The organism is Streptomyces seoulensis (assembly GCF_022846655.1).
GTDB lineage: Bacteria > Actinomycetota > Actinomycetes > Streptomycetales > Streptomycetaceae > Streptomyces.
Genome location: NZ_AP025667.1, coordinates 962,401 through 1,017,993, shown reverse-complemented (window position 1 = coordinate 1,017,993; position 55,593 = coordinate 962,401). Strand labels below are relative to the sequence as shown.

General features: G+C 71.4%; 51 protein-coding genes and 1 tRNA gene (2 of these 52 cut by a window edge). 32 read left to right on the top strand and 20 right to left on the bottom strand.

The annotated features are described in order from the left end of the window. Positions 1–2,128: the 5' portion of an ABC transporter ATP-binding protein gene (locus HEK131_RS04735; RefSeq protein WP_244333778.1), read on the bottom strand. It extends 1,592 nt beyond the left edge of the window; only the first 2,128 of its 3,720 coding nucleotides appear in the window; the start codon lies at positions 2,126–2,128; its stop codon lies beyond the left edge, outside the window. A gap of 154 nt (positions 2,129–2,282) precedes the next feature. Between HEK131_RS04735 and HEK131_RS04730 the strand changes: the two genes are divergently transcribed. After that, complete coding sequence (locus HEK131_RS04730; RefSeq protein ID WP_244333777.1) at positions 2,283–2,624, top strand: hypothetical protein; 342 nt, start codon at positions 2,283–2,285, stop codon at positions 2,622–2,624. Here HEK131_RS04730 and HEK131_RS04725 read toward each other — a convergent pair. Both HEK131_RS04725 and HEK131_RS04720 read right to left on the bottom strand, forming a co-directional pair. Next, on the bottom strand, positions 2,557–3,603 hold the full coding sequence (locus tag HEK131_RS04725) for an esterase-like activity of phytase family protein (RefSeq protein WP_244333776.1): 1,047 nt from the start codon (positions 3,601–3,603) through the stop codon (positions 2,557–2,559). The two genes, HEK131_RS04730 and HEK131_RS04725, sit on opposite strands and share 68 nt — an antisense overlap. 54 nt (positions 3,604–3,657) lie before the next feature. After that, positions 3,658–4,575, bottom strand: coding sequence for a serine hydrolase (locus HEK131_RS04720; protein ID WP_244333775.1), 918 nt, complete (start codon positions 4,573–4,575; stop codon positions 3,658–3,660). A gap of 186 nt (positions 4,576–4,761) precedes the next feature. Here HEK131_RS04720 and HEK131_RS04715 point away from each other — a divergent pair, with 186 nt between their 5' ends. The 3 genes from HEK131_RS04715 to HEK131_RS04710 are packed head-to-tail and all read left to right on the top strand — an operon-like array spanning position 4,762 to position 5,494. Next, positions 4,762–5,118 carry a WXG100 family type VII secretion target gene (locus HEK131_RS04715; protein ID WP_244333774.1) on the top strand — a complete coding sequence of 119 codons (357 nt, stop codon included), beginning with the start codon at positions 4,762–4,764 and terminating at the stop codon, positions 5,116–5,118. Next, positions 5,115–5,237 (top strand): hypothetical protein, encoded by a 123-nt coding sequence (locus tag HEK131_RS30110; RefSeq protein WP_279614243.1) that lies wholly within the window; start codon positions 5,115–5,117, stop codon positions 5,235–5,237. Before HEK131_RS04715 ends, HEK131_RS30110 begins: the two co-directional genes overlap by 4 nt. Further along, positions 5,234–5,494 carry a hypothetical protein gene (locus tag HEK131_RS04710; RefSeq protein WP_244333773.1) on the top strand — a complete coding sequence of 87 codons (261 nt, stop codon included), beginning with the start codon at positions 5,234–5,236 and terminating at the stop codon, positions 5,492–5,494. The genes HEK131_RS30110 and HEK131_RS04710 overlap by 4 nt, the downstream gene beginning before the upstream one ends. Here HEK131_RS04710 and HEK131_RS04705 read toward each other — a convergent pair. Then, entirely contained in the window at positions 5,474–6,352 is an 879-nt protein-coding gene (locus HEK131_RS04705) for a helix-turn-helix transcriptional regulator (RefSeq protein ID WP_244333772.1), read from the bottom strand. The two genes, HEK131_RS04710 and HEK131_RS04705, sit on opposite strands and share 21 nt — an antisense overlap. 124 nt (positions 6,353–6,476) lie before the next feature. On the opposite strand from HEK131_RS04705, the gene HEK131_RS04700 reads away from it, so the two are divergent. Together HEK131_RS04700 and HEK131_RS04695 are read left to right on the top strand one after the other, a co-directional pair. Then, positions 6,477–7,865 carry an MFS transporter gene (locus HEK131_RS04700; RefSeq protein ID WP_244333771.1) on the top strand — a complete coding sequence of 463 codons (1,389 nt, stop codon included), beginning with the start codon at positions 6,477–6,479 and terminating at the stop codon, positions 7,863–7,865. Between the two features lie 170 nt (positions 7,866–8,035). After that, complete coding sequence (locus HEK131_RS04695) at positions 8,036–8,839, top strand: endonuclease I family protein (protein WP_244333770.1); 804 nt, start codon at positions 8,036–8,038, stop codon at positions 8,837–8,839. A gap of 70 nt (positions 8,840–8,909) precedes the next feature. Here the strand turns inward: HEK131_RS04695 and HEK131_RS04690 are convergent, their stop codons facing one another. Genes HEK131_RS04690 through HEK131_RS04680 form a run of 3 tightly spaced genes read right to left on the bottom strand, consistent with a single transcriptional unit; the run spans position 8,910 to position 13,089 of the window. Further along, positions 8,910–10,595, bottom strand: a complete 1,686-nt coding sequence (locus tag HEK131_RS04690) for a thiamine pyrophosphate-binding protein (protein WP_244333769.1) — start codon at positions 10,593–10,595, stop codon at positions 8,910–8,912. A 5-nt stretch (positions 10,596–10,600) separates the two neighbouring features. Further along, entirely contained in the window at positions 10,601–11,572 is a 972-nt protein-coding gene (speB, locus tag HEK131_RS04685; RefSeq protein ID WP_217461827.1) for an agmatinase, read from the bottom strand. 56 nt (positions 11,573–11,628) lie between these two features. After that, a complete protein-coding gene (locus HEK131_RS04680) occupies positions 11,629–13,089 on the bottom strand; it encodes a sodium:solute symporter (protein WP_217461828.1) in 1,461 nt (486 codons plus the stop codon). Positions 13,090–13,284: 195 nt separating this feature from the next. On the opposite strand from HEK131_RS04680, the gene HEK131_RS04675 reads away from it, so the two are divergent. Both HEK131_RS04675 and HEK131_RS04670 read left to right on the top strand, forming a co-directional pair. Then, complete coding sequence (locus tag HEK131_RS04675; RefSeq protein WP_244333768.1) at positions 13,285–14,928, top strand: PucR family transcriptional regulator; 1,644 nt, start codon at positions 13,285–13,287, stop codon at positions 14,926–14,928. Between the two features lie 70 nt (positions 14,929–14,998). Continuing rightward, positions 14,999–15,787: a phosphatase gene (locus HEK131_RS04670; protein WP_161150512.1), complete on the top strand. Its 789-nt coding sequence runs from the start codon at positions 14,999–15,001 to the stop codon at positions 15,785–15,787. A gap of 65 nt (positions 15,788–15,852) precedes the next feature. Here HEK131_RS04670 and HEK131_RS04665 read toward each other — a convergent pair whose 3' ends face one another. From HEK131_RS04665 to HEK131_RS04650, 4 genes are all read right to left on the bottom strand, one after another. After that, positions 15,853–16,272: a hypothetical protein gene (locus HEK131_RS04665; RefSeq protein ID WP_217461662.1), complete on the bottom strand. Its 420-nt coding sequence runs from the start codon at positions 16,270–16,272 to the stop codon at positions 15,853–15,855. 413 nt (positions 16,273–16,685) lie between these two features. After that, on the bottom strand, positions 16,686–17,552 hold the full coding sequence (gene tesB / locus HEK131_RS04660; RefSeq protein WP_244333767.1) for an acyl-CoA thioesterase II: 867 nt from the start codon (positions 17,550–17,552) through the stop codon (positions 16,686–16,688). A 36-nt stretch (positions 17,553–17,588) separates the two neighbouring features. Further along, positions 17,589–18,746 carry an acyl-CoA dehydrogenase family protein gene (locus HEK131_RS04655; RefSeq protein WP_161150510.1) on the bottom strand — a complete coding sequence of 386 codons (1,158 nt, stop codon included), beginning with the start codon at positions 18,744–18,746 and terminating at the stop codon, positions 17,589–17,591. Positions 18,747–18,985: 239 nt separating this feature from the next. Continuing rightward, the gene (locus tag HEK131_RS04650) at positions 18,986–19,582 is read right to left on the bottom strand and encodes an SACE_7040 family transcriptional regulator (protein WP_244333766.1); all 597 of its coding nucleotides are present in this window, start codon (positions 19,580–19,582) and stop codon (positions 18,986–18,988) included. A gap of 86 nt (positions 19,583–19,668) precedes the next feature. On the opposite strand from HEK131_RS04650, the gene HEK131_RS04645 reads away from it, so the two are divergent. The 10 genes from HEK131_RS04645 (at position 19,669) to HEK131_RS04600 (ending at position 32,745) form a co-directional block, all read left to right on the top strand. Beyond that, positions 19,669–21,285 (top strand): carboxyl transferase domain-containing protein, encoded by a 1,617-nt coding sequence (locus HEK131_RS04645; protein WP_244333765.1) that lies wholly within the window; start codon positions 19,669–19,671, stop codon positions 21,283–21,285. A 17-nt stretch (positions 21,286–21,302) separates the two neighbouring features. Further along, positions 21,303–23,243: an acetyl-CoA carboxylase biotin carboxylase subunit gene (locus tag HEK131_RS04640; protein ID WP_244333764.1), complete on the top strand. Its 1,941-nt coding sequence runs from the start codon at positions 21,303–21,305 to the stop codon at positions 23,241–23,243. Beyond that, positions 23,240–24,190: a hydroxymethylglutaryl-CoA lyase gene (locus HEK131_RS04635; protein WP_244333763.1), complete on the top strand. Its 951-nt coding sequence runs from the start codon at positions 23,240–23,242 to the stop codon at positions 24,188–24,190. Before HEK131_RS04640 ends, HEK131_RS04635 begins: the two co-directional genes overlap by 4 nt. A gap of 5 nt (positions 24,191–24,195) precedes the next feature. Continuing rightward, entirely contained in the window at positions 24,196–25,356 is a 1,161-nt protein-coding gene (locus tag HEK131_RS04630) for an acyl-CoA dehydrogenase family protein (protein ID WP_244333762.1), read from the top strand. Positions 25,357–25,677: 321 nt separating this feature from the next. Beyond that, a complete protein-coding gene (locus HEK131_RS04625) occupies positions 25,678–26,721 on the top strand; it encodes an ABC transporter substrate-binding protein (protein WP_244333761.1) in 1,044 nt (347 codons plus the stop codon). Between the two features lie 42 nt (positions 26,722–26,763). After that, positions 26,764–27,609, top strand: coding sequence for a siderophore-interacting protein (locus tag HEK131_RS04620; RefSeq protein WP_244333760.1), 846 nt, complete (start codon positions 26,764–26,766; stop codon positions 27,607–27,609). A 139-nt stretch (positions 27,610–27,748) separates the two neighbouring features. Then, positions 27,749–29,191 carry a lysine decarboxylase DesA gene (desA, locus tag HEK131_RS04615; RefSeq protein WP_244333759.1) on the top strand — a complete coding sequence of 481 codons (1,443 nt, stop codon included), beginning with the start codon at positions 27,749–27,751 and terminating at the stop codon, positions 29,189–29,191. Further along, positions 29,175–30,449 carry a lysine N(6)-hydroxylase/L-ornithine N(5)-oxygenase family protein gene (locus HEK131_RS04610; protein ID WP_217461672.1) on the top strand — a complete coding sequence of 425 codons (1,275 nt, stop codon included), beginning with the start codon at positions 29,175–29,177 and terminating at the stop codon, positions 30,447–30,449. Before desA ends, HEK131_RS04610 begins: the two co-directional genes overlap by 17 nt. Next, on the top strand, positions 30,446–30,976 hold the full coding sequence (locus tag HEK131_RS04605) for a GNAT family N-acetyltransferase (protein ID WP_244333758.1): 531 nt from the start codon (positions 30,446–30,448) through the stop codon (positions 30,974–30,976). The genes HEK131_RS04610 and HEK131_RS04605 overlap by 4 nt, the downstream gene beginning before the upstream one ends. Beyond that, the gene (locus HEK131_RS04600; protein WP_244333757.1) at positions 30,973–32,745 is read left to right on the top strand and encodes an IucA/IucC family protein; all 1,773 of its coding nucleotides are present in this window, start codon (positions 30,973–30,975) and stop codon (positions 32,743–32,745) included. Before HEK131_RS04605 ends, HEK131_RS04600 begins: the two co-directional genes overlap by 4 nt. Positions 32,746–32,819: 74 nt before the next feature. Here HEK131_RS04600 and HEK131_RS04595 read toward each other — a convergent pair whose 3' ends face one another. Next, the gene (locus HEK131_RS04595; protein WP_244451937.1) at positions 32,820–34,385 is read right to left on the bottom strand and encodes a purple acid phosphatase family protein; all 1,566 of its coding nucleotides are present in this window, start codon (positions 34,383–34,385) and stop codon (positions 32,820–32,822) included. Positions 34,386–34,550: 165 nt separating this feature from the next. On the opposite strand from HEK131_RS04595, the gene HEK131_RS04590 reads away from it, so the two are divergent. After that, positions 34,551–34,808: a hypothetical protein gene (locus HEK131_RS04590; protein WP_030816599.1), complete on the top strand. Its 258-nt coding sequence runs from the start codon at positions 34,551–34,553 to the stop codon at positions 34,806–34,808. A 25-nt stretch (positions 34,809–34,833) separates the two neighbouring features. Further along, positions 34,834–36,651 carry a glutamine--fructose-6-phosphate transaminase (isomerizing) gene (glmS, locus tag HEK131_RS04585; RefSeq protein ID WP_244333756.1) on the top strand — a complete coding sequence of 606 codons (1,818 nt, stop codon included), beginning with the start codon at positions 34,834–34,836 and terminating at the stop codon, positions 36,649–36,651. Between the two features lie 233 nt (positions 36,652–36,884). On the opposite strand, the gene HEK131_RS04580 is transcribed toward glmS, so the two are convergent. Continuing rightward, complete coding sequence (locus HEK131_RS04580; RefSeq protein WP_217461677.1) at positions 36,885–37,412, bottom strand: universal stress protein; 528 nt, start codon at positions 37,410–37,412, stop codon at positions 36,885–36,887. Between the two features lie 314 nt (positions 37,413–37,726). Here HEK131_RS04580 and HEK131_RS04575 point away from each other — a divergent pair, with 314 nt between their 5' ends. The 5 genes from HEK131_RS04575 to HEK131_RS04555 all read left to right on the top strand — a co-directional run bounded on the left by HEK131_RS04575 (position 37,727) and on the right by HEK131_RS04555 (position 41,039). Next, complete coding sequence (locus HEK131_RS04575; protein WP_244333755.1) at positions 37,727–37,984, top strand: hypothetical protein; 258 nt, start codon at positions 37,727–37,729, stop codon at positions 37,982–37,984. Positions 37,985–38,370: 386 nt separating this feature from the next. Continuing rightward, on the top strand, positions 38,371–39,594 hold the full coding sequence (locus HEK131_RS04570; RefSeq protein ID WP_244333754.1) for a helix-turn-helix domain-containing protein: 1,224 nt from the start codon (positions 38,371–38,373) through the stop codon (positions 39,592–39,594). 106 nt (positions 39,595–39,700) lie between these two features. Then, positions 39,701–40,303: an oligoribonuclease gene (orn, locus tag HEK131_RS04565; RefSeq protein ID WP_217461679.1), complete on the top strand. Its 603-nt coding sequence runs from the start codon at positions 39,701–39,703 to the stop codon at positions 40,301–40,303. A 106-nt stretch (positions 40,304–40,409) separates the two neighbouring features. After that, positions 40,410–40,482 (top strand) — tRNA-His (locus HEK131_RS04560). An 86-nt stretch (positions 40,483–40,568) separates the two neighbouring features. Then, positions 40,569–41,039 (top strand): hypothetical protein, encoded by a 471-nt coding sequence (locus tag HEK131_RS04555; RefSeq protein ID WP_244333753.1) that lies wholly within the window; start codon positions 40,569–40,571, stop codon positions 41,037–41,039. Here HEK131_RS04555 and HEK131_RS04550 read toward each other — a convergent pair. Beyond that, positions 41,036–42,094, bottom strand: a complete 1,059-nt coding sequence (locus tag HEK131_RS04550) for a LacI family DNA-binding transcriptional regulator (RefSeq protein ID WP_244333752.1) — start codon at positions 42,092–42,094, stop codon at positions 41,036–41,038. The genes HEK131_RS04555 and HEK131_RS04550 overlap by 4 nt on opposite strands. A gap of 310 nt (positions 42,095–42,404) precedes the next feature. Between HEK131_RS04550 and HEK131_RS04545 the strand changes: the two genes are divergently transcribed. The 4 genes from HEK131_RS04545 to HEK131_RS04530 all read left to right on the top strand — a co-directional run bounded on the left by HEK131_RS04545 (position 42,405) and on the right by HEK131_RS04530 (position 47,166). Further along, positions 42,405–43,727: an ABC transporter substrate-binding protein gene (locus tag HEK131_RS04545; protein ID WP_244333751.1), complete on the top strand. Its 1,323-nt coding sequence runs from the start codon at positions 42,405–42,407 to the stop codon at positions 43,725–43,727. Next, positions 43,724–44,755 (top strand): carbohydrate ABC transporter permease, encoded by a 1,032-nt coding sequence (locus HEK131_RS04540; RefSeq protein WP_217461683.1) that lies wholly within the window; start codon positions 43,724–43,726, stop codon positions 44,753–44,755. The genes HEK131_RS04545 and HEK131_RS04540 overlap by 4 nt, the downstream gene beginning before the upstream one ends. Continuing rightward, positions 44,742–45,626, top strand: coding sequence for a carbohydrate ABC transporter permease (locus tag HEK131_RS04535; RefSeq protein ID WP_244333750.1), 885 nt, complete (start codon positions 44,742–44,744; stop codon positions 45,624–45,626). Before HEK131_RS04540 ends, HEK131_RS04535 begins: the two co-directional genes overlap by 14 nt. 88 nt (positions 45,627–45,714) lie before the next feature. Continuing rightward, the gene (locus HEK131_RS04530; RefSeq protein WP_217461685.1) at positions 45,715–47,166 is read left to right on the top strand and encodes a GH1 family beta-glucosidase; all 1,452 of its coding nucleotides are present in this window, start codon (positions 45,715–45,717) and stop codon (positions 47,164–47,166) included. A 62-nt stretch (positions 47,167–47,228) separates the two neighbouring features. On the opposite strand, the gene HEK131_RS04525 is transcribed toward HEK131_RS04530, so the two are convergent. The 3 genes from HEK131_RS04525 to HEK131_RS04515 all read right to left on the bottom strand — a co-directional run bounded on the left by HEK131_RS04525 (position 47,229) and on the right by HEK131_RS04515 (position 50,941). Further along, a complete protein-coding gene (locus tag HEK131_RS04525) occupies positions 47,229–48,668 on the bottom strand; it encodes a cellulose binding domain-containing protein (protein ID WP_244333749.1) in 1,440 nt (479 codons plus the stop codon). Positions 48,669–48,863: 195 nt separating this feature from the next. Further along, entirely contained in the window at positions 48,864–50,240 is a 1,377-nt protein-coding gene (locus HEK131_RS04520; RefSeq protein ID WP_217461687.1) for a sensor histidine kinase, read from the bottom strand. Beyond that, positions 50,237–50,941, bottom strand: a complete 705-nt coding sequence (locus tag HEK131_RS04515; RefSeq protein ID WP_244333748.1) for a response regulator transcription factor — start codon at positions 50,939–50,941, stop codon at positions 50,237–50,239. The genes HEK131_RS04520 and HEK131_RS04515 overlap by 4 nt, the downstream gene beginning before the upstream one ends. Before the next feature lie 111 nt (positions 50,942–51,052). Here HEK131_RS04515 and HEK131_RS04510 point away from each other — a divergent pair, with 111 nt between their 5' ends. Next, complete coding sequence (locus HEK131_RS04510) at positions 51,053–51,577, top strand: hypothetical protein (protein ID WP_244333747.1); 525 nt, start codon at positions 51,053–51,055, stop codon at positions 51,575–51,577. A 6-nt stretch (positions 51,578–51,583) separates the two neighbouring features. Here HEK131_RS04510 and HEK131_RS04505 read toward each other — a convergent pair whose 3' ends face one another. Both HEK131_RS04505 and HEK131_RS04500 read right to left on the bottom strand, forming a co-directional pair. Further along, a complete protein-coding gene (locus tag HEK131_RS04505) occupies positions 51,584–52,450 on the bottom strand; it encodes a spermidine synthase (RefSeq protein WP_217463153.1) in 867 nt (288 codons plus the stop codon). A 46-nt stretch (positions 52,451–52,496) separates the two neighbouring features. Further along, positions 52,497–52,904 (bottom strand): hypothetical protein, encoded by a 408-nt coding sequence (locus HEK131_RS04500; protein ID WP_244333746.1) that lies wholly within the window; start codon positions 52,902–52,904, stop codon positions 52,497–52,499. 264 nt (positions 52,905–53,168) lie between these two features. On the opposite strand from HEK131_RS04500, the gene HEK131_RS04495 reads away from it, so the two are divergent. Then, positions 53,169–54,596, top strand: a complete 1,428-nt coding sequence (locus tag HEK131_RS04495) for a hypothetical protein (RefSeq protein WP_244333745.1) — start codon at positions 53,169–53,171, stop codon at positions 54,594–54,596. A 20-nt stretch (positions 54,597–54,616) separates the two neighbouring features. Here the strand turns inward: HEK131_RS04495 and HEK131_RS04490 are convergent, their stop codons facing one another. Beyond that, complete coding sequence (locus HEK131_RS04490) at positions 54,617–55,213, bottom strand: histidine phosphatase family protein (protein ID WP_217463156.1); 597 nt, start codon at positions 55,211–55,213, stop codon at positions 54,617–54,619. Positions 55,214–55,427: 214 nt separating this feature from the next. Between HEK131_RS04490 and HEK131_RS04485 the strand changes: the two genes are divergently transcribed. After that, positions 55,428–55,593: the start of a phosphatase PAP2 family protein gene (locus HEK131_RS04485; protein WP_244333744.1), read on the top strand. 788 nt of this gene lie beyond the right edge of the window; 166 of the gene's 954 nt are visible here — the first part of the coding sequence; its start codon is at positions 55,428–55,430; the stop codon falls past the right edge of the window.

Here is a 55,593-nt window from a genome sequence, read left to right as displayed (position 1 = left end):
CCGCGCCGAGGGCGGTCCGGGTGACGCCCTCGTCGATGCCGTGCCGGATCAGCACCGGCAGCAGCAGGCCCGAGCCCGCGTCCACGGCGACCAGCAGCAGGCTGATCAGCAGGGGGCGCCCGAAGCCGTGCAGCAGCCGGCGCAGCCCGTAGGAGTCCTCGGCGCGCACCGCGCGGGCCTCGTCCACGTCCGGGGTGTCGGTGGCCGGGGGCAGCGCCTCGACCTGGGCGAGCAGCTCGGGCGTGGCCGGCGTGCCGGACAGGGTCTCTTCCCTGGGCGTACGGTCGCCGGTCCACAGGCGGGGGGTGACCCCGCGCTCGGCGTCGAACTCGGCGTCCAGCTCCTCGCGGACGGAGGTGTCCTCGGCCGGCTCGACCGGGCGGGCGTGGCCCGGCGAGGGGGCGCCCAGCTCGTCGGGGTCGGTGAGCAGCCTGCGGTAGAGCGGACAGCGCTTCTGCAGTTCCGCGTCGGTGCCGACGTCGACCAGGCGGCCGCCGTCCAGCACGGCGATGCGGTCGGCGAGGCTGAGGGTGGAGCGGCGGTGGGCTATGAGGAGGGTGGTGCGGCCCGCCATGACGTGGGCGAGCGCCTCGTGGATCTCGTGCTCGACCCGTACGTCCACGGCCGAGGTGGCGTCGTCCAGCACCAGCAGGCGGGGGTCGGTGAGCAGGGCGCGGGCGAGCGCGAGGCGCTGGCGCTGGCCGCCGGAGAGGGTCAGGCCGTGCTCGCCGACCTTGGTGTCGTACCCCTCGGGCAGCTCGGCGATGAAGCGGTCGGCCTGGGCGGCGCGGGCGGCGGCCTCGATGTCGTCCTGGGTGGCGTCGGGGCGGCCGTAGGCGAGGTTCTCGCGGACGGTGGCGGAGAACAGGAAGGAGTCCTCCGGGACCAGGCCGATCGCGGCGCGCAGCGAGTCGAGCGTCAGCTCGCGCACGTCGTGGCCGCCGACCAGGACGGCGCCGTGGGTGACGTCGTAGAAGCGCGGCAGGAGCAGGGAGAGGGTGGACTTGCCGGAGCCGGAGGAGCCGACGACGGCCAGGGTCTCGCCGGGCCGGATCTCCAGGCTGAGCCCGTCGAGCACCGGGCGCCCGGGGTCGTATCCGAAGGACACGTCGTCGAACTCGACGGAGGCGGGGGCGTCGGCGGGGAGGGTCTTGGTGCCTTCGCGCAGGGTCGGCTCGGTGTCGATCAGCTCCAGCACGCGTTCGGTGCCCGCGCGGGCCTGCTGGCCGATGGTGAGGACCACGGCGAGCATCCGCACCGGGCCGACGAGCTGGGCGAGGTAGGTGGAGAAGGCGACGAAGGTGCCGAGCGTGATGTGCCCGCGCACCGCGAGCCAGCCGCCGAGGGCCAGCATGGCGACCTGGCCGAGCGCGGGGACGGCCTGGAGGGCGGGGGTGTACCTGCTGTTCAGCCGGATGGTGCGCAGCCGCCCCGCGAACAGCCTGCGGCCGACCTCGCGCAGCTTCCCGGTCTCCTGCTCCTCCTGCCCGAACCCCTTGACCACGCGGACGCCGCTCACCGCGCCGTCGACCACGCCCGCGACGGCGGCGGCCTGGGCCTGGGCGTACCAGGTGGCGGGGTGCAGCCTGGTGCGGCTGCGGCGGGCGATCCAGCCGAGCGCGGGGGCGACGGCGAGCGCGACCAGGGTCAGCGGCGGCGACAGCCAGGCCATGATGCCGAGCGAGATCAGGAAGAGCAGGACGTTCCCGATGGTCATCGGGAGCATGAACAGCAGGCCCTGGATCAACTGGAGGTCGCTGGTGGCGCGGCCGACGACCTGCCCGGTGGACAGCTCGTCCTGGCGGCGGCCGTCGAGCCGGGTGATCGCGTCGAACATCCCGGTCCGCAGGTCGTGCTGGACGTCCAGGGCGAGCCGTCCGCCGTAGTAACGGCGGACATAGGCGAGGGCGTAGATCAGGACGGCGGCGCCGACCAGGGCGCCCGCCCAGGGGGCCATGTCCCGGGTGTGGTCGCCGATCACGTCGTCGATGATCACCTTGGTGACCAGCGGGACCACGGCCATGACGGCCATCCCGCCCAGGGAGGCGCCGAGCGCCAGGACGACGTCCTTCGGATGGCGCCAGGCGTATCCCGCCAGCCGTCGTGCCCATCCCCGTTGCGGTCCCACGCGGGTGTCCTCCGTCGGTCTGCCTGATCTTCCGTGAGGCACAAACACGGGGGCGCAGGGGGGTATTCCGGGCGGGGGTGTCGTCCGGCGGGCGGGGTGCCCGCATATGTGCTGGAATGCGTCGCGTCGTAGGGGCTCTGCGCTGGAGGCTCGCATGGACAAGGGCAACATCGACACACCGGACGCGGGCGATCTGGACGCGGCGGCGCGGCGCTACTGCGCGGAGGAGGGCTGGTCCCTCCCGGACGGCGGCTCCCCGGTCCGGCCGGCCGGTCTGCACGGCGTGGAGGATCTGCGCCGGGCGGTCCACGCGGTCGGCCGGGGGCGCCGCGATCCGCACGACGAGATCCGGCGGCACATCGAGGAGCGGGCGCGGGCGCTGGGTCTGACGGCGGAGATCCCGTCGGACTGGAACGCGGACGGGAGTCTCAGTCGAGGCGGACGCGGAGGCGGTAGAGGCGGGTCGTCTGGGCCGGGTTCTGGTTGTCGTCGCTGACGAGGAGCACCTTGAGGGTGTGCTCGTGGCCGGTGACCGTCATCCCCTCGATGTTGTCGAGCAGCGGGTTGGGCTGGGGCTGGCGGGCGGTCGCGCCGAGGGTGGGGCAGTCGGCGAGGTCGGCGAGCGGGGTCTTGCGGAGGGTCCGGACTCCGGGCTGCCCGGTGAGGTGCTCGACGCGTGAGGTGTCCGTGGCGCGGCGCGGGTCGGCGAGGCTCAGCCGGACGGTGTTGCCGACGCCCGCCTCGAAACCGCGCTCCAGCACGAGGAGGCGCCCGTCCGGGGTGGCCTGCACCTCGGGCACGCCCAGACTCGGGTCGTCGGTCCGGTACGCGTACTGCGGGCCGAGCCGGAACCGGCCGTGGTCCCGCGTCCAGGTCTGGAAGCGGACGGTGCCGGGGTCGTCACCGGCGAGGGCGTACTCCATGGACGCGAGCAGGGTCCGGCCGCCGGGCAGGAGGGTCAGCCCCTCGAAGGTCTGGTTGGCGGTGGCACGGCCCGCGGGGGTGACCTTCAGCGCGTCGGGCACCGGCAGCCGCTCCAGCAGTTCGCCCGCGCGGGAGTACCGCCGCACGGACGGCTCGGTCTCGGAGGTGACCAGCCTCGTGCCGTCCCGGTCGACGGCGAGCCCTTCGGAGTCCAGCCCGCCGCCCGCTTCGTCGGCGAGCGGTACGGCGGCGGTCGGCCGCGGCCTCTTCGTATCGATCCGGAACAGGGCTGACCGGTCCGAGAGCGCCGCGAGCGAGCCGTCGCGGTCGACGGCGAGGGCGGAGAGGTTGCCGACGTAGGTGCCGTCGTAGGTGGTCTTGTCGAGGGTGTCGGAGAAGCCGTCGATGGCGACGGAGGCCGAACAGGCGTGACTCTGCTGTTCGTCGGCGTGCGCGGTGCCGCTGGCACTGGCACTGGCACTGGCACTGGCACTGGCACTGGCGGCGAGGGTGGCGGCGGCGAGGGCCGCGAGCAGGGTGCGTGGACGCATGCCGGTCACCGTAGGGCGTGCGCGGTGACCGGCGGGAGAGCGCCCGGTGAAGGATCAGCCCTGCGGCGGGGTCGCGACGAAGGCCTCGCTGGGAGTGCTGGTGGGGACGTACAGGGCCGTCTTCGACGTGGTCGGGACGAGGTCCTTGTGGATGGCCCTGGAGACGTTCTGGATGGTGGTCACGCCGTAGTCCATCGTGCTGTTGTCCTGGGTCAGCACGGTGATCGTGTAGTCGTGGCCCGCGCCGTTGAAGGTGCCGAGGCTGTGCACGCGCCAGCCGTGGGTGGCCCGCTGGAGCCAGCCGTTCTTGACGTGGACGGCGACGGTGGAGGGGGCGCCGGCGGGGGTGCCCCAGCGCTGGGAGGAGACGACCTGGCCCATCAACTTCAGGATGTAGGCACGGGAGTTGTCGCTCAGCACGGAGTTCTTGGCGGTGACGAGCTTCAGCAGCTTCTGCTCGTCGGTGACATTGATCTGGGTCAGGCCCCAGTAACCGTCCGCGCCCGGCGTGGTCTTCGTCATCCCGGCGGCCGACAGGAAGCCCTTGACCTTCGTCGTCCCGAGCTGCTTCCACAGCTTGGTGGTCGCGGCGTTGTCCGACTTCGTGATCATGGCCGTGGCGAGCGAGGTCTCGGTGCTGGTCAGGTACCGGTTCCGCTTCTTCGCGTCCCACAACAGGGTGGCCAGCACGGTGACCTTGACGGTGCTGGCCGAGTCGTACGCGCTGGTCGCGCGCAGCGTGCAGGTGGTGTTGGTGGACCGCTCGTACACCCCGAGCGCGACGCTGCCCTTGCGGCCCGCGAGCGCGGCGGTGATGTCCTTGCTCAGCTTGGCCGCGAGGCCCGACTTGGCGGAGGTACAGCTCACCGCGGTGGCGGCGGAGGCGGGGGCGGCAGCCACCACGGGTATGAGCAATGCGCCACCGAGCACGGCGGCTATCGCTCCCTTGCGTCTTGATGTCCGATGCGTCATGCATCGGATGACTCATGGGGGTGGGTGAGGGTTGTACTGGTGTTCGTGAAGGTGGGGGGCGACGCCTCCACTCAACGTGATCACAAAGCGATCTTTGCCGTCTCTTGGCGTTCTCTTCGATTGCAAACCGTCGCCCCCACTAGGGTCGTTGGGTTGGCGCGTCGGCGGAGGGGACGAGAGCGGCACATGGGTGACCAGGGCAGCGACGGCAAGATACTCGACATCAAGATCGCCGATCTGAAGAAGACGGCTCCGCGTTTCCAGACGCACAGCCACGATCTCGCCAAGGCCCTCACCAAGCTGAAGGCCGCGCTCGGAGAAGCGGGTTCACCGTGGGGTGACGACGAGCAGGGCGAAGCGTTCCACAAGGCGTATGGGCCGATCGTGAAGAAGATCGAGCACGCCGCGTCCATCCTCTCCGACGGCATAGCGAGCATCCACGAAGCGATGAGCGACATGGCGGACAGTCACATCGACAACGAGGAGCTCATCCGCTCGATGTTCAGCAAGGTCGGCGCGAAGGGCGAGGGACGGTCCGAGTGAGCGCGGCGGACAAGGCGAAGGAGATCATCCAGGATCTCACCGGCATGGACAGGCTGGATCGATTCAACGAGCTCACCCTGGGGCGCAGCTGGATTTCTATTTTCGGAGGACCGGAGTGACATTCCGCAATCATCAGGAACTCGACGTGACCGTGGTGGCAGTGGCGCCCGTAGGGGCACAAGTGAATGTCGACGGTGAGAGCGGATTTATCGACCAGGTGAAACACCCATCCTGGTGGGACGAGCGCACCGCACCGCCCCAGGTGGGAGATCAACTGCATGTTGTCGTCCTCGACGCCAGCAGAAACCCTCCCCGTCTCAGCGCACTGCAGCAGGACATCGACATCGCCCGGCGGCTACGACCAGGCGGCGAGTGAACCGGAACCCGACACGGCGCAGGATCCGTCGAGGCCCCCGAGCATGCGGAGTGCTCGTTCCGAGCCCGAGCCCGCTTCCGCCGTGTACGTGATCAGCCGCTGGCCCGAGGGAGTCGGGAGGGTCAGGGTTTCGAAGGTCAGGTCCAGGGGGCCCGCGGTCGGGTGGTGGAGGTGTTTGACGCCTGAGGTGCAGGTGCGGACCGGGTGGCGGTTCCAGAGGGTAGTGAACTCGGGTGATTGGATGGTCAGTTGGCCTATTAGGTCGATCAGGTCGTCCGGGTGGTGGGCCGCTGTCTGGCGGAGGGAGGCCACCGCCAGGGTCGCTTCCGTGGGCCAGTCCCGGTGGAGGGCGCGGTAGTCGGGGTCCAGGAAGAGCATGCGGGTGAGGTTGGGGCGCGTGGCCGGGGTGTCGGGGAGGGTGGTGGGGAGGTGGGGGGCCAGGAGGGCGTGGCCGGGGGTGTTCCAGGCCAGGATGTCGTTGCGGCGGTCCAGCGCGAGGGCGGGGACGCCCGGCATCGCGGACAGCAACTGCCGTATCGACGCGCTCGCGTGTCCCGGGCGGGACGGGGCCGTACGGCGGGACGGGCGGGCGAGGGCGCGTAGGTGCGCCGTCTCGTCGTCGGTCAGGCGGAGGGTCCGGGCGATGGCGGTCAGGACGGAGTCGGAGGCGCCAGCCGCGCGGCCCTGTTCCAGGCGGGTGTAGTGGGTGACGCTGACGCCGGAGAGCATGGCCAGCTCCTCCCGGCGCAGGCCGCTCACCCGGCGCCGGGTCGGCAGCGGAGTGAGGCCCACCTCCTCCGGACGCAGCGCGGCCCGGCGGGACTTGAGGAACTCGCCCAGGTCGGACGGGACGTCCATCGCTGCCTCCTGGAGGTCGGGGCTTCCATGATGGCGCGCTCCGCCCCGCCCAGGGTGGTCACGTCATGACCACCCTTCCCACGGTTCTGGCTGGCCCCGCGCCCCTCCGGCCAGCCTGACGGACATGACGACGACGCTCGCACCGACTCTCACCCCCCGCCTCCGCCTCACCCTCGTCCTTCTCCTCGCCGCCCAGTTCATGCTCGCCGTGGACTTCTCCATCCTCAACGTCGCCCTCCCCGTCATCGGCCAGGGCCTCGGCTTCCCCCTCGGTCAACTCCAGTGGATCGGCACCTCATTCGCCCTCTGCGCCGCCGGCTTCACCCTCCTCTTCGGCCGCGTCGCCGACCTCTTCGGGCGCCGTCGGCTGTTCCTGGGCGGCCTCGCCGTACTCGCCGTCGCCTCGCTCGCGGGCGGTCTCGCCACCAGCCCCGAAGTGCTGCTCGCCGCACGCGTGCTGCAAGGGCTCGCCACGGCCGCGGTGACCCCGGCGGGGCTGTCGCTGATGACGACCTCGTTCCCCGAGGGGCCCCTGCGGGAGAAGGCGCTCGGGCTCAACGGAGCTTTGATGTCAGCGGGGTTCACCACCGGCGCGGTCCTCGGCGGCGTGCTGACCGACCTGCTCTCCTGGCGCTGGGCCTTCTTCATCAACGTCCCCGTCGCCCTCGCCGTACTGCTCCTCGCCCCAACGGTCGTCGCGGAGTCCAGGCCCGTCCAGCGCCCCAGGCTGGACCTCCCCGGCGCCCTCACCGTCACCCTCGGCCTCCTCGCGGTGGTCCTCGGCCTCACCCAGGCCGGTGAGCACGGCTGGACCTCCCCGTACGCGCTGCTCTCGCTCGCCGTCGGCGCCACCCTGCTGCTCGCCTTCCACGCCGTGGAGCGCCGGGCGGCCGCCCCGCTCGTGCCGCTCGGGATACTGCGGAAGCCCACCGTGGCCTGGGGGAACGTCGTCGGGCTGCTCGCGTTCCTCACCGAGACCTCGCTGGTCTTCCTGCTGACCCTGTACCTCCAGGAGGTGCTCGGCTTCTCCCCGCTCGCGGCCGGGCTGGCCTTCGGCGTGCTGGGCGCGGGTACGGTCGTCGGCGGCTCGGTCGCGCCTCGGGTCATCGCCAGGCTGGGCAACCGGCGGACGCTGATCGTCGGCGGCCTGGTCCAGGCGGTGTCCACGGCCGCGCTGCTGGGGCTCGGCGAGGGGCACGGCTCGCTGCCCCTGCTGCTCGCCGCCACCTTCACCGGCGGCGTCGGCAACATGCTCGTCATCGTCGGCTTCATGGTCACCGCCACATCAGGTCTGGCCGACCACGAGCAGGGTCTCGCCACCGGTCTGGCCACGATGACCCAGCAGATCGGCATCACCATGGGCGCCCCGGTCATGAGCGCGATCGCCACCGCCGCGATGCCGGGCCCGACCGCCCCCGCCGTCCTGACCGGCCTGAAGACGGCGATCGGGGTGAACGCGGCGCTGGTGCTCCTGGGCGTGCTCGCGGGCAGTAGGGCCGCCAGGCGGCCCTAGGGGGCGCGAGCCCCGACGGCAGGGGCGGTCACCGTCCCGTCAAACAGCGCACAGCGCAGCCCACTTGCCGGATCTCGTCACACAACGGTCACCTCCTCTTCACCGCCACGCCCGCGTGTCCATGTCACGCTCGTTGTCCGCTCAATCAACCCGCGTAGATCGGCACCCTCATGCCCGTGACGCACATGCACCGTTGGAAGGTCCCGGCACTGGCCGTTTCGGCACTGCTCGTCGGCCTCACCCTGCCTGCGGCGGTAGCCACCCCGGCAAACGCGACGACGACCTCGTACGACACCACGTACTACAAGAACGCCGTCGGCAAGACGGGCGCGAGCCTCAAGTCCTCGCTGCACACCATCATCAGCAGCCAGAGCAAGATCTCGTACTCGGCGGTCTGGGACGCGCTGAAGGTCACCGACCAGGACCCGAACAACAGCAACAACGTGATCCTGCTCTACAGCGGTGTCTCGCGCAGCAAGTCCCTCAACGGCGGCGACGTCGGCGACTGGAACCGCGAGCACACCTGGGCCAAGTCGCACGGCGACTTCGGCGAGGTCACCGGCCCCGGCACCGACCTGCACCACCTGCGCCCCGCGGACGTGTCGGTCAACAGCATCCGCGGCAACAAGGACTTCGACAACGGCGGCAGCGCGGTCAGCGGCGGGGGCGGCAGCCTCACCGACTCCGACTCCTTCGAGCCGCGCGACGCGGACAAGGGCGACGTGGCCCGGATGATCCTCTACATGGCGGTCCGCTACGACGGGGGCGACGGCTTCGCCGACCTGGAGCCCAACGAGAAGGTCGGCAACGGCAGCAACCCGTACATCGGCAAGCTGTCCGTCCTCAAGCAGTGGAGCGACGAGGACCCGCCGAGCGCCTTCGAGGAGAAGCGCAACCAGGTCATCTACGACACCTACCAGCACAACCGCAACCCGTTCATCGACCACCCGGAGTGGGTCGACGCGATCTGGTAGAAGCACGACAGCGGTGAACCTGCCCCCGCACGGGGGAAGTTCACCGCTGTCCGGTGTCCGGCGCGGCCGCTCAGCCCAGGTGCGTGGGCGCGAACATCCGCAGCACCGCCGGGAGCACGACCACCGACGGCCCGGGTGCGGCCAGGGCCTTGGCCAGGTCCGCCTCCAGGGTCTCGGGAGACGTCCGCACGCCCGGTACCCCGAAGGACTCCGCCAGGGCCACGTAGTCAGGGCGGGTGAGTTCCGTCGCCGTGGCCTGGCCGAAGGCGTCCGTCATGTACTCGCGGAGGATGCCGTAGCCACCGTCGTCGACGATGAGCCACGTCACGGGGAGGCCGTACTGCTTCGCCGTCGCCAGTTCCGCGATGGAGTACAGGGCGCCCCCGTCGCCGGAGACCGCGAGGACCGGGCGGGTCGGATCGGCCGCCGCCGCGCCGAGGGCCGCGGGGAAGCCGTAGCCGAGGCCGCCGGCGCCCTGGGCCGAGTGCATGGTGTTGGAGCCGCGCGGGTCGAAGGCGGACCAGGCCCAGTAGGCGAGGATCGTCATGTCCCAGAAGGACGGGGAACCGGCGGGCAGGGCGCGGCGGACGGACGCCAACACGTCCTGTTCCAGGGCGAGTTCCTGACCCGCGATGCGGTCCGCGACGCGGGCCAGTACGTCCCGGACCCGGTCCGGCGCCGTGGCGTCGTCCCGCTCCGCCACCGTCTCCAGCAGGGCCTGCAGCGCCAGGCGGGCGTCCGCGTGGATGCCCAGCGCCGGGTGGTTGGACTCCAGCTTGCCGAGGTCGGCCTCGATCTGGATCACCCGGCCACGCGGCTTGAACGTGTGGTAGTTCGAGGAGAGTTCACCCAGGCCCGAGCCGACCACCAGCAGGACGTCGGCGTCCTCCAGGAGGTCCGTCATGTGGCGGTCCTCCAGCCAGGACTGGAGGGACAGCGGGTGCTCCCAGGGGAAGGCGCCCTTACCGCCGAAGGTGGTCACCACGGGGGCGTCCAGCTTCTCCGCGAGCTGCCGCAGCTTGCCCGAGGCGTCCGACCGTACGACTCCCCCGCCCGCGATGATCGCCGGACGCTCCGCCCTGGACAGCAGGTCGGCCGCGACCGCCGTGAGCTCGACGCGCGGGACCAGGTCCTCCGGGAGGGCGTCCGGCGCCGTCACCTGGGGCAGCGAGGTCTCCACGAGGAGGACGTCCTGCGGGATCTCCACCCACACCGGGCCGTGCGGGGCCGTGAGCGCGGACCGCCATGCCTCCGCGATCGCCGACGGGATCTGCGACTGCGTACGGACCGTGTGAACCGACTTCACCACGCCCCGGAACGACGCCGACTGGTCGGGGAGTTCGTGCAGATAACCGTGTCGACCACCGCCCAGCCCCGCCGTCGGGATCTGGCTGCTGATCGCCAGGACGGGCGCCGAGGCGGACGCCGCCTCCTGCAGGGCCGCCAGCGAGGTCAGCGCGCCCGGCCCGGTGGAGAGCAGCAGCGGTGCCGCCTCCCCGGTGATCCGGCCGTACGCGTCCGCCGCGAAGCCCGCGTTGTTCTCCACCCGTAGGCCGATGTAGCGCAGCGAGGAGCGGCGCAGCGCGTCGAACATGCCGAGCGCGTGCTGGCCGGGCAGGCCGAAGACGGTCGTCGCGCCCAGCCCGGCCAGGGTCTCCACGACCAGGTCGCCGCCGTTGCGCCCCGGCGGGGGATTCAGGGCCGCCTCCGTCTGCGCCTCGGTCGGGCGGAGTTCCAGGTCGTGGTCGTGCGTCACGTCGCTTACGCGTCCTTCCGGGCCGCCGCGATCTGACGGCTCATGATGGTGGTGAGTTCGTAGGCCGTGTGCGAGGCCGCGACCGAGGTGATCTCGGCGTGGTCGTAGGCCGGGGCGACCTCGACCACGTCGGCCGAGACCAGGTTGCAGGAGGCGAGGCCGCGCAGGATCTCCAGCAGCTCGCGGGAGGTCATGCCGCCCGCCTCGGGGGTGCCGGTGCCGGGGGCGTGGGCAGGGTCGAGGCAGTCGATGTCGATGGAGATGTACAGCGGGCGGTCGCCGATGCGCTGGCGGAGCTGGTCGGCGACCTCGTCGGCGCCCCGGCGGTAGACGTCCGCCGAGGTGACGATGCCGAAGCCCATCTTCTCGTCGTCGGTGAGGTCCTGCTTGCCGTACAGCGGGCCGCGGGTGCCCACGTGGGACAGCGCCTCGGTGTCGAGGATGCCCTCCTCCACCGCGCGGCGGAACGGCGTGCCGTGCGTGTACTCGGCGCCGAAGTAGGTGTCCCAGGTGTCCAGGTGCGCGTCGAAGTGCAGCAGCGCCACCGGGCCGTGCTTCTTGGCGACCGAGCGCAGCAGCGGCAGCGCGATGGTGTGGTCGCCGCCCAGCGTCATCAGGCGGGCGCCGGTGCCGAGCAGGTCGTCGGCGGCGGCCTCTATGGTGTCGACGGCCTCGTTGATGTTGAACGGGTTCACCGCGATGTCGCCGCCGTCCGCGACCTGCGCGAGGGCGAAGGGGGAGGCGTCCTGCGCGGGGTTGTACGGGCGCAGCAGCCGGGACGCCTCGCGGATGGCGTTGCCGCCGAAGCGGGCGCCCGGCCGGTACGAGACGCCGGAGTCGAACGGCACGCCGACCACGGCGACGTCGGCGCGGCCGACCTCGTCCAGGCGGGGCAGCCGGGCGAAGGTCGCGGGACCCGCGTAGCGCGGGACGCGGGAGGAGTCGACGGGCCCGCGGGGCGTCTCGGTGCTGCTCATCGTGAAATGCCTTCTTCCTTGCGCTTCGTCGCGCATGTACTGCTTTCCGTACGACTCTACTGGTGAGCCGGGACGGGTTCGGACGGGAGTTCGGGGGACTTGCCGGCGAGGCGGTCGCGCCAGGCGGCGAGGACGCGTTCGTCGGTGGGCTTCGTGGCCAGGGAGACCACGAGGTAGGCGGCGAGGGAGGCGAGCAGGCCGTAGTAGACGGGCTCGTTGGCGAGGATGCCGTAGCCCGCCATCAGGCCGATCACCGCGAGGCCGCCCACGATCACCGAGGCCAGCGCGCCCTGCACGGTGCCGCGCTTCCACAGCAGTCCGCCGAGGATGGGCACGAGCAGTCCGCCGACGAGGAGGTTGTACGCGACCGTGAGCGCCTCGACCACGTTGTTCAGCGCGATGGCGGTGCCGATCACGACGAGGCCCATGATCAGGATGAAGACACGGTTGCCCTTCACCTCGTCGTGCTCCTCGCCGCCGGGCCGCACCATCCCCCGCAGCCGGGACCAGATGTCGTTGTTGGCGACGGTCGCGCAGGCGATCAGGGCACCGGAGGACGTGGACATCACGGCGGCGAGGGCGGCGGCCAGCACCAGGCCCCGCACGCCGATGGGGAGTTCGTCCTTGACGATGGTGGCGAAGGCGTCGTCGGGGCTCGCGAGCTTGGGGTAGAGCACCTTGGCGGCGGTGCCGATCACCGCGCCGGCGACGGCGTAGACCAGGCAGTACGTGCCCGCCGCGGTGCCGCCCCACTTGGCGGTGCGGTCGTCACGGGCGGTGAACACGCGCTGCCAGATGTCCTGGCCGATCAGCATGCCGAAGGTGTAGATCAGCACATAGGTGAAGATCGTCTCGCCGCCGATGCCCAGCGGGTCGAAGTACGAGGTCGGCAGCTTCGCCTTCATCTCCGAGAAACCGCCCGCCTTGACCACGGCGATGGGCAGCAGCAGGAGCAGCACGCCGATGGTCTTCACCACGAACTGCACCATGTCGGTGAGCGTGATCGACCACATGCCGCCGAGGGTGGAGTAGGCGACGACGATCGAGCCGCCGAGGACGATCGCCAGGGTGCGGTTCATGTCGAACAGCACGTCGAAGATCGTGGCGTAGGCGATGGTCGAGGTGACCGCGAGCATCAGGGTGTACGCCCACATGACGACGCCGGAGATGACCCCGGCCCGGCCGCCGTAGCGCAGGTCCAGCATCTCGGAGACGGTGTAGACCTTCAGCCGGGCGATGCGGGCGGAGAAGAACACCGACAGGGCGAGCAGACCGAGGCCGATGGTGAAGACCATCCAGGCGCCGGAGAGGCCGTACTTGTAGCCGAGGCCGACCCCGCCGATGGTGGACGCGCCGCCGAGGACGATGGCGGCCATGGTGCCGGAGTACATGGCCGGACCCAGTCTGCGGCCGGCCACCAGGAACTCGCTCTTCGACTTGGCGCGGCGCATGCCCCACCAGCCCATGGCCAGCATCCCGGCGAGATAGACGACGATCACTGTGTAGTCGACGGCCATGGGCTGGGGCCCTCCTTCGCGCGCTTTTCCGGTGGCGTGTCGTGCTCTGGCGTGGGGGTGTCGACGGCAGCGGTTCGCGGGGACATCCGCCCGTACCCGCGGCTGCCGTTCCGCTAGACGATAGGTGGCCGGAAAGCGACTGCGAAGTGTACGTTTCATCCATATGAACGGGGCTGGCAGGAGGATGTGCACACCATGTCTGAGCCGATCGCGCCGGCCGTCCCGCCGACCCCGCCCGTGGCGCTCTCCGCGCTGCTGGCCCGCGAGGATCTTGGCCTGCGGCAGATCGCCGGTCCCCCGGCCCAGGACACGGTGATCCACTGGGCGCACACCTCGGAGATGGCCGACCCGTACCCCTATCTGCTGGGCGGCGAGCTGCTGCTGACGGCCGGGGTGCACGTGCCGGAGGCGGCCGGGGCGGATGGGGGCGCCCCCTGCTCGAGCGGAGTCGGGAGCTCGGGGGACTACTTCGAGGACTACGTGTCCCGGATCGTCGCGGCGGGCGGCGCCGCCCTCGGCTTCGGCCTGGCCCCGGTGCACGACACGGTGCCGCGCGCGCTGGTCGCCGCCTGCGAGGCGTACGGGCTCCCCCTGCTGGAGGTGCCGCCCCGGACCACGTTCTCCGGCATCGCCCGCGCGGTCTGGCAACTGATGGCACAGGCCCGCCTGGCCGAACTGCGCCGCGTCACGGAGGCCCAGCAGAGCCTGGCCGCCGCGGCCTCCCGCCCCGACCCGGTCCCTTCGGTCCTGCGCCAGCTCGCCCAGCGGCTCTCCGGGCAGGCCCTTCTCTACGGCCCCGACGGCACGGTGGTCGCGGGCGCGGGCCGCGCTCCGGTGCCCGGCACGCGGGAGGCGCTGCGGAAGCTGACGGGGGTGGTGCGGCCGGGAGGCGTCACGGAACCCGGTGCGCCCGCAGAGCAGTGCGGGCCCGGTGGCCAGGCGGGCGGACCCACCGCTCCGACCGCGTCCGGCGCCCCCGGCGACGGGTCCCCGGCCGCCCCGCCCGAGCCCGGCCCCGCCCGGGCCACCCCCGCCTCGGCCACCGACGCCCTCGCAGACACCCAGTTGACCGCCTACGCCCTCGGCGGCGGCAGCGGTTTCGTGCTCGGCGTGGCCACCAGGCGGCGCGAGCAGGCGGACCACACCATCGCCTCCGTCGCCGCCGTGCTGCTCTCCCTGCTGACCGGCGAGCACCAGAGCGGGGCGGGCGCGGCGCGCTCCTCGGCGCTGGTGCGGCTGCTGCTGGGGGCGGCCCCGGCGGAGGTGGCCGCGCTGCTGGGGGACGGCGGGCGGTGGCTGGTCGTGCACGCCCGCCCGGAGAACGGCACGCCGGACCCCATGGGCGCGGCCGCACTCGGCGCGGCGCTCGGTTCCCCCTTGATCGACCTGGACCGTGACGTCGTACGCGTCCTCGTGCCCGCCGAGCGGGAGCCGGCCGCGCAGCCCGGCTGGACGCTCGGCGTCGGCGCCCCCGCCGGCCCCGCCGACTGGCCGTCCGCCGACGCGCAGGCCGCCCGCGCGCTGGCCCGCGCCCGCGCCACCCGTGCCCCGCTGGTCCGGCACGGAGCCCGGCCGGGGCTGACGGACCTGGTGCCGCGCGCGGACGCGGAGGAGTACGCGCGGGTCCTCCTCGCACCGCTCGCCGCGGGCCCGGCGCTGACCGAGACTCTGCGCACCTGGCTCTCGCTGCACGGCAGTTGGGACCGCACCGCGGTGGCGCTGGACGTGCACCGCAACACCGTCCGCCAGCGCATCACCCGCTGCGCGGCCCTTCTGGACACGGATCTGGACGATCCGGACGTACGGATGGAGCTGTGGTTCGCCCTGCGTGACAACTAGATCATCAAGGTCCCCCGGAAGAGGGGCGTCCCGGAGACGGAGGATCGTTCGCTGCCCCACAATGGGGGGCATGCCGATATCCGGGACGCCCAGCCGTGCTCAGCTCGTCGACCATCTGGTGAGGACGCGGATCGCGGGGGACGTGGCCACGCCCCGCGAGAACAACCTCTCCCACTACCGCAGGCTGGCCAATGGCGACCGGCACTTCTGGCTCGGTCTGGAGCTGGGCGACAGGTGGACCGACGAGCAGGACGTGCTCGCGGTGATGGCCGAGCGGGTCGGTGTCGACGACGACGCCGAGCACCGGTACGGGCAGGACACCATCGACCCGGAGCTGACCGTGGCCGCGCTGGAGCGCCTCGCGCAGCGGCTGCGCAAGGCGGCCGAGGACCGGCAGCGGGTGCTGTTCGCCACCGGTCATCCCGGCGGCCTGCTGGACGTGCACCGGGCCACCGCCGCCGCGCTGCGCGCCGCGGGCTGCGAGATCGTGGTCATCCCGGAGCGGCTGCAGACGGACGAGGGGTACGTCATGCAGTTCGCCGACGTGGCCGTCCTGGAGCACGGCGCGACCCTGTGGCACACGCACTCCGGTGAGCCGATGCGCGCCATCCTCACGGGACTTGAGCGCGAGGGACGCGAGCTGCCGGACCTCGTCGTGGCCGACCACGGCTGGGCCGGGTACGCGGCGCAGCACGGCGTGGACGCGGTCGGGTACGCCGACTGCAACGACCCGGCGCTGTTCCTCGCCGAGGCCGAGGGCACCCTCCAAGTGGCGGTGCCGCTCGACGACCATGTGGTCAGCCCCCGGTACTACGACCCGATGACGGCGTATCTGCTGGACCAGGCCGGACTCGGCTGAGCCTGCCCCGAACGCGAGGTGCGGCCCCCGGAGGGACCGCACGTCTCGCTCAGGTTGCGGTGTTGTCAGCGACCGTGACCGCCGCCGCCGCCGTGGCCGCCACCGCCGTGACCGCCACCGCCATGGCCGCCACCGTAGCCGCCGCCATGACCGCCGCCGTAGCCGCCGCCGTGACCGTTGCCGTAGCCGCCGTGGCCGTAACCGCCGTGGCCGTAGCCACCCCAGTTGTTGTCGTAGTCACCCCAGTTGTTCCAGTTGTTGTTGTGGTGGTTGCCGTGACGACCCCAACCCCAGTCGTCGTCGTTCCACCAGCCTCGGTCGTTGTACCTGTTGTGGTGACCGTCCCGGTAGTCCCGGTCGTAGGAGCTGTGGTGGCCGTTCTGGGTCGCCGAAGCGGTGCCCGCGGCGCCCACCGCTGCTCCGCCGGCCAGCAGCAGGCCGGTTGCGGACAGGGCGACAAGACGCCTCGCGCGCGTTGATCGCATGAGAAATTACCTTCCATCTCCATCGTCTCTCGCGATCCCGATCTGGGTGCGAGGGTGGATGGCCGTCACCGCGAAGAGGAAGATTGCGGCACGGTCTTCAGGTGTCACCGCAGTGTGCTGAGCGGCACGATCGAGCTCCGCCGACGCCTTACAGACCACCTGTGCGCATTCACGCCATCAAGTGCTGCGGCTGAGGTCCTCGAATCCGGAATCCTCGTCGCCGGGCAAGCCGTGTGCTGCGGCCTTCACTCATGAAGCCTAGTCCCGGATGCGTCGCGCGTCCTGTTGAGCGGTCTACTGAGTGACGAGCCCTCGCAGGCGCCACCCGCACGGCGCGGGGGCCCTCGCGTCCGAGGGCGCCGGGAGCCCCGCGGAGGGGATCATCTCCGGCGCCCGGCAATGGACTTGACGCCTCAGCGCGGTACGCGGACCACGCCCTCCTGGACGACGGAGATGGCGAGAGAGCCGTCCCGTGTGTAGATCCGGGCCTGGCCCAGACCCCGGCCGCCGTGCGCGGAGGGTGACTCCTGGTCGTACAGCAGCCACTCGTCGGCGCGGAAGGGGCGGTGGAACCACATCGCGTGGTCCAGGGAGGCCCCGACCACGTCCCCGACGGCCCAGCCGCCGCGCCCGTGGGCGAGCAGCACCGAGTCGAGCAGGGTCATGTCGGAGACGTAGGTGGCGAGGACGACGTGCAGCAGGGGGTCGTCGTCCAGCTTGCCGTTGGCGCGGAACCAGACCTGGCTGTGCGGCTCGCGCGGGGCGCCGAACTCGCCGTAGGGCGGCTCGTCCACGTACCGCAGGTCGATCGCCTCGCGGGCCTCCAGGAAGCGCTCCACGACCTCGGGGTCGAGGTGGGCGTAGCCGCGCAGGCGTTCCTGGGAGGTGGGCAGGGTGGCCGGGTCGGGCGCCGGCGGCATGGGCGCCTGGTGGTCGAGGCCGTCCTCGTACGTCTGGAAGGACGCGGAGAGATGGAAGATCGGCTTGCCGTGCTGGACGGCGACCACGCGGCGGGTGGTGAAGGAGCGGCCGTCACGGATGCGGTCGACGCTGTAGACGATCGGCGCGCCGGGGTCGCCGGTGCGCAGGAAGTACGCGTGCAGCGAGTGGGCGGCACGGTCGGCGGGGACCGTGCGCCCCGCCGCGACCAGCGCCTGTGCGGCGACCTGGCCGCCGAAGACGCGGGGGATGACGGCGGAGCGGGACTGCCCGCGGTAGATGTCCTCCTCGATCCGCTCGAGGTCGAGCAGATCGAGGAGGTCCTGAAGTGCCTGGCTCATGTCGTGTAGTTGTACCGGCCAGTCATTGCGGGGGCCTTACAGGCCCATGTCCTTGGCGATGATCGACTTCATGATCTCGCTGGTGCCGCCGTAGATGCGGTTGACCCGGTTGTCCGCGTACAGGCGGGCGATCGGGTACTCGTTCATGTAGCCGTAGCCGCCGTGGAGCTGGAGGCAGCGGTCGATCACGCGGTGGGCGACCTCGGTGCAGAACAGCTTGGCGGAGGCGGCCTCGGCGGGGGTCAGCTCGCCGGCGTCCAGCGCCTCGGTCGCGCGGTCGGCGACGGCCTCGGCGGCGTCCACCTCGGCCTGGCAGGCGGCCAGCTCGAACTTGGTGTTCTGGAAGTGGGACACCGGCTTGCCGAAGACCGTGCGGTCCTGCACGTAGTTCTTGGCGAAGCGGACGGCGGCCTTGGCCTGGGCGTAGGCGCCGAAGGCGATGCCCCAGCGCTCGGAGGCCAGGTTGTGGCCGAGGTAGTAGAAGCCCTTGTTCTCCTCGCCGAGCAGGTCCTCGACGGGGACCTTGACGTCCACGAAGGCGAGTTCGGCGGTGTCGGAGGTCTTCAGACCGAGCTTGTCCAGCTTGCGGCCCACCGAGTAGCCCTCGGACTTGGTGTCCACGGCGAAGAGGGAGATGCCGAACCGGCGGTCGTCCTCCTTCGGGGCGGAGGTGCGGGCGCAGACGATGACCTTGTCGGCGTGCACACCGCCGGTGATGAAGGTCTTGGCGCCGTTGAGGACGTAGTGCGTGCCGTCCTCGGAGAGCTTGGCGGTGGTCTTCATGCCCGCGAGGTCCGAGCCGGTGCCCGGCTCGGTCATCGCGATGGCCCACATCTCCTCGCCGGTGACGAACTTCGGCAGGAAACGCTTCTTCTGCTCGTCCGTGGCCAGCATCTTGATGTAGGGCAGGGCGAGCAGGACGTGCACGCCGGAGCCGCCGAACTGGACGCCCGCGCGGGCGGTCTCCTCGTACAGGACGGCCTCGAACTTGTGGCTGTCCATGCCGGCACCACCGAACTCCTCGGGGACGTTGATCCCGAAGATGCCCAGCTCGCCGAGCTTGTAGTAGAAGTCCCGCGGCGCCTGACCGGCCGCGAACCACTCGTCGTAGACCGGCACGACCTCGGCCTCGATGAAGGCCCGAAGGGTCTCCCGGAACGCCTCGTGATCCTCACTGAAAACCGTACGGCGCACGCCGCCACCTCCACGTACCTCGGCATGACATCGAGCATGTCTAAGCGCTTGCTCAACCGAAGGTACCGGCGAGTACGTTCACCCGTCCAGGGTGAGCTTCCCCACCCCGGACGACTGCCGGTTCCCGGCCTTGCCCTACCGCCCGAAGTCGGCGGTGTCGATCAGCCAGGGGGCCGAAGGGGACGGTGCGTGACGCTTCGGCCGGAGCGTACCGAGGGGAAGGCCGCCGAGACCCGCCGTCAGGCGCCCGCCGCCGCGAACGCCCCCCGTGCCATCCGGTGCAGCAGCGCCGCCGTCACCGTTCGGCCCGGAAGGGTGCCGGCCCGGCCGAGGTGGGGGGTGGAGTTGAGGAGGCCGAAGACGGAGTGGACCGCGGAGCGGGCGGCGGGCTCCGTGAGGGCCGGGTAGACCTCGCGGACGACGCCGACCCAGAGTTCGACGTACTGGCGCTGGAGCTGGCGGACCAGCTTGCGGTCGCTGTCGCGCAGCCGGTCCAGCTCGCGGTCGTGGAGGGTGATCAGGGGGCGGTCGTCCAGGGCGAAGTCGATGTGGCCCTCGATGAGGGAGTCCAGCACCTCGGAGGCGCCCGCGTGGCCGTCCGTCTCCGCCAGGCGGCGGCGCGCCCCGGTGAGGAGCTGGCCGCTGATGCCCACCAGCAGCTCCGCGAGCATCGCGTCCTTGCCGGGGAAGTGCCGGTACAGGCCGGGGCCGCTGATGCCGACCGCCGCCCCTATCTCGTCCACGCCCACGCCGTGGAACCCGCGCTCGGCGAAGAGGCGGGCGGCCTCCCTGAGGATCTGCTGCCGCCTGGTCGGGGCGTCGGTTCTGCTGGCCATGCGGTTCATTCTAGACAGGGAGGTTAGCGGTCGTTAACCTGAGGGAAATGCGTTAACGCTCATTAACAAGGTGAGGGGTTCGCAGGATGCACGAGGCACCGGAGCTGACGAGCGCGGCGGATCCCGCGTCGGAGGCGTGGCGGGCCAATGAACGGGCCCATCTCGCCCTCGGCGAGGAGCTGCGCGCCAAGCTGGCGTCAGCGGCCCTCGGCGGCGGGGAGAAGGCGCGCGCCCGGCACACCGCGCGCGGCAAGCTGCTGCCGAGGGACCGGGTGGACGCCCTGCTCGATCCCGGCTCCCCCTTCCTGGAGCTGGCCCCCCTCGCGGCCGACGGGATGTACGACGGCCAGGCCCCGGCCGCCGGGGTGATCGCCGGGATCGGCCGGGTCAGCGGCCGCGAGTGCGTGATCGTCGCCAACGACGCGACCGTCAAGGGCGGCACGTACTACCCGATGACGGTGAAGAAGCACCTGCGCGCCCAGGAGGTGGCCCTCGACAACCGCCTGCCCTGCGTCTACCTGGTGGACTCCGGCGGCGCCTTCCTGCCCATGCAGGACGAGGTCTTCCCCGACCGCGACCACTTCGGCCGCATCTTCTACAACCAGGCCCGCATGTCCGCGGCCGGCATCCCGCAGATCGCCGCCGTCCTCGGCTCCTGCACGGCCGGCGGCGCGTACGTCCCGGCGATGAGCGACGAGGCGGTGATCGTCCGCGACCAGGGCACGATCTTCCTCGGCGGCCCCCCGCTGGTGAAGGCCGCCACCGGCGAGGTCGTGACGGCGGAGGAGCTGGGCGGCGGCGAGGTCCACTCCCGTGTCTCCGGCGTCACCGACCACCTCGCGGAGGACGACGCGCACGCGCTGAGGATCGTGCGGAACATCGTCGCCACCCTCCCCGCCCGCAACGACGCCCCCTGGGAGGTGACGGCGGCCGTCGAGCCGAAGGTCGACCCCTTCGGGCTGTACGGCGCGGTCCCGGTCGACTCCCGCACCCCCTACGACGTCCGCGAGATCATCGCCCGCGTGGTGGACGGCTCGCGGTTCAGCGAGTTCAAGTCCGAGTTCGGGCAGACCCTGGTCACCGGCTTCGCCCGTATCCACGGCCACCCGGTCGGCATCGTCGCCAACAACGGCATCCTGTTCTCCGAGTCCGCCCAGAAGGGCGCGCACTTCATCGAGCTGTGCGACCAGCGCGGCATCCCGCTGGTCTTCCTCCAGAACATCTCCGGCTTCATGGTCGGCAGGGACTACGAGGCGGGCGGCATCGCCAAGCACGGCGCGAAGATGGTCACCGCGGTGGCCTGCACGCGCGTGCCGAAACTGACGGTGGTCGTCGGCGGCTCGTACGGCGCGGGCAACTACTCGATGTGCGGCCGCGCCTACTCCCCCCGCTTCATGTGGATGTGGCCCGGCGCCAAGATCTCCGTCATGGGCGGCGAGCAGGCCGCCTCGGTGCTCGCCACGGTCAAGCGGGACCAGATGGAGGCGCGCGGCGAGGAGTGGCCCGCCGAGGACGAGGACGCCTTCAAGGCCCCGATCCGCGCGCAGTACGAGGGCCAGGGCAGCGCCTACTACGCCACGGCCCGCCTCTGGGACGACGGTGTGATCGACCCGCTCCAGACCCGTCAGGTGCTCGGACTCGCCCTGACCGCCTGTGCCAACGCGCCGCTGGGAGAGCCCCGGTTCGGCGTCTTCCGGATGTGAGAGGGAGGGGAACTTCCGTGTTCGACACAGTGCTGGTCGCCAACCGGGGCGAGATCGCCGTACGGGTCGTCCGTACGCTCCGTGCGCTCGGCGTGCGCTCGGTGGCGGTCTTCTCCGACGCCGACGCCGACGCGCGGCACGTCCGGGAGGCCGACACGGCCGTCCGGATCGGCCCCGCCCCGGCTTCGGAGAGCTATCTGTCGGTGGAGCGGCTGCTGGAGGCCGCCGCCCGCACCGGCGCCCAGGCCGTCCACCCCGGCTACGGCTTCCTCGCCGAGAACGCCGGCTTCGCGCGCGCCTGCGAGGAGGCGGGGCTCGTCTTCATCGGGCCGTCCGCCGACGCCATCGCCCTGATGGGCGACAAGATCCGGGCCAAGGAGACGGTGCGGGCGGCCGGGGTGCCGGTCGTGCCGGGGTCCAGCGGCAGCGGGCTCACCGACGCCGAACTGGCCGACGCCGCCCGCGAGATCGGGATGCCGGTGCTGCTCAAGCCCTCGGCGGGCGGCGGCGGCAAGGGCATGCGCCTGGTGCGGGACGAGAGCGCGCTGGCCGAGGAGATCGCGGCCGCCCGCCGCGAGGCCCGCGCCTCCTTCGGCGACGACACCCTGCTGGTTGAGCGGTGGATCGACCGCCCGAGGCACATCGAGATCCAGGTGCTCGCCGACGGCCACGGAAACGTGGTCCACCTCGGCGAGCGCGAGTGCTCGCTCCAGCGGCGCCACCAGAAGATCATCGAGGAGGCGCCGAGCGTGCTCCTTGACGAGGCGACGCGCGCCGCGATGGGCGAGGCGGCCGTGCAGGCGGCCCGTTCGTGCGGGTACCGGGGCGCGGGCACGGTGGAGTTCATCGTGCCGGGCAACGACCCGTCCTCGTACTACTTCATGGAGATGAACACCCGCCTCCAGGTCGAGCACCCGGTCACCGAGCTGATCACCGGCCTCGACCTGGTCGAGTGGCAGCTCCGGGTCGCCGCCGGTGAGCCGCTGGGCTTCGCCCAGGAGGACGTGACCCTGACCGGGCACGCGGTGGAGGCCCGCATCTGCGCCGAGGACCCCTCCCGCGGCTTCCTCCCCTCGGGCGGCACGGTCCTGCTGCTGGCCGAGCCCCAGGGCGACGGGGTCCGCACCGACTCCGGGCTCAGCGAGGGCACCGAGGTCGGCAGCCTGTACGACCCGATGCTGTCCAAGGTGATCGCCTACGGCCCCGACCGCGCGACCGCCCTGCGCAAGCTGCGCGCCGCCCTGGCGGAGACGGTCACGCTGGGCGTCCCGACCAACGCGGGCTTCCTGCGCAGGCTGCTGGCGCACCCCGCGGTGGTCGCGGGCGAGCTGGACACCGGGCTGGTGGAGCGCGCGGTGGACGACCTGATCCCGGACGAGGTCCCGGAGGAGGTCTACGAGGCTGCGGCGGCCGTACGCCTGGAGGAGCTGCGCCCCACGGGCGACGGCTGGGTGGACCCCTTCTCGGTGCCGGACGGCTGGCGGCTGAGCGGGACCCCGAAGCCGGTGTCGTTCCCGCTGCGTGTCGCGGGACTCGAACCCGTCACCCGGGCCGCCCGCGCTGCCGAGGTCACCGACGACCGGGTGACCGTGACCCTGGACGGCGTCCGCCACACCTTCCGCCGCGCCGCCGACTGGCTCGGGCGGGACGGTGACGCCTGGCAGGTGCGCGACCACGACCCGGTCGCCGCCTCGCTGAGCCGCTCCGCGCACGCGGGCGCCGACTCGCTGACCGCGCCCATGCCGGGCACGGTGACGGTGGTGAAGGTGGCCGTGGGCGACGTGGTCGAGGCCGGGCAGAGCCTGCTGGTGGTGGAGGCGATGAAGATGGAGCACGTCGTCTCCGCCCCGCACGCGGGCACGGTCGCCGAACTCGACGTGACGCCCGGCAGCACGGTCGCCATGGACCAGGTGCTGGCCGTCATCGCGCCGAAGGAGCCGAAGGGGGAGACGGAATGAGCGCGCTGCCCATGGTCGTCCCCGAGCCCGGCCTGCCCGCGCGGGTCCGTATCCACGAGGTGGGCGCGCGGGACGGGCTGCAGAACGAGAAGACGGCCGTACCGACCAAGGTGAAGGCGGAGTTCATCCGCCGGCTGCGCGAGGCGGGCCTGACCACCATCGAGGCGACCAGCTTCGTGCACCCCAAGTGGGTGCCCCAACTGGCGGACGCCGAGGAGCTTTTCCCGCAGCTTTCCGATGTGGACGCCGAACTCCCGGTGCTGGTGCCCAACCAGCGCGGCCTGGACCGGGCGCTGGCGCTCGGGGCCCGCCGCATCGCTGTGTTCGCCAGCGCGACGGAGTCCTTCGCCAAGGCCAACCTCAACCGCACGGTGGACGAGTCGCTGGCCGTGTTCGAGCCGGTGGTACGGCAGGCGAAGGACGCGGGCGCCCATGTGCGCGGCTATGTGTCGATGTGCTTCGGCGACCCCTGGGAGAGCGAGGTACCGCTCCCCCAGGTGGTCCGGGTGTGCGCGGCCCTGAGGGACATGGGCTGCGACGAACTGAGCCTCGGCGACACCATCGGCGTCGCCACCCCCGGCCAGGTCCGCGCCCTGCTCACCCTGCTGAACGAGGCGGGCCTGCAGACGGCCGGACTGGGCGTCCACTTCCACGACACGTACGGCCAGGCGCTCGCCAACACCTACGCGGCGCTCCAGCACGGCGTCACCACCGTCGACGCCTCCGCGGGCGGCCTCGGCGGCTGCCCGTACGCCAAGTCCGCCACCGGCAACCTCGCCACCGAGGACCTGGTCTGGATGCTGCGCGGCCTCGGCATCGAGACCGGGGTCGACCTCGAAGCGCTGACCGCCACCAGCGTCTGGATGGCGGGCCACCTGGGCCGCCCGAGCCCCTCCCGCACCGTCCGCGCCCTCGGTAACACGACACAGCCCGACAAGGACCAGTGATCAGCATGGACCACCGCCTCAGCTCCGAGCTGGAGGAACTCCGCCGCACGGTGGAGGAGTTCGCGCACGACGTCGTGGCGCCGAAGATCGGCGACTTCTACGAGCGGCACGAGTTCCCGTACGAGATCGTCCGCGAGATGGGCCGCATGGGCCTGTTCGGGCTGCCGTTCCCGGAGGAGTACGGCGGGATGGGCGGCGACTATCTGGCGCTGGGCATCGCGCTGGAGGAACTGGCCCGGGTCGACTCCTCGGTGGCCATCACCCTGGAGGCGGGCGTCTCGCTGGGGGCCATGCCGATCCACCTGTTCGGCACCGAGGAGCAGAAGGCCGAGTGGCTGCCCCGGCTGTGCGCGGGCGAGATCCTGGGCGCGTTCGGGCTGACCGAGCCGGACGGCGGATCGGACGCGGGCGCGACCCGTACGACGGCCCGCCTCGACCCGGACACCGACGAATGGGTCATCAACGGCACCAAGTGCTTCATCACCAACTCCGGGACCGACATCACCGGCCTGGTGACGGTCACGGCGGTCACCGGCCGCAAGCCGGACGGCAAGCCGCTGATCTCCTCGATCATCGTCCCCTCGGGCACCCCCGGCTTCACCGTCGCCGCCCCCTACTCCAAGGTCGGCTGGAACGCCTCGGACACCCGCGAGCTGTCCTTCCAGGACGTCCGTGTCCCCGCCGCCAACCTGTTGGGCGAGGAGGGCCGCGGCTACGCCCAGTTCCTGCGCATCCTCGACGAGGGCCGCATCGCCATCGCCGCGCTGGGCACCGGGCTCGCGCAGGGCTGTGTGGACGAGTCGGTGCGGTACGCCAAGGAGCGGCAGGCGTTCGGCCGGCCGATCGGCGCCAACCAGGCCATCCAGTTCAAGCTGGCCGACATGGAGATGAAGGCGCACACCGCCCGCCTCGCCTGGCGGGACGCGGCGGCCCGGCTGGTGGCGGGCGAGCCGTTCAAGAAGGAGGCGGCCATCGCCAAGCTGTACTCCTCCACGGTCGCCGTGGACAACGCCCGCGAAGCCACCCAGATCCACGGCGGCTACGGCTTCATGAACGAGTACCCGGTGGCCCGCATGTGGCGCGACTCCAAGATCCTGGAGATCGGCGAGGGCACGAGCGAGGTCCAACGCATGCTGATCGCCCGCGAGTTGGGCCTGACCGGCTGAGAGCGGCCTGACGCGGGGGCGCAAGACGGCGTCCCCGCGTGATGCCTGATGTCGGCGGGGAGGTGCCGGGACAGGGTCCTGGCCCGCGGCCGACCCCCAGGGCGCCGCCGCGGCGATCGCCAAGGCGTTCGCGTCCTGGAAGGACTCCGAGCAGGGCTACGCGTCCGTCTACGACGTCTACGGCAACGCCATGGTGACGAACTACAAGTTCTGAGACCGGGCGCGATCGTCCGCCTACCCCTGGACAACTGGCAAGGTTAGGCTAACCTTGCCACGAACCAGTCCGGCGGGCGATCAGCCCTGGTCGAAAGCAGCGCACCCATGTCCCACACCCGTGCCACCCACCTCACCCGTCGCGGCATCCTCGCCGCGGGCGGTGCCCTCGGTCTCGGCGCCGCGCTCGCCGCGTGCGGTGACGACAAGGGCAAGAGTGGCTCCGAGGGGCAGGCGAAGCCGGGCAAGGCCGGCGCGTGGAGCTTCAAGGACGACCGCGGCCAGACCGTGAAGCTGGACTCGGTGCCCACGAAGATCGTCGCGTTCACCGGTGTCGCCGCCGCCCTGTACGACTACGGCATCGAGGTCAAGGGCGTCTTCGGCCCGACGAAGACCAAGGACGGCAAGGCCGATGTGCAGGCCGGCGACATGGACGTCAGCAAGCTGACCGTCTTCGGCAACGTCTTCAACCAGTTCAACGTCGAGCAGTACGCGGCCTTCGCCCCCGAGGTCCTCATCACCACGACCTTCGACCCCAAGGGCGTGCTGTGGTACGTGCCGCTGGAGTCCGCCGAGAAGATAGCCGAGCTGGCCCCCAGCGTCGCCGTCTCCGTCTACGACCGCCCGCTCACCGGCCCGCTCCAGCGCATGTGGGAGCTGGCGGAGTCCCTCGGCGCCGACACGAAGTCGGCCAAGGTCGTGGACGCCAAGAAGCGCTTCGAGGCGGCCGCGGCCCGGCTGCGCAAGGCGGCCAAGTCCCGCCCCGAGATCAAGGTGATGGCCGGCTCGGCCGCGCAGGACGCGTTCTACGTCTCCGGCACCAACCTCTCCGCGGACCTGGAGTACTTCAAGTCCCTCGGCGTGAAGTTCGTCGAGCCCTCGGAGGCGGCCAAGAAGCCCACCGGCGGCTGGTTCGAGACCCTGAGCTGGGAGAACGTCGACAAGTACCCGGCCGACATCATCATCATGGACGACCGCTCCTCGACCATCCAGCCCGCCGACATCACCAAGGCCACCTGGAAGAAGCTGCCCGCCGTCAAGGCCGGCCAGGTCATCCCCCGCTCCGCCGAGCCGATCCTGTCCTACGACAAGTGCGCCCCGCTGCTGGAGAACCTCGCCAAGGCCATCGAGACGGCCAAGAAGGTCGGCTAGCACCTGCCCATCTGAACCCTTCCTGACGTTCAGGAGCCCCGTATGACGACGGCCGTAGCCGCCCCGTTCCGTTTCTTCGCCCTTTCGGTGACCCGGACGAGGCGGCTCGGTCCGTCTCTGCTCCGCGTCACCTTCACCGGTCCCGCTCTGAGCGAGTTCCACTCCGAGGGCCGCGACCAGTCCCTCTCGCTGTTCCTGCCGCAGCCGGGCCAGAGCGAACCCGTGGTCCCGCTGGAACTGGGCGACGACTGGTGGCACGGCTGGCGTGAACTCCCGGACGACGTGCGGGCGGTGATGCGCTCGTACACCCTGCGGGCGCTGCGGCGCGACCCGGACGAGATCGACATCGACTTCGCGCTGCACGGCACCGAGCCCGGCGCCCCGGTCCCGGCCGGGCCCGCCTCCCGCTGGGCGGCCGGGGCCGTGGCGGGCGACCGGGTGCTGCTGCTCGGTCCGGCCCTCGCCGACAACCGCGCCATCCGCTTCCGGCCGCCGGAGGACACCGACCTGATCGTGCTGTGGGGCGACGAGACGGCCGTACCGGCCGCGACCGCCGTCCTGGAGTCGCTGCCGGCGTCCGCCCGCGTGCACGCCTGGCTGGAGGTGCCGCACGCCGGGGACATCCAGGACGTGCGGACCGCGGCGGACGCCCGGATCACCTGGCTGGTGCGGCACGAGGGCGCCCCCTCGGCCGTGGACGCGATGCGCGCGGCCGGACTGCCCACGCACACGAGCCCGTACGTCTGGCTCGCGGGCGAGGCCGGCCAGGTACGGGAGCTGCGGCGGCACTTCGTCGGCGAGCGCGGCACCGACCGGCGGCGCGTCACCTTCGTCGGCTACTGGCGGCGGGGGCTGACGGAAGAACAGCTACGCGCGAGCGCCGCGTAGGGAGCGACTGGAGCGCCCCCCTGGAGTGACGTGCGTCACCGAAGAGGTGTGATTAGAGATCTTCAACTTAGGTTAGGCTTACCTAAGTTGAAGCCGCGGAACTTCACTCCCCTCGTGTTTTCCCTCGGAGGACCCCCTCATGCGCTCGCACCTGCTCAATGGCCTCACCGCGGAGACGTACCGCCGCTCCGTGACCGAAGGAGTAGAGCGGGTGGCGGCCAGACTCGCCACCGCCGCAAGCCCGTTCACCGGCATCACCGTCGACGACCTCGCTCCCCGCGTCGACTCCGTCGATCTCGACCGGCCGCTCGGCGACACCGCCGCCGCGCTGGACGAGCTGGAGGAGGTCTACCTCCGCGACGCCGTCTACTTCCACCACCCCCGCTACCTCGCCCACCTCAACTGCCCGGTCGTCATCCCGGCGGTGGTCGGCGAGGCCGTGCTCTCCGCGGTCAACTCCTCCCTGGACACCTGGGACCAGTCGGCCGGGGGCACGCTCATCGAGCGGAAACTGATCGACTGGACCAACGCCCGCATCGGCCTCGGCCCCGCCGCCGACGGCGTGTTCACCTCCGGCGGCACCCAGTCCAACCTCCAGGCCCTGCTGCTGGCCCGCGAGGAGACCAAGGCCGAGTCCTTCGGCCGACTGCGGATCTTCACCTCCGAGGTCAGCCACTTCAGCGTCAAGAAGTCCGCCAAACTCCTCGGCCTCGGACCGGACTCGGTCGTCGTCATCCCGGCCGACCACGACAAGCGGATGCACACCCTCGCGCTCGCCCACGAGCTGGAGCGCTGCGTCCAGGACGGCCTGGTCCCGATGGCCGTCGTCGCCACCGCGGGCACCACCGACTTCGGCTCCATCGACCCGCTCCCCGAAATCGCGGAACTCTGCGCGCAGTTCGATGTGTGGATGCACGTGGACGCCGCCTACGGCTGCGGACTGCTCACCTCGCTGAAGCACCGGAGGCGCATCGACGGCATCGAGCGCGCCGACTCGGTCACCGTCGACTACCACAAGTCCTTCTTCCAGCCGGTGAGTTCCTCCGCCGTGCTGGTCCGGGACGCGGCCACCCTGCGGCACGCCACCTACCACGCGGACTACCTGAACCCCCGCCGCATGGTGCAGGAGCGCATCCCCAACCAGGTCGACAAGTCCCTCCAGACCACCCGCCGCTTCGACGCGCTCAAGCTGTGGATGACGCTGCGCGTGATGGGCGCCGACGGCATCGGCGAACTCTTCGACGAGGTCTGCGAACTGGCCCAGGAGGGCTGGCGGCTGCTCGCCGCCGACCCGCGCTACGACGTGGTCGTCGCGCCCTCGCTGTCCACCCTGGTCTTCCGCTACATCCCGGCGACCGTCACCGACCCGGCCGAGATCGACCGCGCCAACCTCTACGCCCGCAAGGCCCTGTTCGCCTCCGGCGACGCCGTGGTCGCGGGCACCAAGGTCGGCGGCCGCCACTACCTGAAGTTCACCCTGCTCAACCCCGAGACCACGGCCGACGACATCGCCGCCGTCCTCGACCTGATCGCCGGCCACGCCGAGCAGTACCTGGGAGAGTCCCTTGACCGCGCTTCCTGAAGCCAGCCCCGTCCTTGACTTCGTGGGGATCGGCCTCGGCCCCTTCAACCTCGGCCTGGCCTGCCTCACCGAGCCCATCGAGGAGCTGAACGGCGTCTTCCTCGACTCCAAGCCCGACTTCGAGTGGCACGCCGGGATGTTCCTGGACGGCGCCCACCTCCAGACGCCGTTCATGTCGGACCTGGTCACCCTGGCCGACCCGACCTCGCCCTACTCCTTCCTCAACTACCTGAAGGAGAAGGGCCGGCTGTACTCGTTCTACATCCGGGAGAACTTCTACCCGCTGCGCGTCGAGTACGACGACTACTGCCGCTGGGCCGCGAACAAGCTGACCAGCGTCCGCTTCGGCACCACGGTCACCGAAGTGACGTACGAGGACGGCGTGTACGCGGTGCACACCGACGCCGGTGACACCTACCGCGCCACGCACCTGGTGCTCGGTACCGGCACCCCGCCGTACATCCCGGAGGCGTGCGAGGGCCTGGGCGGCGACTTCATCCACAACTCCCGCTACCTGGCGAACAAGGCGGAGCTGCAGAAGAAGCGCTCCATCACCCTGGTCGGCAGCGGGCAGTCGGCGGCGGAGATCTACCAGGACCTGCTGAGCGAGATCGACGTCCACGGCTACCAGCTCAACTGGGTCACCCGCTCCCCGCGCTTCTTCCCGCTGGAGTACACCAAGCTCACGCTGGAGATGACCTCGCCGGAGTACGTCGACTACTTCCACGCGCTCCCCGAGGACACCCGCTACCGGATCACCGCCCAGCAGAAGGGCCTGTTCAAGGGCATCGACGGCGAGCTGATCAACGAGATCTTCGACCTGCTCTACCAGAAGAACCTCGGCGGCCCGGTCCAGACCCGCCTGCTCACCAACTCCTCGCTGAACAGCGCCTCTTACGACCACGGCACGTACACCCTCTCCCTCCGCCAGGAGGAGCAGGGCAAGGACTACGAGCTGTCCAGCGAGGGCCTGGTGCTGGCCACCGGCTACCAGTACCGCGAGCCGGAGTTCCTGAAGCCGGTCCGCGACCGCCTGCGCTACGACACCCACGGCAACTTCGACCTGGCCCGCAACTACGCCATCGACGTCACCGGCCGGGGCGTCTTCCTCCAGAACGCCGGCGTCCACACCCACAGCATCACCAGCCCCGACCTGGGCATGGGTGCCTACCGCAACGCCTACATCATCCGCGAGCTGCTCGGCTCGGAGTACTACCCGGTCGAGAAGACCATCGCTTTCCAGGAGTTCGCCGTATGACCTTCACGATCCGCCCGCTCGACCCCCTGAAGGACGCGCGCCTGGTGCACGGCTGGGTGACCGACCCGAAGGCCGCGTTCTGGATGATGCAGGACGCCCGGCTGGTGGACGTCGAGCGTGCCTACATGGAGATCGCGGCCGACGAGCACCACCACGCCTTCCTCGGTCTGGACGACGGGGTGCCGGTGTTCCTGATGGAGAGCTACGACCCCGCGCACCGCGAGCTGGCCGGGCTGTACGAGGCGCAGCCGGGCGATGTCGGCATGCACTTCCTGGTGGCGCCCACCGACAGGCCCGTGCACGGGTTCACCCGGCGGGTCATCACCGCCGTGATGGCCCACCTGTTCGCGGACCCGCGCACCCTGCGCGTGGTCGTGGAGCCCGATGTGCGCAACACGGCCGTGCACGCGCTGAACGAGGCCGTCGGGTTCGTGCCCGAGGGCGAGATGGAGAAGCCGGAGAAGCGGGCCTTGCTGAGTTTCTGCACGCGGGAGAAGTTCGAGGCGGCGACGGGGGTCGTGGCATGACCCTGACCGACTCCGTGGCCCACCTCTCCCCCGAGCGCTGGGAGAAGGCCAACCGCCTGCTGATCCGCAAGGCCCTCGCCGAGTTCGCGCACGAGCGGCTGCTCACGCCCGAGCCGGACGGGGAGGAGCGGTACGTCGTCCGCGGTGACGACGAGCTCACCTCGTACCGCTTCTCCGCCGTCCGCCGGGGCCTGGACCACTGGCAGGTGGACGCCGACTCCATCACCCGGCACCGCGAGGGCGCCGAACTGCCACTCGCCGCGCTGGACTTCTTCATCGAGCTGCGGGAGACCCTCGGGCTGAGCGAGGAGATCCTGCCGGTCTACCTGGAGGAGATCTCCTCCACCCTGTCCGGCACCTGCTACAAGCTGACCAAGCCCCGCGTGAGCGCGAAGGAACTGGCCGGCGGCTCGTTCCAGGACATCGAGACCGGGATGACCGAGGGCCACCCGTGCTTCGTGGCCAACAACGGCCGCCTCGGCTTCGGCGTGCACGAGTACCTGGCGTACGCGCCGGAGGCGGCGAGCCCGGTCAAGCTGGTGTGGCTGGCCGCCCACCGCTCGCGCGCCGCGTTCACCGCCGGCGCGGGCGTCGAGTACGAGGAGTTCTTCCGGCGCGAGCTGGGCGAGGCGACCCTGGAGCGGTTCCGGGGCGTGCTCACCGGGCAGGGCCTGGACGCGGACGACTACCTGCTGATCCCGGTCCACCCCTGGCAGTGGTGGAACAAGCTCAGCGTGACCTTCGCGGCCGAGGTGGCCCGGCGCAACCTGGTGTGCCTGGGCGAGGGCGACGACGAGTACCTGGCCCAGCAGTCCATCCGGACGTTCTTCAACCGGACGCACCCGGAGAAGAGTTACGTCAAGACGGCGCTGTCCGTGCTCAACATGGGCTTCATGCGCGGTCTGTCGGCCGCGTACATGGAGGCGACCCCGGCGATCAACGACTGGCTGGCCCGGCTGATCGAGAACGACCCGGTGCTCGCGGCGACCGGCCTCACGATCATCCGCGAGCAGGCGGCCGTCGGCTACCGGCACCTGGAGTACGAGCGGGCGACCGACCGCCACTCCCCCTACCGCAAGATGCTGGCCGCGCTGTGGCGGGAGAGCCCGGTGGCCTCCCTCGGCGAGGGCGAGTCGCTGGCGACCATGGCCTCCCTGCTGCACGTCGACCACGACGGCGCCTCCTTCGCGGGCGCGCTGATCGAGCGCTCCGGCCAGGCGCCGGCCGCATGGCTGCGCGACTACCTGCGGGCCTACTACGTCCCGCTGCTGCACAGCTTCTACGCCTATGACCTGGTGTTCATGCCGCACGGCGAGAACGTCATCCTGGTGCTGAAGGACGGCGCGGTCCGGCGGGCGGTGTACAAGGACATCGCCGAGGAGATCGCCGTCATGGATCCGGACGCGGCCCTGCCGCCGGAGGTCCGGCGCATCCGGGTGGAGGTCCCCGAGGACAAGAAGCTGCTGTCGATCTTCACCGATGTCTTCGACTGCTTCTTCCGCTTCCTCGCCGCCGATCTCGCCGCCGACGGCGTGCTCGGCGAGGACGAGTTCTGGGACACGGTCGCGGAGATCACCCGCGAGTACCAGACGGCGAACCCGCAGCTCGCGGAGAAGTTCGAGCTGTACGACATGTTCGCCCCCCAGTTCGCGCTGTCCTGCCTGAACAGGCTCCAGCTCCGGAACAACAGGCAGATGGTGGACCTCGCCGACCCGTCCGGCGCGCTCCAGCTCATCGGCACCCTTCAGAACCCGCTCGCCGGGCGCTGAGGGAGCGCACGAGACCACGGGCACCCCGGAGACGGTCCTCCGGGGTGCCCGTACCCCTGTTTCCGCCTGCCCGGCTACTTGGCGCGGCGGGCCACCGTGAAGTGGTCGATCCGCTCACCGGTCTCGGCGATGCCGGACACGGTCAGCGTGGTGTGCCGGCCCCTGGGGGCGGGCGTGACGTCCACGCGGAGGAAGGAGTAGTCGAGGTAGCGCACGCGGGACCAGGCGACGGTCTCGGACCGCTTGCCGTCCTTGAGGTTGACGAAGGAGGCGACGGACTCGGTCTCCTTCTCGTGTCCCTCGTAGGTGTCGGGGGCGGTGAAGGCGTACAGGCTGCGGCCGGCCGCGCCCGCGGTGACGTAGACGACGCCCTCGGTCTCGGGGTAGGCGGTGCCGCCGATGGGCAGCTTCTTGACGACCGTGTCGCCCTTGATCACGTCGGTGCGCTCGTACTGGTGGTTGTGGCCGTTGATGACCAGGTCGACCGTGTACTTCTCGAACAGCGGCACCCACTCCTGGCGGACCCCGCCCTCGGAGGCGTGGGCGGTGGAGGTGCAGTAGGCGCAGTGGTGGAAGAAGACCACCACGAAGTCGACGTCCCGCGCGGCCCGGTACCTCTTGAGCTGGGCCTCCAGCCATGTCGTCTGCGTGCCGCCGGAGATGCCGAGGTTGGCCGGGATCTCGTAGGAGATGTCGTTGGCGTCGAGCGAGATGACGGCGGTGTTGCCGTAGACGAAGGAGTAGACGCCGGGCAGGTTGGCCGCGTCGGGGCCGTTGTCCGGGAGGGACCAGCGGGCCTCCTCACCGCCATAGCCGTTGGGCGAGTACCAGGCCTCCATGTCGTGGTTGCCGTAGGCGGGCATCCAGGGGATCTGCTTGGCGACGGACTCGGTCTGGTGCAGGAACTGGTCCCAGGTGCGTGAGTCGAAGCCGGTGTCGGTGGTCTTGCCCGCGCCGGCGGGGTCGCCGTAGGCGATGTCGCCCGCGTGCAGGTGGAAGGCGGGGTTCTGGCCGAGGATCAGGGCGTTGTTGGCCAGGCCGTGGTAGCCGACGCCCTCGTCGCCGAAGGCGGTGAAGGTGAAGGGCGCCTTGTGGGCGGGGGCGGTGGTGAAGGTGCCGAGGGTGCCGAGCAGGTGGGGCTCGGCGGGGTCGAAGCCGTGGTGGCCGACGCCGTAGTAATAGGTCTGGCCGGGGCGCAGACGGCTGAGCCTCGCGTGCACGTAGTACTGGGTGTGGTCGCCGCTCGCACCGACCCCGGCCGGGGTGTGCAAGGTGCGAACCTCGGCGTCGATCTTGCGGGAGAGGTCCCAGGGGTGGGCGCCGACGCGGATGAAGGGGCGCTTGACCGCGACCGGCACCTGCCAGGAGACGGTGATCTCGGTGCGCGGGTCGTTGCCCCAGGCCAGGTGGCGGCCGAAGGGGGCGGCCAGCGCGCCGTCCACCTGCTCGGCGGCCCGCCGGGGAGCCGGCGTCGCGGCGGCGGCCGGGGGCGCGGCGCCGGGCACGAAGGCGCCGCCCGCGACGGTGCCCAGGGTGACCGCGCCACCCCTGATCAGGGTGCGCCGGGAGAATCTGCTCCGCAGGTACTCGTGCCGCTCGGCCATGCTCATCCGCTCGGCCAGCTTCTCGGGTACGCCCATGCGAGGTATGTCCATGACCCCCAAAACTCGGGCCCGACGGCAACACGGTCCGGGACGGGACGTGGACACCGGGCGAACAGCCGCCCATGAGCACACCAACAGGTGCTTGCCCGGAATCGGGCACGATTCTTGCGAAACCGGCGTCCGTACCCGAAGATCTACCGGGTGCACGAGGAACTTGTCGATCATTTGACGCGCTCCACCCCGCTCAGCCGGGGCGAGGCGCTGCGAGTGATACAGGACGTGCTCGCCTTCTTCGACGAGACGACCCAGGACTACGTCCGTCGTCGACACCGAGAACTGCAGGCCCAGGGTCTGCAGAACGCGGCGATCTTCGAACGGATCGATGCGGACCTGAAATACCGCGCGGTGGCACCGCCGGAGCTCACGCTCAGGCAGTTGCGCCGCATGGTCTACGGCTGAGAAGCCAGGGTGAGGGAGCTAACACATGTGCGGAATTGTCGGATACATCGGTAAGCGGGACGTCGCTCCCCTGCTGCTGGAAGGTCTCCAGCGCCTGGAGTACCGCGGCTACGACTCGGCCGGCATCGTCGTCACCTCCCCCAAGACGGCGGGCCTGAAGATGGTCAAGGCCAAGGGCCGGGTGCGTGACCTGGAGGCCAAGGTCCCCGCGCGCTTCAAGGGCACCACCGGCATCGCCCACACCCGCTGGGCCACCCACGGCGCCCCCTCCGATGTGAACGCCCACCCGCACATGTCGGCCGACGACAAGGTCGCCGTCGTCCACAACGGCATCATCGACAACGCCTCCGACCTGCGCCGCAAGCTGGAGGCGGACGGTGTGGAGTTCCTCTCCGACACCGACACCGAGGTGCTCACCCACCTGATCGCCCGCTCCGAGGCCGAGAAGCTCGAGGACAAGGTCCGCGAAGCGCTCCGCCTGGTCGAGGGCACCTACGGCATCGCCGTGATGCACGCCGACTTCCCCGACCGCATCGTGGTGGCCCGCAACGGCTCCCCGGTCGTCCTCGGCATCGGCGAGAAGGAGATGTTCGTCGCCTCGGACATCGCCGCCCTGGTCACCCACACCCGGCAGATCGTCACCCTGGACGACGGCGAGATGGCCACCCTGAAGGCCGACGACTTCCGCACCTACACCACCGAGGGCACCCGCACCAGCGCCGAGCCCACCACCGTGGAGTGGGAGGCCGCCTCCTACGACATGGGCGGCCACGACACCTACATGCACAAGGAGATCCACGAGCAGGCCGATGCCGTGGACCGCGTGCTGCGCGGCCGCATCGACGACCGCTTCTCCACCGTGCACCTGGGCGGTCTCAACCTGGACGCCCGCGAGGCGCGCCGCATCCGCCGCGTGAAGATCCTCGGCTGCGGCACCTCGTACCACGCGGGCATGATCGGCGCCCAGATGATCGAGGAGCTGGCCCGCATCCCCGCCGACGCCGAGCCGGCGTCCGAGTTCCGCTACCGCAACCCGGTCGTCGACCCCGACACCCTGTACATCGCGGTCTCCCAGTCCGGTGAGACGTACGACGTGCTGGCCGCCGTGCAGGAGCTGAAGCGCAAGGGCGCCCGCGTCCTCGGTGTGGTCAACGTGGTCGGCTCGGCCATCGCCCGCGAGGCCGACGGCGGCATCTACGTGCACGCCGGTCCCGAGGTGTGCGTGGTCTCCACCAAGTGCTTCACCAACACCACGGTCGCCTTCGCGCTGCTCGCGCTGCACCTGGGCCGCACCCGCGACCTGTCCGTGCGCGACGGCAAGCGGATCATCGAGGGCCTGCGCAAGCTGCCCGGACAGATCGCCGAGATCCTCAAGCAGGAGGAGCAGGTCCGCGAGCTGGCCGAGGAGTACGCGGAGAGCCGCTCGATGCTCTTCATCGGCCGGGTCCGGGGCTACCCGGTCGCCCGCGAGGCCTCCCTGAAGCTCAAGGAGATCACCTACATCCACGCCGAGGCGTACCCCGCCTCCGAGCTGAAGCACGGCCCGCTGGCCCTGATCGAGCCCGCCCTGCCGACGGTCGCCATCGTCCCCGACGACGACCTGCTGGAGAAGAACCGCGCCGCGCTGGAGGAGATCAAGGCCCGCAGCGGCAAGATCCTCGCGGTCGCCCACCAGGAGCAGGAGAAGGCGGACCGGACCATCGTGGTCCCGAAGAACGAGGACGAGCTGGACCCGATCCTCATGGGCATCCCGCTCCAGCTCCTCGCCTACCACGCGGCGAAGGTCCTGGGCCGCGACATCGACAAGCCGCGCAACCTGGCCAAGTCGGTGACCGTGGAGTAGTCCACGCCCCCGGACACAAAGAAACGGACCCTCGCGCGAGCCGTCGTGGGGGTCCGTTTCCGTGCCGCTGCCCGTGCCGCTGTCCTCGGCCGGTGGCCGTCACCCCCCGGCCGGCAGCACGACTCGCCTGCGGCGTCGGCCGTTGTATGCCCGGCACGGGCATGAGGGACACCTCTACGCGCGAGTAGCTTCACGGAGCGGGAAGTGGGGCGATCGCAGAGGAAGTTGAGGCGTCAGGGGATCACGATCACGGGCCGCCGGGCCCGCTTGGTGAGCCGGCCGGCCACGGAGCCGAAGATCCGCCCGGCGATGCCGTGCGTGGAGCCGACGACGATCGCGTCCGCCTCGTACTCCCGCCCGACCTCCTCCAGTTCATGGCAGATGTCGCCGCCGCGCTCCACCAGGATCCACGGCACCTCGCTCAAGTGGTCGGCGCAGGCCAGCTCCAGACCGAGCACCTCGGTGCGGTGGTCGGGGACGTCCACGAAGACGGGCGGCTCACAGCCCGCCCACACCGTGGTGGGCAGCCGGTTGGCCACGTGGACGATGATCAGGCCCGAACCGGAGCGGTGGGCCATGCCGACGGCGTAGGCGAGGGCGCGCTCGCTGGAGGTGGAGCCGTCGAAGCCGACGACCACTCCGTGCTTGAAGGCGGGATCGCAGGAAGGGCGTGCCTCTTCCGCCGCCAGGGGCTCGGCCGCCGTGGGTTCGGCTACCGGCCGCTTGCGGTCCGCGGGTTCGAAGAATTCGTGACCGGCCATGGCTGTCTCGGCGTCGTGATCCTTGTATGGAGGGGGAACATCGTGCGGCGGAGCTGTGTCCGGGAAACGTCTTCCCATCCCCATACCCTCAAGGGTACGGCGGCACGCCTCCCAGTCGCAGTTCACGCACACGCTCCGTGAGCGGCCCTCCGGGAAGTCCCGAGGGGTTCCCCGGAGCATGCACGAGCGGCGCCCCTTACGCAATGGTCGCTGCCCCGTACAGGCGTTTTGCCGGGACCCGTGCATCAAGGGGGTGACCGTCCGGCCGTCCGCGCGTTGAACCCCCTGAACCGCCGCCCCCAGGGAGCCCGCAGATGCCCGCAGCCCGCCCCGCGCACCGGTCCGCACCCGGATCGGACACCGCGCGTGAGGTGATCCGCTGGGCGGCCCTCTGCTGCGTACTGGTACCGGTGATCCTGCTGTGGTGCGGTACGGCGCCCACCCTGGCCGTGGGCGCGGGGGTGGGCCTGGGGGCGGTCACCGGTGCGTGCCGGCTGCTGTTCCATCGCTCGCTGCGGGAGGCCGCACGGCGAGTCGCAGATCACAGGAGGGCTGGTACACCGGTCGACTGACCGGTTTCCACACCCTCGAACGCTGCTTTTCAGCCAAGTTCTGAATATCGCTCCGGAGGGGTTCCAACCACCCCTCAACCCCCGTTCCACCTGCACAAACAAGGGTCGTCCGACCCGTCGCACCCTATGCGGTTTGGCCACCCCGTGGAGGCGTACTTCCCTGCACGCCCCACGAGTGCAACCCTTCGTGATCGAATGCTTCACGCCAAGTTGTCATGTCGACAATGCACCGCGTGTGGAACTGGCCACCGGCAGACCGCGGGAGCCAGTAGATTCGATCTTGATGTCTTACGGCGGGGGACTCGTGCAGGACCGAGGGGAAACGTGCAGGAGCGACAGACCCGAAGCGTAAAGGGAGCCGCGACCACCGAGGGGGGCTTAGCAGTATGAGCCACGACTCCACCGCCGCGCCGGAAGCCGCTGTCCGGAAACTGGCCGGGCGACGCCGCAAGGAGATCGTCGCGGTGCTGCTGTTCAGCGGCGGCCCCATCTTCGAGAGTTCCATACCGCTTTCGGTGTTCGGGATCGACCGCCAGGACGCCGGAGTGCCGCGCTACCGACTGCTGGTGTGCGCCGGCGAGGACGGCCCGCTGCGGACCACAGGGGGCCTGGAACTCACCGCGCCACATGGGCTGGAGGCGATCTCCCGTGCGGGCACGGTCGTCGTACCGGCCTGGCGCTCGATCACCTCGCCGCCACCGGAGGAGGCGCTCGACGCGCTGCGCCGGGCGCACGAGGAGGGGGCCCGCATCGTCGGCCTGTGCACCGGGGCGTTCGTCCTGGCCGCGGCCGGCCTGCTGGACGGCCGCCCGGCCACCACCCACTGGATGTACGCGCCGACGCTGGCCAAGCGCTATCCGTCGGTGCACGTCGATCCGCGTGAGCTGTTCGTCGACGACGGCGACGTGCTCACCTCGGCCGGTACGGCGGCCGGGATCGACCTGTGTCTGCACATCGTGCGGACGGACCACGGCAACGAGGCCGCCGGTGCGCTGGCCCGCCGCCTGGTGGTGCCGCCCCGCCGCAGCGGCGGTCAGGAGCGCTACCTCGACAGGTCTTTACCCGAGGAGATCGGCGCCGACCCGCTGGCCGAGGTCGTCGCCTGGGCGCTGGAACACCTCCACGAGCAGTTCGACGTGGAGACGCTGGCGGCACGCGCCTACATGAGCCGCCGTACGTTCGACCGCAGGTTCCGCTCGCTTACCGGCAGTGCGCCGCTGCAGTGGCTGATCACCCAGCGGGTGCTCCAGGCGCAGCGGCTGCTGGAGACCTCCGACTACTCCGTGGACGAGGTCGCGGGCCGCTGCGGCTTCCGCTCGCCGGTCGCGCTGCGCGGGCACTTCCGCCGCCAGCTCGGCTCGTCGCCCGCGACCTACCGGGCCGCCTACCGGGCCCGCAGGCCGCAGGGTGAGCGGCAGATCGAGCAGGAGCAGCAGCTCGCGCAGCACGGTGTGCCGCAGGGTCCGGCCGCGGCCGGGCTGCCCGGTCACGGCCCGGTGACCCCCGTGCCCTCGGTCCTGCACCAGGACCGGGACGGCGGGGTGCCGCTGCAGAGCCGTCGCCACGCGGGCGCGGTGAGTCTGCTGCCGGGGCCGCGCGGAGGCGGCTGAGCATCACCGGCGAGAAGGGGGTGGGAGGAGGCTCGGCCTCCCCCACCCCCTTCTCCGTGCGTACGGGCGGGTCCGGGCGGGTCCGGGTCCCCTTAAGGTGAGACACATGAACGATCGCATGGTGTGGATCGACTGCGAGATGACCGGCCTCTCGCTGTCCGACGACGCGCTCATCGAGGTGGCCGCCCTCGTCACCGACTCCGAGCTGAACGTGCTCGGCGAAGGGGTGGACATCGTCATCCGCCCGCCGGACTCCGCGCTGGAGACGATGCCCGAGGTGGTGCGCCAGATGCACACCGCCTCCGGCCTGCTGGAGGAGCTGGCCGGCGGCACCACGCTCGCCGACGCCGAGGAGCAGGTGCTCGCCTACATCCGGGAGCACGTCAAGGAGCCCGGCAAGGCCCCGTTGTGCGGCAACTCCGTCGGCACCGACCGCGGCTTCCTGCTGCGCGACATGCCCACACTGGAGGCCCACCTCCACTACCGGATCGTCGACGTGTCCTCGGTCAAGGAGCTGGCCCGGCGCTGGTACCCGAGGGCGTACTTCAACAGCCCGGAGAAGAACGGCAACCACCGGGCGCTGGCCGACATCCGCGAGTCCATCGCCGAGCTGCGCTACTACCGCGAGGCGGTCTTCGTCCCGCAGCCCGGCCCGGACTCCGACACCGCGAAGACCATCGCGGCGAAGTACGTCCTGCCGCCTTCGTAGCCCACCGGGAACGCGTGCGCGGAAACGTGTGCGCGAGCACCCCTCTGGACCCTGTAGACTTCTTCTCGGCCGGTCGGGGAAACGACAAGTTCCACCGCCGGTCGTGGTGGGTGTAGCTCAGCTGGTAGAGCACCTGGTTGTGGTCCAGGAAGTCGCGGGTTCAAGTCCCGTCACTCACCCTGTAGGACTTTGGGGCCGATCCGTTTCGACGGATCGGCCCCAAAGTCGTTTCCGCGCCACGTTCCCCCCTGCCATCCTGCGTGTCATGTCCGCACGAAACCGCCGCCTCCCCCGCGACCGCGCCTGGCCCCTGACGACCACGGACGTCTCCGCCCACCTCGGCCCCCTGATGAGCCGGATCACGGAGCTGCGCTTCCTCACGGGCCTCGACAGCGGGACCATCGTCCTGGGCGCGGCATGGGTAGCCCCTCTCTCCCGCAACCACGGCAGGGGGATGCACCCGGACTCGGTCGGCTTCCGCGTGGACGTCCACCCGGTCGCCGCCGGGGAACGCGCCGCCGTCCGCGACGTGCTGCGCGCCCAGGCCCTCCCGCGGCTCCACGAGTGGATCGCCGAGGAGAGCGCCGCCACCGAGACCTGGCGGCTCACTCCCCACGAGCGCCTCTGGCACCTGACCGACGGCCGTCTGACACACGAGGACGACCCCGACCGGAGGTCGCCCGCCTCAACGGCCCACACCGGAGGGGCGGCACGCCTTCGGCGCGACACCCCCTAGGACGATTCCCGGCCCACCAGCTCCGTGGCCAGCACCGCGTGCCTGCGCTCCAGCCCCCGCGTCCCAGCCGGGCGGCGGTCCGCGATCTCGGCCAGGAGGAGGTCGATCATGGCGCGGCCCATCTCCTCTATGGGCTGGCGGACGCTGGTGAGGGGCGGGTCCATGTGGCGGGCGATGGCGGAGTCGTCGTAGCCGACGAGGGCCACGTCGTCGGGGATGCGGCGGCCCGCTTCGCGCAGGGCCTGGCGGGCCCCCGCCGCCGTGACGTCGGAAGCGGCGAAGACCGCGTCCAGGTCGGGGCGGCGGGCCAGCAGGGCCGCCATCGCGCGGCGGCCGCCGTCCTCGGTGAAGTCGCCCGGTTCGAGCAGCAGTTCGTCCACCTCCAGCCCCGCGCCCCGCAGCCCGTCCCGGTAGCCGTCGACGCGGCGCTGGGCGCCGTAGACGTCCGGGCGGCCGGTGATGTGAGCGATGCGGCGGCGACCTCGGCCGAGGAGGTGCTCGACGGCCGAGCGTGCGCCGCCGTAGTTGTCGGAGTCCACGGAGGTGAGCGTCTCCCCCGCCGACCGGGGGCCGCTGATCACGGCCGGAATCTCCAGCCGGTCCAGCAGGTCGGGCAGCGGGTCGTCGGCATGCACGGAGACCAGGAGGACGCCGTCCACCCGGTGCGCGGCGAGGTACTCCGCCAGCCGCTGCCGCTTCCGGTCGCTGCTGGCGAAGATCAGCAGCAACTGCCACTCGGTGTCGGCCAGTTCGGCCCCCACCCCGCGCAGCATGTCGGAGAAGTACGGCTCGGCGAAGAACCGGGTCTCCGGCTCGGGCACGACCAGCGCGATGGAGTCGGTGCGGTTGGCCGCGAGGGCACGGGCCGCGGTGTTGGGGACGTACCCGAGTTCCGCGACCGCCGCTTCGACGGCCGCGCGGGTGGTGTCGCTGACCCGCGGGGAGCCGTTGATCACCCGGGAGACCGTGCCGCGGCCGACCCCGGCCCGGGCGGCCACCTCTTCGAGCGTGGGCCGCCCCCCGCTCCGGCCGCCCCGCGCTCCGTGGCTCGCCATGGCCTCCGCCTCTCTCGGCCGTCCAGCTCCGGCCTGGAATGTAACAGTGGCCATCCGGACCGGGTCGTCACCGCCGCCCGGTTAACAGCCCGATAACTGAACGCCGTTGGGCGTGCGCACTCCCTTGACACCCCGTCCCGAACGGACGAACCTTCAACCCATCACATGTGGGAGCGCTCCCACACTACCTGACACCTACATATCCCGCACGTTCCCCGCCCGAGCCGCAGCGAGTACGAACGGGCCCAGATCCACGCGATTTCCATGCAGTTGGCCGGGGGGTCGGCACGTCAGGCAACAGGAGGACGCAATGCGTACGAGCATCCGCAGGTCCCGCGGCACGGTGGCCATGGTCGCCGCAGCCGCGCTGGCCACGGGTCTGCTGGCCGGCTGCGCCAGTGACTCGGACGACGGCTCGTCGGACGCGGGCGGCGGCGACGGAAACGGCAAGATCACGCTGACGGTCGGCACCTTCGGGGTGTTCGGCTACAAGCAGGCCGGTCTGTACGACGAGTACACGAAGCTGCACCCGGACATCAGCATCAAGGAGAACGTCACCACCCGCACCGACGTGTACTGGCCGAAGGTGCTCACCCGCCTCCAGGCCGGCTCGGGCACCGACGACATCCAGGCCATCGAGGTCGGCAACATCACCGAGGCCGTGCAGACGCAGGCCGCCAAGTTCGTCGACATCGGCAAGGACGCCGACAAGTCCCAGTGGCTGGACTGGAAGACCGCCCAGGCCACCACCGCGGACGGCAGGACGATCGGCCTCGGCGTCGACATCGGCCCGATGGCGATCTGCTACCGCAAGGACCTCTTCGAGAAGGCCGGTCTGCCCACCGACCGCACCAAGCTCGCCGAGCAGTGGAAGGGCGACTGGTCCAAGTACGTCGACCTCGGCAAGCAGTACATGAAGAAGGCGCCGAAGGGCACCAAGTACGTCGACTCGGCGTCCTCGGTGTACAACGCGTCCCTGGGCGGTTCCACGGAGCGGAACTACGACAAGGACGGCAAAGTCGTCTGGGACAAGTCCAAGGGTGTGAAGGACGCCTGGGACGCCGCGATGAGCGTGGCCACCAGTGACATGTCCGCGAAGCTGAAGCAGTTCGACCCCACCTGGGACAAGGGCTTCGCCAACGGCAGCTTCGCCTCGCTGGCCTGCCCCGCCTGGATGCTCGGCTACATCGGCGAGAAGGCCGGCGACTCCGGCAAGGGCAAGTGGGACGTGGCGGCGGCGCCGACCGCGTCCAACTGGGGCGGCTCCTTCCTCGGCGTGCCGACGGCGAGCAAGCACCAGAAGGAGGCCGTCGCGCTGGCCAAGTGGCTGACCGCGCCGGAGCAGCAGGCCAAGGTCTTCGCCAAGCAGGCGAGCTTCCCCTCCACCCCGTCGGCGTACGCGGGTCTGAAGCCGCAGGCCGACACCACGGCCTACTTCTCGAACGCGCCGCTCACCCAGATCTTCTCCGACTCGGCCAAGACCATCCCGGCCCAGCCGCTCGGTCCGAAGGACAAGCCGATCGACACCGCGATCAGTGACATCGGCATCCTCCAGGTGGAGCAGAAGGGCAAGACCCCGGCCCAGGGCTGGGAAGCCGCGTCCAAGGAGATCAAGGACGTGCTCGGCCAGTGACCTCAAAAGAGGCTCTCGCGCATCACGCGTCGAGCGCCGAGACCGCGCCCGGCATCCCGCCGGGCGCGGTCCGGGGCGCTCGGGGTCGCGGTGCGCCGGACGGCGCCCCCTCCTGGCGCAGCCGGCTGTACCGCTGGGACACGAAGGCGTCGCCGTACGCGTTCGTGACCCCCTTCTTCGTGCTGTTCGGCGTGTTCACGCTGGTCCCGCTGCTGTACACGGTCTGGTACTCGCTGCACGACGTGCAGTTGTCCGCGCTGGACCACCAGAGCTGGGCGGGCCTGGACAACTACCGCAACCTGCTGTCCTCGGACTTCTTCTGGAACGCCCTGCGGAACACCTTCACCATCGGCGTGATCTCCACGGTCCCGCAACTGATGGCGGCGCTCTGGCTGGCCCACATGCTCAACTACCGGCTGCGCGGCTCGACCGTGTGGCGCGTGGTGATGCTGACCCCGTACGCCACCTCGGTGGCGGCCGCGACGCTGGTGTTCGCGCTGCTGTACTCGTGGGACGGCGGCATGGTGAACTGGATACTCCACTTCTTCGGGGTGGACGCCATCAACTGGCGTGAGTCCGACTGGGGTTCGCAGTTCGCGGTGTCGACCATCGTGATCTGGCGCTGGACCGGCTACAACGCGCTGATCTACCTGGCCGCGATGCAGGCCATCCCGGCGGACCTGTACGAGTCGGCCGCGCTCGACGGTGCCAACCGGCGCCAGCAGTTCTGGCACGTGACGATCCCCCAACTGCGGCCGACGGTGCTGTTCACGATCGTGGTCTCCACCATCGGCGCCACCCAGCTCTTCGGCGAGCCCCTGCTGTTCGGCGGGGTCAGCGGTTCCAAGGGCGGCTCGGAGCACCAGTACCAGACGCTCGGGCTGTACATGTACGACCAGGGCTGGATCATCGGCAACCTCGGCAAGGCGTCCGCGATCGCGTGGTCGATGTTCCTGATCCTGCTGATCGTCGCGGCGGTCAACCTGCTGCTGACCCGATGGCTGAGGAGGTCCGATGACCACCGGTGACCTCGTTCTCCCCGAGGCGCGCACGGGCCGGCGCCGGGCCACGAAGGCGGGCAAGCAGTTGCACGCCGGTCCGGTGACGTACGTGGCGCTGACCGTGTTCGCGCTGATCTCGCTGGCCCCGCTGGTGTGGACGGCGGTCGCGGCCTCGCGCACCGACCGGCGGCTCGCCCAGTCCCCTCCGCCGCTGTGGTTCGGCGGCAACCTGTTCAAGAACCTCGAGGCCGCCTGGGACCAGGCCGGGCTCGGCCTGGCGATGTTCAACTCGCTGATCGTCGCGGGCACGATCACGGTCAGCACGGTGGTCTTCTCCACGCTGGCCGGCTTCGCCTTCGCCAAGCTGCGGTTCCGGTTCTCGGGCCTGCTGTTGCTGCTGACCATCGGCACGATGATGATCCCGCCGCAGCTCGCCGTCGTACCGCTGTACCTGTGGATGAGCGACCTCGGCTGGTCCAACCAGCTCCAGACGGTGATCCTGCCGAGCCTGGTGACCGCGTTCGGCACGTTCTTCATGCGGCAGTACCTGGTGCAGGCGCTGCCCACCGAACTGATCGAGGCGGCGCGGGTCGACGGCGCGAGCAGTCTCAGGGTCGTCTGGCACGTGGTGTTCCCGGCGGCGCGGCCCGCGATGGCGGTGCTCGGCCTGCTGACCTTCGTGTTCGCCTGGAACGACTTCCTGTGGCCGATCATCGCCCTGAACCAGCAGAACCCGACCGTGCAGGTCGCCCTGAACGCGCTCGGCACCGGCTACGTCCCGGACCAGGCGGTCATCATGGCGGGCGCGCTGCTCGGCACCCTGCCCCTGCTCATCGCCTTCCTGCTGTTCGGCAAGCAGATCGTGGGCGGCATCATGCAGGGCGCGATCAAGGGCTGAACCGCCGTACGGAGGGCCGGGTCACCGTCGCCCCGGCCCCTCCTCCCCTTCCCCCAAGGTCTTCCCGACTCTCGATGGGAGCGCTTCCATGCCCGACTCCTCCTCCACGGTGTCCCCCGTGGCCTCCGAGGTCACCTTCCCTCCGGCCTTCCTCTGGGGGGCGGCGACCTCCGCGTACCAGATCGAGGGGGCGGTCCGCGAGGGCGGCCGTACGCCCTCGATCTGGGACACCTTCAGCCATACACCCGGCAAGACGGCGGGCGGCGAGACCGGCGACGTGGCCGTCGACCACTACCACCGCTACCGCGACGACGTGGCCCTCATGGCGGACCTGGGGCTCGGCGCGTACCGCTTCTCCGTCTCCTGGTCACGCGTGCAGCCCACCGGGCGGGGACCCGCGGTGCAGATCGGCCTGGACTTCTACCGGCGGCTGGTGGACGAGCTGCTGGAGCGCGGCATCAAGCCCGCCGTGACCCTCTACCACTGGGACCTCCCGCAGGAGCTGGAGGACGCGGGCGGCTGGCCGGAGCGCGACACCGCGCACCGGTTCGCCGAGTACGCGCATCTCGTCGGCGAGGCGCTGGGCGACCGGGTGGAGAACTGGATCACCCTCAACGAGCCCTGGTGCAGCGCCTTCCTGGGCTACGGCTCCGGTGTGCACGCCCCCGGCCGCACCGACCCGGTGGCCTCGCTGCGGGCCGCCCACCATCTCAACCTGGCACACGGGCTGGGCGCGGCGGCGCTGCGGGCGGCGATGCCGGCCCGCAACCAGGTCGCGGTCAGCCTCAACTCCTCGGTGGTGCGCCCGGTTTCGCAGAGCCCCGCCGATCTGGCGGCGGCCCGGCGCATCGACGACCTGGCCAACGGCGTCTTCCACGGCCCGATGCTGCACGGCGCCTACCCCGAGTCCCTGCTGACGGCGACGGCCCCGCTGACCGACTGGTCGTTCGTCCTGGACGGCGACCTCGCCACCGCGAACGCCCCGCTGGACGCGCTCGGCCTCAACTACTACACCCCGGCGCTGGTCTCGGCGGTGGACGACAAGGTGAGCGGCCCCCGCGCGGACGGGCACGGCGCGAGCGAGCACTCCCCCTGGCCCGGCGCCGACGACGTCCTGTTCCACCAGAGCCCCGGCGAGCGCACCGAGATGGGCTGGACGGTCGACCCGACCGGCCTCTACGACCTGCTGATGCGCTACACCCGCGAGGCACCCGGACTGCCGCTGTACGTGACGGAGAACGGCGCCGCCTACGACGACGCGCCGGATGCGAGCGGCCGGGTGCACGACCCCGACCGCGTCGCCTATCTCCACTCCCACCTGTCGGCGGTCCGGCACGCCCTGCGCGACGGCGCCGATGTGCGCGGCTACTACTTGTGGTCCCTGATGGACAACTTCGAGTGGTCCTACGGCTACGAGAAGCGGTTCGGCGCGGTGTACGTGGACTACGCCACGCAGGAGCGGACCCCGAAGTCCAGCGCCCGCTGGTACGGCGAGGCGGCCCGTACCGGCACGCTGCCGTCGGTGGAGTCGGCGGGCTGAGACGGACCCACGGGTGAGGCCCGGCGGGTGTCGCCTCCGCCGGGCCTCGTCCTCGGTGCCGTCTAGTTGAAGGCGGCGAACGCCTTGGAGAAGGCGAACTTGTCCTGGGCGATCGAGCTGCAGGAGGCGTCGGCGGTGGGCTTGGTGCCGCCGTCGCAGCTCTTGTCACGGGTGCCGGACCACATGGACAGCGAGCCGATGCCCTTGGACTTGGCGAAGTCGACGAGCTGGCCGGCGTCGTCGACCTTGAAGATCTCCGTGGCCACGTCGTTGACGCCGATCATCGGGGTGACGCCGACCGTCTTCCAGGCGTCGTCCTCGGAGAGGGCGAGGACGCCCTTGATCTGGGCCTGGGTGGCGGTCGCGGCCTGGATCGCGTAGTCGCCCATGTCGCCGCTGTACGCCGGGCCGTAGTCCATCGCCATGATGTTGACGCCGTCGACGCGGACGCCGTTGGCCTTGGCGTCGGCCAGCAGGTTCACCCCGTCCTGGGTGAGGCCCTCGGGCATCACCGGGAGGGTGTAGGAGACGTTCAGGTCGGGGTGGCCGGCCTGGAGCTTGGCGATGGCCTGGGCGCGCTTGGTGTTGGCCGCGGTGTTGGGCAGCGCGCCGCCCTCGACGTCGAAGTCCACCTTGGTCAGCTTGAAGGCGTCGACGGCCTTGGCGTACGCGGCGGCCAGGGCGTCGGCGGAGGAGCAGGTGGTGGCGAGCTCGGAGCCGGAGGCGCCGCCGAAGGAGGCGCGGACGTCGCCGCCCTTGGCGCGCAGGGCACCGATCTGGGCGGCCACGCCGTCGGTGGTCAGGTCGCTCACGCCGCCCCACTTGGGGGTGCAGCCGCCGCCGTCGGTGACGAAGGCGAGGTTGAAGTTCTTCACGCCGGTGGCGTCGGCGGTGCCGAGGAGGTCGAAGGCCGGGTAGAGCGAGGTGTCGACGTAGGGGGCGAAGCCGGCCGCCGCCTTGGTGCCGTTGCCCGCGCTCTTGGTGGGGACCGGCGTCTCCGGCTTGCCGGGGGCGCTCTGGCTGGGCGCGGGGGTCTCGGGCTCGGTGGGGCGGCCGCTGGGCTCGGGGGTGGCGCCGGGGTCGACGGCACACTCGGCGCCGTCGACGCGACAGCCGGTGGGGTCGCCCGCGCCGTCGACGACGAAGCCGACGGTGACCGACTTGCCCGCGGCCAGCCCGTCGGTGTCCCACTTGGCGGCCTTCACGGTGACGTGCTGCCCGCTCACGCTGGACTCGGCGTTCCACAGCGAGCCGAGCTTGGAGCCGGCCGGGAGGTCGAACTCCAGGCTCCAGTCCTTCTTGGCCGCACCGGTGTCGTTGGTGACGACGTACTGGGCGCTGTACCCGGTCGACCACTCGCTGGTCTTGGTGTACGCGGCGCCGACACCGGCGGCGTGGGCGATCCCGGTCACCAGGACCGCGCCGCCACCGGCCACGGCGGCCGCGACCACGCCGCCTATCGCCTTGTTCCTGCCACTGATCCTGCGCCGGTGCGTGCTCATGGCGTGCCTGTCCTTCGCTGCGGGGGTGGGGGGTGGTGGCAGCACGCTACCGACGCGGAATGCGGCAATCGGCTTATCAGGGGCGGGGATCGAAAGGCTTAGGGTCCGCTTAAGGAAGGGATCGGGACGGGTTAAAGGTCGAGACCAATTCGGCGTGATTTCCGCGGGCCCCCGCTGCCCGCCCGCCCATCCGGTTCAGCGTGAGGGCGTGAGGCGGCGCCGCCTGCGGACGGTGCCCCGGTGGCCGCGTCCGGCGGGCTTGCGGGCGTCGAGCTGGAGCCAGATCCGCACCTCGGTGCCGCCCAGCACGGAGGAGCCGATGCGTACGTCACCGCCCGTGGACTCGGCCAGACGGCGCACGATGTCCAGTCCGAGCCCGGTCGAGCCCGCCGCACCGGAGCCCCGGCCGCGGGCCATCGCCGCGCGGGGGTCGGATATGCCGGGGCCCGCGTCGGAGACCAGCACGATGACCGCGTCCTCGGCGTGGTGGACGTCGACCGCGAAGGCGGTGCCCTCGGCGGTGTGCCGGAAGACATTGCCGAGCAGGGCGTCCAGGGCGGCGGCCAGGTCGGCGCGGGCCACCGGGACGCGCACCGGCCGCTCCGCTCCGGCCACCCGCCATTTGCGGCCCTCGTCCTCGGCGAGCGCGGACCAGAACTCCATCCGCCCGCGCACCACTTCGGCCACGTCACAGCCCGCACCGGGCCCGGCGGCCGCGGTCTGCGGCTTGGCCTCACGGGCGGTACGGATGATCGTGTCGACCTCGCCCTCCAGTTGGGCCACGGCGGCGCGGGTCTGGTCGGCGGCGGCCCCGGCGCCGAGCGAGGCGGCGTTCAGTCGGAGCACGGTGAGCGGGGTGCGCAGCCGGTGCGAGAGGTCGGCCGCCAGCTCACGTTCGTTGGCGAGGAGTTGGACGACCTGGTCGGCCATGGAGTTGAACGCGACGGCTGCGAGCCGGAGTTCGGTCGGCCCGTCCTCGGGGACGCGGGCGCCGAGCTTGCCCTCGCCCAGTTCGTGCGCGCCCTCCACCAGCCGCCGCGCGGGCCGGACCATGCGCACCCCGAGCCGGTCGGCGACCGCGACCGAACCGGCGATCAGCGCGAGCCCCACGGCGGCGAGCACCGCCCAGGCCGTGCCCACGCCGTTGCTCATCGCGGCCTCGGGCACCCACACCTCGACCACCGCGATGGCACCGGAGCCGAGCGCGACCGGCTGCAGCAGGGCGGAGCCGCCGGTGACCTCGGTGGTGGAGGCTCGGCCCATCCGGCGCACGGCCGCGATGTCCCGGTCGGCGGCCCGCCCCCGGCCGAGGTCGAGCGCGCCCCGGTCGCCGTCGGCGGGCAGGTGCACGGACATCCCGGAGTCGGCCCCGGCGGCGGCCACCACCCGCTCCAGCTCGTCCCGGTCGGTGGTGATGGACAGCGCGGGCGCGACGGCGGCGGCCTCGCGCTCGGCGCCCGCGAAGGCACGGTCTCGGGCCATCTCCTTCACGACCAGGCCGAGCGGGACGGCGAAGGCGACGACGACCATCGTGGTCACCGCCAGGCAGACCTTGACCAGCGCCCATCTCATCGCGGTTCCCCCGCACCCGGCGGCTCCAGCTTGACCCCGACCCCGCGCAGGGTGTGCAGATAGCGGGGGCGGGCTGCCGTCTCGCCCAGCTTCCGTCTGAGCCAGGAGAGATGGACGTCGATGGTCTGGTCGTCGCCGTAGGACTGCTGCCAGACCTCGGCGAGCAGTTCCTTGCGCGGGACGACCACGCCGGGGCGGCCGGCGAGGAAGGCGAGCAGGTCGAACTCGCGGCGGGTCAGATCCAGTCGGGCGCCGTCCAGCTCGGCCTGGCGGCGCAGCGGGTCGACGGTGAGGCCGCCGACCCGGATCACCGGCGAGGGCGGCGCCTCCGCGCCGGCGGAGCGGGAGCGGCGCAGCACGGCGGCGATGCGGGCGGACAGGTGCTCGACCGAGAAGGGCTTGGTCAGATAGTCGTCCGCCCCCGCGTTGAGCAGCCGGACGATCTCCGTCTCATCGTCCCGCGCGGTGGCGATGATGACGGGCACGTCGGTGATGCCGCGCAGCATCTTCAGCGCCTCGGAGCCGTCCAGATCGGGCAGTCCGAGGTCGAGGATGACCACGTCGAACCGGAGATGGGCGACCTCGCGCAGCGCCTCCAGCGCGGTGCCGACGCTGCGCACCACGTGGGCGGCGTCGGTCAGATGCCGGATCAACGCCGAGCGGACGAACTGATCGTCCTCGACCACGAGAACACTTGCCATGCGCCGCACCGTACGCCATGCCGACCTGCAAAGTGTTGGCCTGTGGACAACTCCCTGTGGACAACTGGGCTGTGCTGCGCGGCGGGTGGCGGCTGAGGCAGTATGGCCCCGATGCGCAGAGGACTCGTACACGTACTGGCGTGGCTGCTGGCCACCGCGGCGGCGACCACGCTGTCCTGGTGGGGCGTGCACACGGTGATGGCGGGCACGGCCTACGACCCCCCGCGCGCCGTGCCGATCAGCGCGGCCGAGGCGGCGGCGCACGCCACCGCCCGGCCCCCGGCACCCCCTGCCCCGACCCCCACACCCACCCCCACACCCCGCCGCACCTCGGCACCCCCGTCCCCCACCCCGACCCGCACCGCCCCTACGCCCACTGTGAACCCCACGCCCCCGGCGCCCACCACGCCCTCCGGCGACGTCAAGGCGTACGACACGGGCGGTGGCCGGGCGGTGTTCGACCTGGGGCCCGTGAGCGCGACCCTGGTCTCCGCGACGCCGGGGACCGGCTGGTCCATGCAGGTCTTCAAGACGGAGACCTGGATCAGGGTCGAGTTCAGCCGCAGCACGGACCGGGTGACGGTCTTCTGCGACTGGCACGACGGGCCGCCACACGTGGACGTGCAGACGTACTAGGCGGGTTCAGCGGAAGACCGAGGGCGGCGGAGCGGGGGACGCCACCGCGGAGGTGTCCGTCACCGGGGCCGCGCCGCCCGTGAAGTCCACGAGTCTGGAGCCGTGTTCGACGCGGGCCGGGTGCGGGTCGGAGGCGGCCTTGCGGGTCAGCTCGGCCAGCGGCAGCGGGGCGTCGGAGGCGACGAGGATGGCGTTGCCGAAGCGCTTGCCGCGCAGGACCGCCGGGTCGGCGATCAGGGCCAGTTCCGCGAAGCGGGCGGCCGCCGTGGCGATCTGGCCGCGCAGGTGGGCGAGCGGCGGCCCGTCGGCGAGGTTGGCGGTGTAGACGCCGCCGGGGCGCAGTGCGCGGCGGACCTCGTCGAGGAACTCGGCGGACGTCAGGTGGGCCGGGGTGCGGGCGCCGCTGAAGACGTCGGCGACGATCAGGTCGGCCCACCCGTCCGGCACCTTGGCGAGCCCCTCGCGGGCGTCGGCCGAGCGCACCCGTATCCGGGCGCCGGGGTCCAAGGGGAGTTCCCGTCGGACGAGTTGGACGAGGGCCGAGTCGCGCTCCACCACCTGCTGGGTCGAGCGGGGCCGGGTCGCGGCGGTGTAGCGGGCCAGGGTGAGCGCGCCGCCGCCGAGGTGCACGGCCTGGACCGGCTTGCCCTGCGGTGCGACCAGGTCGATGACATGGCCGATGCGGCGCTGGTACTCGAAGGACAGGTGCGCCGGGTCGTCGAGGTCGACGTGCGACTGGGGTGCGCCGTCGATCAGCAGCGACCAGGCCCGCGCGCGGTCCGGGTCGGGTATGAGTTGCGCGAGGCCGCCGTCGACCGCCTCCACCACGGCTTCGGCCGCCGCCCTGCGCCGGTTGTCCCTGGACCTGCCCATCGGCCCATTCTCGCAGGTGGCACGGGGGCCCGCCGAACGGCGCCGCTCAGCGGCAACTGTCGGCGGCCTCGATCAGCCGGGCCGCCTCACCGAGCGCCCTGCGCAGCACCGCCGGGTCGGTGGCGAGGTCGGCCTCGCCGGGCGGCAGCAGCCAGTCCGAGCCCTGCACCGGCGGCTCCGGGGCCAGCCGCAGACCGCGCCCCGAGGTCCGGACGCAGGTGCTGCCGGGCATGTCCCAGTGGCCGGCCGTACCGGGCGGGACGAGGAAGCCGAGGGTGTCGCGGCCGTCGTCGTGCAGCACCGGGCCCACGCCCTCCGCCGCCTCGCGGCGCAGGATGTCGACGGCCTCCAGACCCTGGCGGGTCGGCACCGTGACGAGGTCGCACGCCGCGTCGCCGGGCGGCCGCGACCACGACGGCACCAGACGAGGATCGTTGTTCGGGCGGGTCTCCATGCCGGCCTCCAGCACGCTGCCTGTTGCGGTCCGTGAGGTACAACGCGTGACGGCGTCAAGGGCTACTGCGCAAGTGCGCCGCAAAGGATGGCAGTTCATGGCAGATCGTGGATGAGATATCCGTTTTGTAGCCAAACACTGCGTGTCGGGTCGGACACAGCCTGTACGTTCTTGCCCCGCCGGACCCACGGTGTCACACGGGCGACCATGCCCGTGCGAGGCCCTGTCCGGCCTGGTTCGACGGTTCGCACGAGAGGACCGGCCATGGCGTCGTCAACCGATACCTCGGCGCAGCCCGACCGGCCGCTCCGCCCCAACACCGTCTTCAGGCAGTTGCGCGGTCGCCGTTCCCCGGCCGAGTTCGCCGCCCTGGTGCGGCGCGCGGCACGGGAGATCGGTGAGCGGGTGAGCTGTGACGCGCGCTATGTCGGGAGAGTCGAGGCGGGTGAGATCCGCTGTCCCAACTACGCGTACGAGCGGGTGTTCCTGCACATGTTCCCCGGCCGCACGCTCACCGACCTCGGCTTCGCGCCGCGCTCGACCGTGCGCGGCCGCGGCGCGCGTCCGGCCGCCGCCGCGGTGGCGGCGTCCGCGCACGAGCAACCCTGCGACCGCGACGCCCCGTACGGCGCACACCGGCCGTACCCGAACGACCCACTGAACCACGAGGAGAGCGACGTGCTGCGTCGCGCATTCATGACCGGTACGGGTGCCACGGTGGCGGCCGCCGCCACGCTGGGCCCGCTGGGCATCGCCACGGACGCCTCGGCGGCCTCGCGGCGGGCCGGCACGTCGGAGGCGGCCGCCGTCGAGGAGGCCGTGCGGCGCATCCGGCTGCTGGACGACCAGCACGGCGCGGACGGTCTGTACCGGCGCGCGGCGGAACCGCTGCGCGCCGCGTACGCCCTGCTGGACGCGGGCGCGACCCGGCAGACCACCGCCGAGCGGCTGCACTCCGGCGCCGGTGAACTGGCCATCTCCGTCGGCTGGCTGGCCCATGACTCGGGCCGCTTCGACGACGCCCGCTCGCACTACGCGGAGGCGCTGGCCACCTCCCGGATGACCGGGGACGCGGCCCTGGAGGCGCACGCCTTCTGCAACACCGCCTTCCTCGCGCGGGACGCCGGACGCCCCCGCGAGGCGGTCCGCGCGGCACAGGCCGCGCAGCGGGCCGCCCGCCCGCTGGGCTCGCCCCGGCTGATGTCGCTGCTCGCGCTGCGCGAGGCGGGCGGCTGGGCGGGGCTCGCCGACCGCACCGGCTGCGAGCAGGCGCTCGTACGGGCGCAGGCGCTGTTCGGGCGCGGTATGTCCGACGCCGACCCGGAGTGGATGAGCTTCTACGGCGAGGCCGAGCTGGCGGGGCTGGAGGCGCAGTGCTGGTCGACGCTGGGCGACTGGCGCCGCGCGTCCCGGCACGCCCGGCGCGCGACCCGGCTCCAGGACCCGCACTTCTCCCGCAACATCGCTCTGTACACCGCCGAACTCGCCGACGACCTGGCCCGCGACGGTCACCCCGACGAGGCGGCGACGGCGGGGCTGCGCGTCCTGGACCTGCTGGCCCAGGTCCAGTCCTCGCGCATCCAGTCGATGCTGGCGGGCACCGCCCGCGTCCTCCTCCCCCACCGCCGTGCCTCGGGGGTCGCGGAGTTCCTGGACCGCCACGCCTCGCTGCCGCGGCCCCGGCGGGGGTAGTACCCGGCGCGGAGCGCCGCTCAGCCCGCCAGGTGCCCGGTGTCGTTCCAGTGCTCGATCGCCGGCTCGCCGTAGGCCCAGCCGAGGGTGGACAGGGAGGTGGGGTTGAGGCGGAGGCGGGCGGCGAAGTCGAGGGGGAGGCCCAGCCAGCGGGCGCCGATGGAGCGCAGGATGTGGCCGTGGGCGAAGATCAGGACGTCGCGGTCGGCGGAGCGGGCCCACCGCACGACCTCGTCCGCGCGGGCGGTGACCTCGGCGAGGGTCTCGCCCTCGGGGACGCCGTCGCGCCAGATCAGCCAGTCGGGCCGCTGGGCCCGGATCTCGGCCGGGGTCATGCCCTCGTAGGCGCCGTAGTCCCATTCCATCAGGGTGTCCCAGGTCCCGGCCCGGTCGCCGAACCCGGCCAGCTCGCAGGTCTCGTGCGCGCGGACCAGCGGGCTGGTGCGCACCTCGACGTCCGCCAGGCCGTCCAGCGGAGCCTGCCGCAGCCGTTCGCCGAGCAGCTTGGCCCCGCGCCGGCCCTCCTCCAGGAGCGGCACATCGGTCCTGCCCGTGTGCTTGCCGGACAGCGACCATGCCGTCTGTCCGTGCCGGGCCAGCAGGATGCGCGGTGCCATGGGAGACCTTTCCGGAAGAGGGACGCCGAGTGGACGCCGGGGAAACCCGATATGAGGTCCCTCCATCATCGCGCACCACGCGCGCGGGCAACCCGGCGGGCGATCCTGGCGTCTTCGAGAGCCGGAACGCCCGCGCGGACGGGCAGGCCGACACCGTAAAGTGTCACGGCGCCCGCGGGGGGTGCGTGGCCGCGCGAAGGGGGAGGGCGATCGGATGCCGCTTACCGAGGCACCGGGCACCGTGGCGAGCCCACGGACCCGGCCGCGCTGGTGGACCGAGCTGCCCCTGATCCTGCTGGTCTACGGCTGCTACACCGCCGGCCGACTCCTGGCGCGCGGGGACGTCTCCACCGCCGTCGACCACGGTCTGGCCATCCTCC

What these genes read in the sequence shown, in the direction of transcription:
- HEK131_RS04730 (WP_244333777.1), top strand. Translation starts at nt 2,283, where the DNA reads ATGGACAAGGGCAACATCGACACACCGGACGCGGGCGATCTGGACGCG.
- HEK131_RS04725 (WP_244333776.1), bottom strand. Translation starts at nt 3,603, where the DNA reads ATGCGTCCACGCACCCTGCTCGCGGCCCTCGCCGCCGCCACCCTCGCC.
- HEK131_RS04720 (WP_244333775.1), bottom strand. Translation starts at nt 4,575, where the DNA reads ATGACGCATCGGACATCAAGACGCAAGGGAGCGATAGCCGCCGTGCTC.
- HEK131_RS04715 (WP_244333774.1), top strand. Translation starts at nt 4,762, where the DNA reads ATGGGTGACCAGGGCAGCGACGGCAAGATACTCGACATCAAGATCGCC.
- HEK131_RS04705 (WP_244333772.1), bottom strand. Translation starts at nt 6,352, where the DNA reads ATGGACGTCCCGTCCGACCTGGGCGAGTTCCTCAAGTCCCGCCGGGCC.
- HEK131_RS04700 (WP_244333771.1), top strand. Translation starts at nt 6,477, where the DNA reads ATGACGACGACGCTCGCACCGACTCTCACCCCCCGCCTCCGCCTCACC.
- HEK131_RS04695 (WP_244333770.1), top strand. Translation starts at nt 8,036, where the DNA reads ATGCCCGTGACGCACATGCACCGTTGGAAGGTCCCGGCACTGGCCGTT.
- speB (WP_217461827.1), bottom strand. Translation starts at nt 11,572, where the DNA reads ATGAGCAGCACCGAGACGCCCCGCGGGCCCGTCGACTCCTCCCGCGTC.
- HEK131_RS04680 (WP_217461828.1), bottom strand. Translation starts at nt 13,089, where the DNA reads ATGGCCGTCGACTACACAGTGATCGTCGTCTATCTCGCCGGGATGCTG.
- HEK131_RS04675 (WP_244333768.1), top strand. Translation starts at nt 13,285, where the DNA reads ATGTCTGAGCCGATCGCGCCGGCCGTCCCGCCGACCCCGCCCGTGGCG.
- HEK131_RS04670 (WP_161150512.1), top strand. Translation starts at nt 14,999, where the DNA reads ATGCCGATATCCGGGACGCCCAGCCGTGCTCAGCTCGTCGACCATCTG.
- HEK131_RS04665 (WP_217461662.1), bottom strand. Translation starts at nt 16,272, where the DNA reads ATGCGATCAACGCGCGCGAGGCGTCTTGTCGCCCTGTCCGCAACCGGC.
- tesB (WP_244333767.1), bottom strand. Translation starts at nt 17,552, where the DNA reads ATGAGCCAGGCACTTCAGGACCTCCTCGATCTGCTCGACCTCGAGCGG.
- HEK131_RS04650 (WP_244333766.1), bottom strand. Translation starts at nt 19,582, where the DNA reads ATGGCCAGCAGAACCGACGCCCCGACCAGGCGGCAGCAGATCCTCAGG.
- HEK131_RS04645 (WP_244333765.1), top strand. Translation starts at nt 19,669, where the DNA reads ATGCACGAGGCACCGGAGCTGACGAGCGCGGCGGATCCCGCGTCGGAG.
- HEK131_RS04635 (WP_244333763.1), top strand. Translation starts at nt 23,240, where the DNA reads ATGAGCGCGCTGCCCATGGTCGTCCCCGAGCCCGGCCTGCCCGCGCGG.
- HEK131_RS04630 (WP_244333762.1), top strand. Translation starts at nt 24,196, where the DNA reads ATGGACCACCGCCTCAGCTCCGAGCTGGAGGAACTCCGCCGCACGGTG.
- HEK131_RS04625 (WP_244333761.1), top strand. Translation starts at nt 25,678, where the DNA reads ATGTCCCACACCCGTGCCACCCACCTCACCCGTCGCGGCATCCTCGCC.
- HEK131_RS04620 (WP_244333760.1), top strand. Translation starts at nt 26,764, where the DNA reads ATGACGACGGCCGTAGCCGCCCCGTTCCGTTTCTTCGCCCTTTCGGTG.
- desA (WP_244333759.1), top strand. Translation starts at nt 27,749, where the DNA reads ATGCGCTCGCACCTGCTCAATGGCCTCACCGCGGAGACGTACCGCCGC.
- HEK131_RS04605 (WP_244333758.1), top strand. Translation starts at nt 30,446, where the DNA reads ATGACCTTCACGATCCGCCCGCTCGACCCCCTGAAGGACGCGCGCCTG.
- HEK131_RS04600 (WP_244333757.1), top strand. Translation starts at nt 30,973, where the DNA reads ATGACCCTGACCGACTCCGTGGCCCACCTCTCCCCCGAGCGCTGGGAG.
- HEK131_RS04595 (WP_244451937.1), bottom strand. Translation starts at nt 34,385, where the DNA reads ATGGGCGTACCCGAGAAGCTGGCCGAGCGGATGAGCATGGCCGAGCGG.
- glmS (WP_244333756.1), top strand. Translation starts at nt 34,834, where the DNA reads ATGTGCGGAATTGTCGGATACATCGGTAAGCGGGACGTCGCTCCCCTG.
- HEK131_RS04580 (WP_217461677.1), bottom strand. Translation starts at nt 37,412, where the DNA reads ATGGCCGGTCACGAATTCTTCGAACCCGCGGACCGCAAGCGGCCGGTA.
- HEK131_RS04575 (WP_244333755.1), top strand. Translation starts at nt 37,727, where the DNA reads ATGCCCGCAGCCCGCCCCGCGCACCGGTCCGCACCCGGATCGGACACC.
- HEK131_RS04570 (WP_244333754.1), top strand. Translation starts at nt 38,371, where the DNA reads ATGAGCCACGACTCCACCGCCGCGCCGGAAGCCGCTGTCCGGAAACTG.
- orn (WP_217461679.1), top strand. Translation starts at nt 39,701, where the DNA reads ATGAACGATCGCATGGTGTGGATCGACTGCGAGATGACCGGCCTCTCG.
- HEK131_RS04555 (WP_244333753.1), top strand. Translation starts at nt 40,569, where the DNA reads ATGTCCGCACGAAACCGCCGCCTCCCCCGCGACCGCGCCTGGCCCCTG.
- HEK131_RS04550 (WP_244333752.1), bottom strand. Translation starts at nt 42,094, where the DNA reads ATGGCGAGCCACGGAGCGCGGGGCGGCCGGAGCGGGGGGCGGCCCACG.
- HEK131_RS04545 (WP_244333751.1), top strand. Translation starts at nt 42,405, where the DNA reads ATGCGTACGAGCATCCGCAGGTCCCGCGGCACGGTGGCCATGGTCGCC.
- HEK131_RS04535 (WP_244333750.1), top strand. Translation starts at nt 44,742, where the DNA reads ATGACCACCGGTGACCTCGTTCTCCCCGAGGCGCGCACGGGCCGGCGC.
- HEK131_RS04530 (WP_217461685.1), top strand. Translation starts at nt 45,715, where the DNA reads ATGCCCGACTCCTCCTCCACGGTGTCCCCCGTGGCCTCCGAGGTCACC.
- HEK131_RS04525 (WP_244333749.1), bottom strand. Translation starts at nt 48,668, where the DNA reads ATGAGCACGCACCGGCGCAGGATCAGTGGCAGGAACAAGGCGATAGGC.
- HEK131_RS04520 (WP_217461687.1), bottom strand. Translation starts at nt 50,240, where the DNA reads ATGAGATGGGCGCTGGTCAAGGTCTGCCTGGCGGTGACCACGATGGTC.
- HEK131_RS04515 (WP_244333748.1), bottom strand. Translation starts at nt 50,941, where the DNA reads ATGGCAAGTGTTCTCGTGGTCGAGGACGATCAGTTCGTCCGCTCGGCG.
- HEK131_RS04510 (WP_244333747.1), top strand. Translation starts at nt 51,053, where the DNA reads ATGCGCAGAGGACTCGTACACGTACTGGCGTGGCTGCTGGCCACCGCG.
- HEK131_RS04505 (WP_217463153.1), bottom strand. Translation starts at nt 52,450, where the DNA reads ATGGGCAGGTCCAGGGACAACCGGCGCAGGGCGGCGGCCGAAGCCGTG.
- HEK131_RS04500 (WP_244333746.1), bottom strand. Translation starts at nt 52,904, where the DNA reads ATGGAGACCCGCCCGAACAACGATCCTCGTCTGGTGCCGTCGTGGTCG.
- HEK131_RS04495 (WP_244333745.1), top strand. Translation starts at nt 53,169, where the DNA reads ATGGCGTCGTCAACCGATACCTCGGCGCAGCCCGACCGGCCGCTCCGC.
- HEK131_RS04490 (WP_217463156.1), bottom strand. Translation starts at nt 55,213, where the DNA reads ATGGCACCGCGCATCCTGCTGGCCCGGCACGGACAGACGGCATGGTCG.